The 57671-nt window shown below is 65.3% G+C and carries 49 protein-coding genes, 1 other RNA gene, 1 pseudogene and 1 riboswitch (1 of these 52 cut by a window edge); of the genes and pseudogenes, 29 read left to right on the top strand and 22 right to left on the bottom strand.

Features of this window, described 5'->3' with window-relative positions; all coding sequences use genetic code 11:
• From lspA to murJ, 4 genes are all read right to left on the bottom strand, one after another.
• Positions 1 to 334 carry the 5' portion of a signal peptidase II gene (gene lspA / locus ACCQ06_RS06985; protein ID WP_228322740.1) on the bottom strand. It extends 185 nt beyond the left edge of the window, so 334 of the gene's 519 nt are visible here — the first part of the coding sequence; it begins with the start codon at positions 332 to 334; the stop codon falls past the left edge of the window.
• Between the two features lie 194 nt (positions 335 to 528).
• The gene (gene ileS / locus ACCQ06_RS06980; RefSeq protein ID WP_316691486.1) at positions 529 to 3360 is read right to left on the bottom strand and encodes an isoleucine--tRNA ligase; all 2832 of its coding nucleotides are present in this window, start codon (positions 3358 to 3360) and stop codon (positions 529 to 531) included.
• A gap of 6 nt (positions 3361 to 3366) precedes the next feature.
• Positions 3367 to 4455, bottom strand: a complete 1089-nt coding sequence (locus ACCQ06_RS06975; RefSeq protein ID WP_316691484.1) for a bifunctional riboflavin kinase/FAD synthetase — start codon at positions 4453 to 4455, stop codon at positions 3367 to 3369.
• Positions 4456 to 4726: 271 nt separating this feature from the next.
• Positions 4727 to 6331 carry a murein biosynthesis integral membrane protein MurJ gene (gene murJ / locus ACCQ06_RS06970; protein WP_228322783.1) on the bottom strand — a complete coding sequence of 535 codons (1605 nt, stop codon included), beginning with the start codon at positions 6329 to 6331 and terminating at the stop codon, positions 4727 to 4729.
• A gap of 116 nt (positions 6332 to 6447) precedes the next feature.
• Between murJ and rpsT the strand changes: the two genes are divergently transcribed.
• Complete coding sequence (gene rpsT / locus ACCQ06_RS06965; protein ID WP_002807888.1) at positions 6448 to 6717, top strand: 30S ribosomal protein S20; 270 nt, start codon at positions 6448 to 6450, stop codon at positions 6715 to 6717.
• Between the two features lie 91 nt (positions 6718 to 6808).
• Here the strand turns inward: rpsT and obgE are convergent, their stop codons facing one another.
• The 3 genes from obgE to rplU all read right to left on the bottom strand — a co-directional run bounded on the left by obgE (position 6809) and on the right by rplU (position 8703).
• A complete protein-coding gene (obgE, locus tag ACCQ06_RS06960; protein ID WP_104614140.1) occupies positions 6809 to 7858 on the bottom strand; it encodes a GTPase ObgE in 1050 nt (349 codons plus the stop codon).
• A 251-nt stretch (positions 7859 to 8109) separates the two neighbouring features.
• Positions 8110 to 8370: a 50S ribosomal protein L27 gene (gene rpmA / locus ACCQ06_RS06955; RefSeq protein ID WP_104614141.1), complete on the bottom strand. Its 261-nt coding sequence runs from the start codon at positions 8368 to 8370 to the stop codon at positions 8110 to 8112.
• A gap of 12 nt (positions 8371 to 8382) precedes the next feature.
• Positions 8383 to 8703 (bottom strand): 50S ribosomal protein L21, encoded by a 321-nt coding sequence (gene rplU, locus ACCQ06_RS06950; RefSeq protein WP_005989959.1) that lies wholly within the window; start codon positions 8701 to 8703, stop codon positions 8383 to 8385.
• Between the two features lie 292 nt (positions 8704 to 8995).
• Here rplU and uvrA point away from each other — a divergent pair, with 292 nt between their 5' ends.
• From uvrA to ACCQ06_RS06920, 6 genes are all read left to right on the top strand, one after another.
• Complete coding sequence (uvrA, locus tag ACCQ06_RS06945; protein ID WP_316691477.1) at positions 8996 to 11962, top strand: excinuclease ABC subunit UvrA; 2967 nt, start codon at positions 8996 to 8998, stop codon at positions 11960 to 11962.
• Positions 11962 to 12366 (top strand): acyl-CoA thioesterase, encoded by a 405-nt coding sequence (locus ACCQ06_RS06940; protein ID WP_055845555.1) that lies wholly within the window; start codon positions 11962 to 11964, stop codon positions 12364 to 12366. Before uvrA ends, ACCQ06_RS06940 begins: the two co-directional genes overlap by 1 nt.
• Positions 12367 to 12592: 226 nt before the next feature.
• Positions 12593 to 13363 carry an enoyl-CoA hydratase/isomerase family protein gene (locus ACCQ06_RS06935; RefSeq protein WP_104614144.1) on the top strand — a complete coding sequence of 257 codons (771 nt, stop codon included), beginning with the start codon at positions 12593 to 12595 and terminating at the stop codon, positions 13361 to 13363.
• 72 nt (positions 13364 to 13435) lie between these two features.
• Positions 13436 to 14341, top strand: a complete 906-nt coding sequence (gene tesB, locus ACCQ06_RS06930) for an acyl-CoA thioesterase II (RefSeq protein WP_055845560.1) — start codon at positions 13436 to 13438, stop codon at positions 14339 to 14341.
• A 231-nt stretch (positions 14342 to 14572) separates the two neighbouring features.
• Positions 14573 to 15076: a putative signal transducing protein gene (locus ACCQ06_RS06925; protein ID WP_104614145.1), complete on the top strand. Its 504-nt coding sequence runs from the start codon at positions 14573 to 14575 to the stop codon at positions 15074 to 15076.
• Between the two features lie 262 nt (positions 15077 to 15338).
• A non-coding RNA gene (locus tag ACCQ06_RS06920) (sX9 sRNA) lies at positions 15339 to 15415 on the top strand.
• Between the two features lie 11 nt (positions 15416 to 15426).
• On the opposite strand, the gene ACCQ06_RS06915 is transcribed toward ACCQ06_RS06920, so the two are convergent.
• Entirely contained in the window at positions 15427 to 16026 is a 600-nt protein-coding gene (locus ACCQ06_RS06915) for an EF-hand domain-containing protein (protein WP_316691473.1), read from the bottom strand.
• A gap of 39 nt (positions 16027 to 16065) precedes the next feature.
• Here ACCQ06_RS06915 and ACCQ06_RS06910 point away from each other — a divergent pair, with 39 nt between their 5' ends.
• On the top strand, positions 16066 to 16980 hold the full coding sequence (locus ACCQ06_RS06910; RefSeq protein WP_104614147.1) for an arginyltransferase: 915 nt from the start codon (positions 16066 to 16068) through the stop codon (positions 16978 to 16980).
• A 21-nt stretch (positions 16981 to 17001) separates the two neighbouring features.
• A complete protein-coding gene (locus ACCQ06_RS06905; RefSeq protein ID WP_372365773.1) occupies positions 17002 to 18252 on the top strand; it encodes an endonuclease/exonuclease/phosphatase family protein in 1251 nt (416 codons plus the stop codon).
• Positions 18253 to 18516: 264 nt separating this feature from the next.
• Here ACCQ06_RS06905 and purT read toward each other — a convergent pair whose 3' ends face one another.
• Entirely contained in the window at positions 18517 to 19719 is a 1203-nt protein-coding gene (gene purT, locus ACCQ06_RS06900; RefSeq protein WP_316691468.1) for a formate-dependent phosphoribosylglycinamide formyltransferase, read from the bottom strand.
• A 130-nt stretch (positions 19720 to 19849) separates the two neighbouring features.
• Between purT and ACCQ06_RS06895 the strand changes: the two genes are divergently transcribed.
• The 5 genes from ACCQ06_RS06895 (at position 19850) to ACCQ06_RS06875 (ending at position 22786) form a co-directional block, all read left to right on the top strand.
• Complete coding sequence (locus ACCQ06_RS06895) at positions 19850 to 20719, top strand: SPFH domain-containing protein (protein WP_316691466.1); 870 nt, start codon at positions 19850 to 19852, stop codon at positions 20717 to 20719.
• 9 nt (positions 20720 to 20728) lie between these two features.
• Positions 20729 to 21013, top strand: a complete 285-nt coding sequence (locus ACCQ06_RS06890) for a hypothetical protein (RefSeq protein WP_104614151.1) — start codon at positions 20729 to 20731, stop codon at positions 21011 to 21013.
• On the top strand, positions 21010 to 21189 hold the full coding sequence (locus ACCQ06_RS06885; protein WP_104614152.1) for a type II toxin-antitoxin system antitoxin: 180 nt from the start codon (positions 21010 to 21012) through the stop codon (positions 21187 to 21189). Before ACCQ06_RS06890 ends, ACCQ06_RS06885 begins: the two co-directional genes overlap by 4 nt.
• 172 nt (positions 21190 to 21361) lie before the next feature.
• Positions 21362 to 21973 (top strand): PH domain-containing protein, encoded by a 612-nt coding sequence (locus ACCQ06_RS06880; protein WP_316691463.1) that lies wholly within the window; start codon positions 21362 to 21364, stop codon positions 21971 to 21973.
• Between the two features lie 15 nt (positions 21974 to 21988).
• Complete coding sequence (locus ACCQ06_RS06875; protein ID WP_316691462.1) at positions 21989 to 22786, top strand: M15 family metallopeptidase; 798 nt, start codon at positions 21989 to 21991, stop codon at positions 22784 to 22786.
• Positions 22787 to 22822: 36 nt separating this feature from the next.
• Here the strand turns inward: ACCQ06_RS06875 and ACCQ06_RS06870 are convergent, their stop codons facing one another.
• The 6 genes and pseudogenes from ACCQ06_RS06870 to ACCQ06_RS06845 all read right to left on the bottom strand — a co-directional run bounded on the left by ACCQ06_RS06870 (position 22823) and on the right by ACCQ06_RS06845 (position 27501).
• On the bottom strand, positions 22823 to 23497 hold the full coding sequence (locus ACCQ06_RS06870; protein ID WP_316691461.1) for a DNA-3-methyladenine glycosylase family protein: 675 nt from the start codon (positions 23495 to 23497) through the stop codon (positions 22823 to 22825).
• 1 nt (position 23498) lies between these two features.
• Positions 23499 to 23870, bottom strand: a complete 372-nt coding sequence (locus ACCQ06_RS06865) for a DUF423 domain-containing protein (RefSeq protein WP_228322751.1) — start codon at positions 23868 to 23870, stop codon at positions 23499 to 23501.
• A 96-nt stretch (positions 23871 to 23966) separates the two neighbouring features.
• Complete coding sequence (locus tag ACCQ06_RS06860; protein WP_316691460.1) at positions 23967 to 25148, bottom strand: polyketide cyclase; 1182 nt, start codon at positions 25146 to 25148, stop codon at positions 23967 to 23969.
• Between the two features lie 367 nt (positions 25149 to 25515).
• Positions 25516 to 25584, bottom strand: a pseudogene (locus ACCQ06_RS06855) (DNA-binding response regulator); the annotation flags it as partial.
• Positions 25585 to 25666: 82 nt separating this feature from the next.
• A complete protein-coding gene (locus ACCQ06_RS06850) occupies positions 25667 to 26308 on the bottom strand; it encodes a response regulator (protein ID WP_005990002.1) in 642 nt (213 codons plus the stop codon).
• A complete protein-coding gene (locus ACCQ06_RS06845; protein ID WP_104614159.1) occupies positions 26308 to 27501 on the bottom strand; it encodes a sensor histidine kinase in 1194 nt (397 codons plus the stop codon). The genes ACCQ06_RS06850 and ACCQ06_RS06845 overlap by 1 nt, the downstream gene beginning before the upstream one ends.
• Before the next feature lie 231 nt (positions 27502 to 27732).
• Between ACCQ06_RS06845 and ACCQ06_RS06840 the strand changes: the two genes are divergently transcribed.
• The 5 genes from ACCQ06_RS06840 to ACCQ06_RS06820 all read left to right on the top strand — a co-directional run bounded on the left by ACCQ06_RS06840 (position 27733) and on the right by ACCQ06_RS06820 (position 30833).
• Positions 27733 to 28332, top strand: a complete 600-nt coding sequence (locus tag ACCQ06_RS06840; protein ID WP_228322753.1) for a GNAT family N-acetyltransferase — start codon at positions 27733 to 27735, stop codon at positions 28330 to 28332.
• Positions 28333 to 28334: 2 nt separating this feature from the next.
• Positions 28335 to 29081: a septum site-determining protein MinC gene (minC, locus tag ACCQ06_RS06835; RefSeq protein WP_228322754.1), complete on the top strand. Its 747-nt coding sequence runs from the start codon at positions 28335 to 28337 to the stop codon at positions 29079 to 29081.
• A 35-nt stretch (positions 29082 to 29116) separates the two neighbouring features.
• A complete protein-coding gene (gene minD / locus ACCQ06_RS06830; RefSeq protein WP_055845610.1) occupies positions 29117 to 29926 on the top strand; it encodes a septum site-determining protein MinD in 810 nt (269 codons plus the stop codon).
• Between the two features lie 2 nt (positions 29927 to 29928).
• Positions 29929 to 30186 (top strand): cell division topological specificity factor MinE, encoded by a 258-nt coding sequence (gene minE, locus ACCQ06_RS06825; protein WP_005994583.1) that lies wholly within the window; start codon positions 29929 to 29931, stop codon positions 30184 to 30186.
• 155 nt (positions 30187 to 30341) lie between these two features.
• Positions 30342 to 30833, top strand: coding sequence for a hypothetical protein (locus tag ACCQ06_RS06820; protein ID WP_228322755.1), 492 nt, complete (start codon positions 30342 to 30344; stop codon positions 30831 to 30833).
• Between the two features lie 187 nt (positions 30834 to 31020).
• Here the strand turns inward: ACCQ06_RS06820 and ACCQ06_RS06815 are convergent, their stop codons facing one another.
• Both ACCQ06_RS06815 and ACCQ06_RS06810 read right to left on the bottom strand, forming a co-directional pair.
• A complete protein-coding gene (locus tag ACCQ06_RS06815; protein WP_316691444.1) occupies positions 31021 to 32319 on the bottom strand; it encodes a sensor histidine kinase in 1299 nt (432 codons plus the stop codon).
• Positions 32312 to 33028 (bottom strand): response regulator transcription factor, encoded by a 717-nt coding sequence (locus ACCQ06_RS06810; RefSeq protein ID WP_104614162.1) that lies wholly within the window; start codon positions 33026 to 33028, stop codon positions 32312 to 32314. Before ACCQ06_RS06810 ends, ACCQ06_RS06815 begins: the two co-directional genes overlap by 8 nt.
• Positions 33029 to 33174: 146 nt before the next feature.
• Between ACCQ06_RS06810 and ACCQ06_RS06805 the strand changes: the two genes are divergently transcribed.
• The 5 genes from ACCQ06_RS06805 (at position 33175) to ACCQ06_RS06785 (ending at position 41652) form a co-directional block, all read left to right on the top strand.
• Positions 33175 to 34908: an ArnT family glycosyltransferase gene (locus tag ACCQ06_RS06805; protein WP_316691441.1), complete on the top strand. Its 1734-nt coding sequence runs from the start codon at positions 33175 to 33177 to the stop codon at positions 34906 to 34908.
• Positions 34909 to 35007: 99 nt separating this feature from the next.
• A complete protein-coding gene (locus tag ACCQ06_RS06800) occupies positions 35008 to 35772 on the top strand; it encodes a phosphatase PAP2 family protein (protein WP_104614248.1) in 765 nt (254 codons plus the stop codon).
• The gene (locus ACCQ06_RS06795) at positions 35769 to 37430 is read left to right on the top strand and encodes a phosphoethanolamine transferase (protein WP_316691440.1); all 1662 of its coding nucleotides are present in this window, start codon (positions 35769 to 35771) and stop codon (positions 37428 to 37430) included. The genes ACCQ06_RS06800 and ACCQ06_RS06795 overlap by 4 nt, the downstream gene beginning before the upstream one ends.
• Before the next feature lie 136 nt (positions 37431 to 37566).
• On the top strand, positions 37567 to 39585 hold the full coding sequence (locus ACCQ06_RS06790) for a M2 family metallopeptidase (RefSeq protein WP_316691438.1): 2019 nt from the start codon (positions 37567 to 37569) through the stop codon (positions 39583 to 39585).
• Positions 39586 to 39717: 132 nt separating this feature from the next.
• Positions 39718 to 41652, top strand: coding sequence for an XVIPCD domain-containing protein (locus ACCQ06_RS06785; protein ID WP_316691436.1), 1935 nt, complete (start codon positions 39718 to 39720; stop codon positions 41650 to 41652).
• A gap of 272 nt (positions 41653 to 41924) precedes the next feature.
• Here the strand turns inward: ACCQ06_RS06785 and ACCQ06_RS06780 are convergent, their stop codons facing one another.
• From ACCQ06_RS06780 to raxST, 5 genes are all read right to left on the bottom strand, one after another.
• Positions 41925 to 42329, bottom strand: coding sequence for a hypothetical protein (locus tag ACCQ06_RS06780; protein WP_104614167.1), 405 nt, complete (start codon positions 42327 to 42329; stop codon positions 41925 to 41927).
• 16 nt (positions 42330 to 42345) lie between these two features.
• On the bottom strand, positions 42346 to 43599 hold the full coding sequence (locus ACCQ06_RS06775) for a multidrug effflux MFS transporter (RefSeq protein ID WP_316691435.1): 1254 nt from the start codon (positions 43597 to 43599) through the stop codon (positions 42346 to 42348).
• Between the two features lie 279 nt (positions 43600 to 43878).
• Positions 43879 to 46041, bottom strand: coding sequence for a peptidase domain-containing ABC transporter RaxB (gene raxB / locus ACCQ06_RS06770; protein WP_228322761.1), 2163 nt, complete (start codon positions 46039 to 46041; stop codon positions 43879 to 43881).
• Positions 46038 to 47276: an HlyD family secretion protein gene (locus ACCQ06_RS06765; protein ID WP_316691433.1), complete on the bottom strand. Its 1239-nt coding sequence runs from the start codon at positions 47274 to 47276 to the stop codon at positions 46038 to 46040. Before ACCQ06_RS06765 ends, raxB begins: the two co-directional genes overlap by 4 nt.
• Positions 47277 to 47367: 91 nt before the next feature.
• Complete coding sequence (gene raxST, locus ACCQ06_RS06760; RefSeq protein WP_316691432.1) at positions 47368 to 48171, bottom strand: RiPP modification sulfotransferase RaxST; 804 nt, start codon at positions 48169 to 48171, stop codon at positions 47368 to 47370.
• A gap of 441 nt (positions 48172 to 48612) precedes the next feature.
• On the opposite strand from raxST, the gene raxX reads away from it, so the two are divergent.
• From raxX to ACCQ06_RS06735, 5 genes are all read left to right on the top strand, one after another.
• Positions 48613 to 48801, top strand: a complete 189-nt coding sequence (gene raxX, locus ACCQ06_RS06755; RefSeq protein ID WP_316691430.1) for a RaxX family RiPP — start codon at positions 48613 to 48615, stop codon at positions 48799 to 48801.
• Positions 48802 to 49054: 253 nt separating this feature from the next.
• Positions 49055 to 49169: riboswitch (glycine riboswitch) on the top strand.
• 90 nt (positions 49170 to 49259) lie between these two features.
• On the top strand, positions 49260 to 52211 hold the full coding sequence (gene gcvP / locus ACCQ06_RS06750) for an aminomethyl-transferring glycine dehydrogenase (protein WP_316691428.1): 2952 nt from the start codon (positions 49260 to 49262) through the stop codon (positions 52209 to 52211).
• 379 nt (positions 52212 to 52590) lie between these two features.
• Positions 52591 to 54267 (top strand): carboxylesterase/lipase family protein, encoded by a 1677-nt coding sequence (locus ACCQ06_RS06745; protein ID WP_316691426.1) that lies wholly within the window; start codon positions 52591 to 52593, stop codon positions 54265 to 54267.
• Positions 54268 to 54369: 102 nt separating this feature from the next.
• Positions 54370 to 55224: an aldo/keto reductase gene (locus ACCQ06_RS06740; RefSeq protein ID WP_228322765.1), complete on the top strand. Its 855-nt coding sequence runs from the start codon at positions 54370 to 54372 to the stop codon at positions 55222 to 55224.
• 221 nt (positions 55225 to 55445) lie between these two features.
• Positions 55446 to 57551, top strand: a complete 2106-nt coding sequence (locus ACCQ06_RS06735) for a catalase (protein WP_316691424.1) — start codon at positions 55446 to 55448, stop codon at positions 57549 to 57551.
• The last annotated feature ends 120 nt before the right edge of the window (positions 57552 to 57671 follow it).

Below are 57671 nucleotides of genomic sequence, written 5' to 3'. Positions count from 1 at the left end.
TGCCGATCGCCCCACCGATCACCAGCGCATACGGCAGCGCACTACGCCATTCGCCGCGCGCGGTGCGCGACAGCCAGAACGCCAGCAGGCCGCTGATGCCCACCGCCAACGCGGTGAAGAACCACAGCTGCCAGCCGCCGGCATCGCTCAAAAAGCTGAAGGCAGCGCCGGTGTTATAGGTGCGGTACCAGTTCCAGAAGCCGTCGATGACCGGCACCGGGGTGTACTCGGGCAGGCTGGACAGCACCCAGGCCTTGCTCCACTGGTCCAGGCCGATTACGACAGCCGACAGCACGAGCCAGATCAAAGCAGAGGGTTTGGGTCTTGCGGTCATGGAATCACCTTAGCTGTTGCTACTCCCGGGCTCGGGAGAAGCTGCCCGACGGGCAAATCGGCAAGCACCGCCGGATGCGCCGGTACGACCCTCATCCGGCGCTGCGCGCCACCTTCTCCCGCTCGCGGGAGAAGGTGTATTGAAACGGACTCCCGCTCGCGGGAGAAGCAATCACGACATCAGAACCAGCGACGCTAGAACCAGCGACGCTCCTCGCCAGGGCCTTCGATATTGCTGACGCAACGGCTGCACAGCTCCGGGTGACGCGCATCGCTGCCCACGCTGACCTGGTGGTGCCAGCAGCGCACGCACTTGGCCTTGGTGGTCGGCTGCGCGCTGACGAAGATGTCGTCGGTACTGGCCGCGGTCACGGTGACGTCGCCACTGATGAACAGAAAGCGCAGTTCCTCGGCCAGCGGCTGCCAGCGCGCGGCGGTCTGCGCATCGGCGGCCACGGTGATCTCCGCTTCCAGCGCCGCACCGATGGCGCCATTGGCACGCATCGGCTCCAGCACCTTGGACACCTGCTCGCGCAGGGCCAGCAACTTGTCGACATCCGCACTGGTCAGCGCGGCAGCGGCAGGCAGCGGCGCCAGCCCGTCGTACCAGGTCGCGAACAACACGTTGCCGACATGCTCGCCCGGCAGATACGCCCACAACTCTTCGGCAGTAAAGGTCAGCACCGGCGCCACCCAGCGCACGAACGCTTCGGCCACGTGATACATCGCGCTCTGCGCCGAGCGGCGACCGCGCGCGTCTTCGGCCATCGTGTACAGACGGTCCTTGGTGACGTCCAGGTACAACGAGCCAAGGTCCACGCTGCAGAAATTCAGCAGCGCCTGCACGATCTCGGCGAAGTCGTAGCGCGCATAGGCGGCGACGATCTTTTCCTGCAGCTCATGCGCGCGATGCACGATCCAGCGGTCCAGCAGCACCATGTCGTCCAGCGCCACCAGATGCTGCAGCGGGTCGAAGCCATGCAGATTGCCGAGCAGGAAGCGCGCGGTATTGCGCAGACGGCGATACGCATCAGCGTTGCGCTTGAGGATCTCCTGCGACAGCGACATTTCGCTGCTGTAATCGGCCGATGCGATCCACAGGCGCAGGATATCCGCGCCCAGGGTCTTGATGATCTCCTGCGGCTCGATCCCGTTTTTGTCTGACTTGGACATCTTGCGGCCGTGCTCGTCCACGGTGAAGCCATGGGTGAGGCACTGCTTGTAGGGCGCCGCCTTGTCCATCGCCACGCCGCTCAGCAGCGAGGACTGGAACCAGCCGCGGTGCTGGTCGGAGCCTTCCAGATACAGATCGGCCGGTTTGGGCAGGCCGCGGTCGACCAGCACTGCTTCATGCGTCACGCCGGAGTCGAACCACACATCCAGGATGTCGGTGATCTTGTCGTAGTCGGCCGCTTCATCGCCCAGCAGTTCGGCCGCGTCCAGCGTGTACCACACGTCCACGCCGCCCAGCTCTACGCGGTCGGCCACCTGGCGCAGCAGCTCGGTGCTGCGCGGATGCGGCTCACCGGTTTCGCGGTGCACGAACAAGGCGATCGGCACGCCCCAGGTGCGCTGGCGCGAGATGGTCCAGTCCGGGCGGCCTTCGACCATGCCGGCGATGCGCGCCTGGCCCCACGCCGGGTACCAGGTCACCTGCTCGATGGCCTTGAGCGCATCGGCACGCAGATTGGCCTGCTCCATCGAGATGAACCACTGCGGCGTGGCGCGGAACGCGATCGGCGTCTTGTGGCGCCAGCAATGCGGGTAGCTATGCTCCATCTTGCTCGCCGCCAGCAACACGCCGGTGTCGCGCAGCGCCTCGATGATGATGTCGTTGGCCTTCCAGATATGCAGACCGGCCAGCACGGTGTCGCCCAGCGGCGGCGTGGAGGGCAGATACACACCACGCCCGTCCACCGGATTGATCTGCGCGGCGGTGTAGCGCTCCAGCAGGCCGTACTGCTTGGACACCTGATAGTCCTCCTGACCATGACCGGGCGCGGTATGCACGGCGCCGGTGCCTTCCTCGGCAGAGACGTGCTCGCCCAGCAGCAGCGGGATCTCGCGCTCGGCATAGAAGGGGTGATTGAGGAGCATCTGGTCCAGCACGGCGCCCTTGGCATGGCCATGCACCGTCACGTCGTCCACGCCATAGCGCGTCAGCACCCTGGCCGCCAGGGCTTCGGCCACCACCAGCCAGCGCGGCTGACCGCGATCGGCCGGGCCTTCGACCAGCACGTAATCGAGCTCTGCGCCCAGGCTCACTGCCAGAGATGCCGGCAGCGTCCACGGCGTGGTGGTCCAGATCGGCACCGCCACGCTGGTGCCTGCCGGCAGGCTGGCGCCGAACGCAGCAGCGACCGCCGCCGGATCGCGCGCCGGATAGGCCACATCCACGGTCGGCGACACCTTGTCGGCGTATTCGATCTCGGCCTCGGCCAGCGCCGAGCCGCAATCGAAGCACCAATGCACCGGCTTGACGCCGCGGGTCAGATGGCCGTTATCGACCACTTTGGCCAGCGCGCGGATTTCGTTGGCTTCGAAGCGGAAATCCAGCGTCTTGTACGGGTTGTCCCAATCGCCGACCACGCCCAGGCGCTTGAAGTCGCGCCGCTGCAGATCGATCTGCTCGGTCGCGTATTCGCGGCACTTCTGACGGAACTCGGCCGCGTCGAGCTTGACGCCGACCTTGCCGTATTTCTTTTCGATCGCGATCTCGATCGGCAGGCCGTGACAGTCCCAGCCGGGGATGTACGGCGCATCGAAGCCAGCCAGATACTTCGACTTGACGATGATGTCCTTGAGGATCTTGTTGACCGCGTGGCCCAGATGGATCTGGCCATTGGCATACGGCGGACCGTCGTGCAGCACGAACAACGGGCGCCCTGCCGCGTTGGCGCGCAGCTGCGCATACAGCCCCTCGCGCTCCCAGCGGTCCAGCATCGCCGGCTCGCGCTTGGGCAGGTCGCCGCGCATCGGGAATTCCGTCGCAGGCAGATGGAGAGTGGCTTTGTAGTCGTGGGTCACAGGAATCTACCGTTGCGCTGCATGAGGTGATGGACGGGGATGTTGCGAGGGAGTGGCATCGACGGCGTCTGCCTCTGCCAAGCGGCGCGAAGAACCGCCGTGTTGCCCCTGCATGGAAAGACCGGCGGAGCGTGCAACGCTTTCATCGGCAGCAGGCAGTCGCGAAGGGCTCGCCTTGAGCACGGCGCGCGCCTGCTCGGCATCGCGGTGCATCTGCACGGTGAGCGCATCGAGCCCATCGAACTTTTCTTCGTCGCGCAGCTTGGCGACGAATTCGACTTCGATATGCCGGCCATACAGATCGCCCTGAAAATCGAACAGGTGCGCTTCCAGCAACGGCTCCACACCGGCCACGGTGGGCCGCGTTCCGAAGCTGGACACCGATGGCCACGGCCGCTCGGCCACGCCATGCACCCAGGTCGCATAGATGCCCGATAACGCAGGAGTGCGCGGAAACCGCAGATTGGCAGTCGGGTAGCCCAGCGTGCGCCCCAGTTGTTTGCCGCGCACCACCCGCCCACCGATGGTATACGGGCGGCCGAGCAGTTCGCCGGCATGCACGAACTCGCCGGTGCCCAGCAGCTCGCGAATGCGCGTGGCAGAAATCCGTTCGCCATGCAGGTGCACCGGCGCGATTTCGCCAGCCGCAAATCCATGCTGCTCACCCAACGCATGCAGCAATGCGATATCGCCGCCACGCCGATGGCCGAACCGGAACTCCGGGCCGATCCACACTTCGCGCGCACACAGCCGACCCACCAGCGCCAGGCGCACGAACTCTTCTGCAGGCATGGCCGACAAGCGGCCGTCGAAACGGATCAGGCCAACGCTGTCGGCACCGAAGTCGTACAGGCCTTCGATCTTGGCGCGCGCCAGGGTCAGCCGCGGCGGCGGCGCGGCCGGGGCGAAAAATTCGCGCGGCAGCGGCTCGAAGCTCAACGCCACCGCTGGCACGCCCAACGCACGCGCACGCGCGATGGCGTGCTGCACCAACGTCCGATGCCCCAGGTGCAGGCCATCGAAGGCGCCGATGCAGACCACGCTTCCGTGCGGGAACAGCGTCCCGCCCTCGACGTCTCTAAACAGCCTGCTCATTCCTCGATCCAAACAGATGCCGACCTGGCGGCCGACCCTCGCTGATACATAACCTGCAAGTATAGCCGTGCCTGTCAAGCCGCATGGGCGGGGCCCCGGCACGCGCAGCGTCACCAGCACACGCGGCCTTGGCGGGCGGCGGCCGACAATCGCCCCCCAGCCGCACCGTCGGCAAAGACCGCGGCGGAGCTTCCACGACTGCGCGGCCCTTGAAGAGCGCAGACATCAGCGGCGCTCGCCGGGGACCACTACAGTGTTCGGCATCCGCGACTCAGCTCTCGCGCAGATGCCGCGGCCGCAAGCCCAACGCCAGTTGCGCGACCACATAGGTCAGCCCGCCACTGCCGACCAGCACCGCCAACCAACCGATACGATCCCACTTCTCCATCACGGTGAACGATGGCAGCCACCACAGCAGGCCCAACAGCACTGTCACCATCGCCGCGCATGCCAGCAGCAGGCGCGCTGCATAGCCGCCCCACCCCGGCCGGCGCTGGTACACCCCGGACTTGCCGAGCCAGTACCACAGCAAACCCAGGTTGAGATAACTCGACAGCGCGCTCGCTATGCCCAGCGCCAGGTGCAGGCCAGGCTGCTTGCCCAGCGCCTGCATTACGCCCTGCGCCTTGAGTTCGGGCGGCACCATGATCTGGTAGACCACCGCCAGCAACGCGAAGTTGAACACCATGTTGGCGATCAGCGCCGCCACGCCGGCACGCACCGGGGTGCGGGTGTCCTGGCGGGCGTAGAACGCCGGCAGCACCACCTTGAGCATGGCGTAGGCCGGCAGACCGAAGCTCAGGCCGTAGACCGACATCGCGGTCATCCGCGTATCGAAGGCAGTGAACTGCCGATACTGGAACAAGGTCGCCACCAGCGGCTCGGCCAGCAGCAGCAATCCGAGCATTGCCGGCATCGCAATCAACAGCGTGGTGCGGAAGCCCCAGTCCAACGCACTGGAAAACGCCACGCGGTCGGTCTTGACGTGATGGCGCGCCAGCGCCGGCAGGATCACCGTGCCCAGCGCCACCCCGAACACACCCAGCGGCAGTTCCAGGAAGCGGTCGGCCAGCGACAGCCACGACTGCGAGCCATCGGTCAGCTTGGCCGCGATGACGGTGTCCAGCAGCAGGTTGATCTGCGCGATCGATGAGCCAAACAGGGTCGGCACCATCAGGGTCAGCACCTTGCGCACCCCTGGATGTCGCCAGCCCCAGCGCGGCAGGGTCAGCAGGTTGATGCCTTTCAGCGAAGGCAGCTGGAACAACAACTGCAGCATGCCTGCCGCCAGCACCGCCCAGCCCAGCGCGATGATCTGCTTCTCCGGCGTACCACCCAGCTTCGGCGCCAGCCACACGGCGCCGGCGATCATGCACAGGTTGAGGATCACCGGAGTCAGCGCCGGCATGGCGAACTTCTGAAAACTGTTCAGCGCCCCGCCCGCCAGCGCGGTCAGCGAGACGAAGAGCAGGAACGGGAACGTCAGACGAAACAGATCCACCAGCAGGCCATGCTTGGCCGGATCCGTATCGACCCCGCTGGAAAACAGCGTGGCCAGCGCCGGCGCGAAGATCAGCGCCAGCGCGGTGACCAGCAGTAGCGTTCCACCCAGGGTGCCGGCCACGCGCGCCATCAACTCGCGCAGCTCGGCGTGCGGACGGGTTTCCTTGACCTCGGTGAACACCGGCACGAACGCGGTGGCGAAGGAGCCTTCGGCAAAGAGCCGGCGCAGGAAATTGGGTACCCGGAAGGCCACCCAAAAGGCATCGGTCACCGCGTTGGTGCCGAAGGTGGTGGTGATGACTTGGTCGCGCACCAGTCCCAGCACCCGCGACACCATGGTCATACTGCTGAATGAGAGCAGGCCCCTCAACATGCCAGGCTTGCTCACGCAGCCTCCCTCTTGACAACTGACTTGACGTACATAACTAAGCCCATCATACTTTCCCGCTTGCTTTTTCCACCATACCGATTTTTCAGGAACCCACCACCGTGGCCAATATCAAGTCCGCCAAGAAGCGCGCCAAGCAGACCGTCGTGCGCAACGAGCGCAACACGGGCCAGCGTTCGATGCTGCGCACCGCCGTCAAGAAGGTGATCAAGGCCCTTGACGCCAACGATGCTGCAGGCGCCGAAGCTGCTTTCGCCGTTGCGCAGCCCATCCTCGACCGTTTCAGCGCCCGTGGCCTGATTCACAAGAACAAGGCTGCGCGTCACAAGAGCCGCCTGACCGCTCGCATCAAGGCCATCAAGGCCGCGTAAGCGATCAGCTGCGACGTCGCCGGAAGCCTGACTTCCGGTAGCACAGAAAAACCCGGCCTCGGCCGGGTTTTTTGTGTGCCTGTCCGTACACTCAGCCCGCATTGCGCGCCTCGAGCTCGTCCTCGCGCTGACGGTCGAAGAATGCCATGACGTCCTTCATGATCGGGAAGGTGCCATCGCGCCCCAGCGCGGACACCAGGTACCACGGCGCGGTCCAGCCCAGCTCGGCCACGATGGTTTCGGCGGCGGCACGCGCCTCGTCCTCGAACATCAGGTCGGCCTTGTTGAGCACCAGCCAACGCGGCTTCTTCAGCAGCTCGGGGTCGTGGCGCTCCAGCTCGCGCTCGATGGTGCGCACCTGATCCACCGGCGACGCATCCACACCCCCGTCCATCGGCGAAATATCCACCAGATGCAGCAGCAGGCGCGTGCGCTGCAAATGGCGCAGGAACTGCGTGCCCAGGCCGGCGCCATCGGCGGCACCTTCGATCAGGCCCGGCACGTCGGCGATCACAAAGCTGCGGTAGGCCTCGACGCTGACCACACCCAGATTCGGATACAGCGTGGTGAACGGATAGTCGGCCACCTTGGGCGTTGCCGAGGACACCGCGCGGATCAACGTGCTCTTGCCGGCGTTGGGGAAGCCCAGCAGGCCGACATCGGCCAGCAGCTTGAGCTCCAGCTTGAGCAGGCGCTCTTCGCCTTCCTCACCGGTGGTGGACTGGCGCGGCGCACGGTTGACCGAGCTTTTGAAATGCATGTTGCCAAGGCCGCCCTTGCCGCCCTTGGCGACCAGCAGGCGATCGCCGTGCTGGGTGAGGTCGCCGATCACTTCATCGGTCTGCACATTGACGACCATGGTGCCGACCGGCACCACGATGACGCGATCTTCGCCACCCTTGCCATAGGCCTGGCGGCCCATGCCGTTCTCGCCGCGCTGCGCCTTGAAGGTGCGCTCATGACGGAAGTCGACCAGGGTGTTGACGTTCTCGTCGGCGACGATCCAGACGCTGCCGCCAGCACCGCCGTCGCCACCGTCGGGCCCGCCAAGCGGAATGAACTTCTCGCGGCGAAAGCCGACACAGCCATTGCCGCCATTACCGGCGGTCACCAGGATTTCTGCTTCGTCGACTAACTTCATGAGCTTACAACCGGGAATTGGGAATAGGGAGGGGGAATCGGCCATAGAAAAGCGGCGTGACTCCTGCCAGCGAGCGCACTCACCGGCACGACAGCAGAGAGCGAAACGGAGTTAGGAGCCGGCTTTTCCGATTCCCATTCCCCATTCCCGATTCCCAGCCGTCAAACGAAAAACCCCGCCGAAGCGGGGCTCTCCGTGTCGTTCGCAACCGCGCTGGCGCGGCTGTGAACTGGCCTGCATGGAGCGGGCGATTACGCCTCGGCAACCACGCTGACGGTACGACGCTTCTTCGCACCCTTGACCGAGAACTCGACCTTGCCGTTGACCAGCGCAAACAGCGTGTGGTCGCGGCCCAGGCCGACGCCAGCGCCCGGGTGGAACTGGGTGCCGCGCTGACGCACGATGATGTTGCCGGCGCCGATGGCCTGGCCACCGAAGATCTTGACGCCGAGGTACTTCGGGTTGGAATCGCGACCGTTGCGCGAGGAACCTACGCCCTTTTTATGTGCCATGACTGGTTCTCCTTACTTCTTGTCGCCACCGGCGATGCCGGTGATCTCGATTTCGGTGTAGTACTGACGGTGTCCCTGACGCTTCATGTGGTGCTTGCGGCGACGGAACTTGATGATGCGCACCTTGTCGGCGCGGCCATGGGCCACAACCTTGGCGGTGACCGAGGCGCCCTTCAGCGCATCGCCCAGCTTGATGCCATCGCTATCGCCCAGCATCAGGATGGTGTCAAACTTGATCTCGTTGCCTGCTTCGACTTCGAGCTTTTCCACGCGGAGCGTTTCGCCCTGCGCGACGCGGTATTGCTTACCGCCGGTTACCAGAACTGCGTACATGACCAGGTTTTCCTCTGTAGTTATTATGGTCGCACTGACGTGCCCTAGGGCAGACAGGAGCGGGATTGTACTGGCTTAGCGGGTTTCGGGTCAACCGGCAAGCAGTTCTGCCGTCGCGCACCCGAATCGGGCGGGGGCAACGCATCATCCGGTCGCCACAACGGCCCGGTCAGACTGGCATTTGGGGCAATTGCCCTCACCTAGGTCGGCGGGTAGGCTGATCGACTGCCACTCATTCCTGCTGAGCACGCTCGCACCACTGCCGGTTCGCCGGCCCGACATCGGATCCCCCATGGCGATGGATTTCATCCGCATCCGCGGCGCGCGGACGCACAACCTCAAGAACATCGACCTCGACCTGCCTCGCGACAAACTGATCGTGATCACCGGCTTGTCCGGCTCGGGCAAGTCGTCGTTGGCGTTCGACACCATTTATGCGGAGGGCCAGCGCCGCTACGTCGAGTCGCTGTCGGCGTATGCGCGCCAGTTCCTCAGCGTGATGGAAAAGCCGGACCTGGACCATATCGAAGGCCTGTCCCCGGCGATTTCGATCGAACAGAAGTCCACCTCGCACAACCCGCGCTCCACCGTGGGCACGATCACCGAGATCTACGACTACCTGCGCCTGCTGTATGCACGCGTCGGCCAGCCGCGCTGCCCGGATCACGGTTTCCCGCTGGAAGCGCAGACCGTCAGCCAGATGGTCGACCACATGCTCACCCAGGATCAGGAGCAGCGCTACATGTTGCTGGCACCGGTGATCCGTGACCGCAAGGGCGAGCATGCGCAGGTATTCGAACAACTGCGTGCGCAGGGCTTCGTGCGCGTGCGCGTGGATGGCGAGTTGTACGAGATCGATGCGGTGCCGGCACTGGCGCTGCGCCAGAAGCACACCATCGAAGCGGTGATCGACCGTTTCCGTCCGCGCGAAGACATCAAGCAGCGGCTGGCGGAAAGTTTCGAAACCGCGCTCAAGCTCGGCGAAGGCATGGTGGCGGTGCAGTCGCTGGACGACCCGGCCGCAGCCCCGCATCTGTTCTCGTCCAAGTACAGCTGCCCGGTCTGCGATTACTCGCTGCCGGAGCTGGAACCGCGGCTGTTTTCGTTCAACGCACCGGTGGGCGCCTGTCCCAGTTGCGATGGCCTGGGCGTGGCCGAATTCTTCGACCCGGACCGGGTGGTGGTACATCCGGAACTGTCGTTGTCTGCGGGTGCGGTACGTGGTTGGGATCGGCGCAATGCCTATTATTTCCAGCTGATCGCCTCGCTGGCCAAGCACTACAAGTTCGACGTGGATGCGGTGTGGAACACGCTGCCGGCCAAGGTACGCCAGGCGGTCTTGTTCGGCAGCGGCGATGAGGTGATCAGCTTCACCTACTTCACCGATGCGGGCGGGCGCACCACGCGCAAGCATCGCTTCGAAGGCATCCTGCCGAATCTGGAACGGCGCTACCGCGAGACCGAATCGCCGGCCGTGCGCGAAGAGCTGACCAAGTACGTCAGCCAGCAGCCCTGCCCTGCCTGCAACGGCACACGCCTGAATCGCGCTGCGCGCAACGTGTTTGTGGCCGACCGCCCGCTGCCGGAGTTGGTGGTGCTGCCGGTCAATGAAGCGCTGAACTTTTTCCGCGGACTGTCGCTGCCGGGTTGGCGCGGCGAGATCGCCAGCAAGATCGTCAAGGAGATCGCCGAGCGCCTGGGCTTCCTGGTCGATGTCGGCCTGGATTACCTCACCCTCGAGCGCAAGGCCGACACCTTGTCTGGCGGCGAAGCGCAGCGCATCCGTCTGGCCAGCCAGATCGGCGCCGGCCTGGTCGGGGTGATGTACGTACTGGATGAGCCGTCGATCGGCCTGCATCAGCGCGACAACGAACGCCTGCTCGGCACGCTGACGCGATTGCGCGACCTGGGCAATACGGTAATCGTTGTCGAGCATGACGAAGACGCGATCCGGCTGGCCGATCACGTACTGGACATCGGCCCCGGTGCCGGCGTGCACGGTGGCGAAATCTGCGCACAGGGCACGCTGCAGGACATTCTGGAGTCGCCACGCTCGCTGACCGGCCAATACCTGTCCGGCAAGCGCCGCATCGAGATTCCCAAGCAGCGCCACAAGCCCAACCCGAAGATGATGCTGCATCTACGTGGGGCCACCGGCAACAACCTCAAGAACGTCGACCTGGACATTCCGGCCGGCCTGTTGACCTGCATCACCGGCGTGTCCGGCTCGGGCAAGTCGACCCTGATCAACGATACCTTGTTCACGCTGGCCGCCAACGAGATCAACGGCGCCTCGCATACGGTGGCACCGCATCGCGAAGTGGAAAATCTGGACCTGTTCGACAAGGTCGTGGATATCGACCAGTCGCCGATCGGGCGCACGCCGCGTTCCAACCCGGCGACCTACACCGGCATGTTCACCCCACTGCGCGAGCTGTTCGCCCAGGTGCCCGAATCGCGTGCGCGCGGCTATTCGCCGGGGCGTTTCAGCTTCAACGTGCGTGGCGGCCGCTGCGAGGCATGTCAGGGCGACGGCATGATCAAGGTAGAGATGCACTTCCTGCCCGACGTGTATGTGCCGTGCGATGTCTGCCATGGCAAACGCTATAACCGCGAGACGCTGGAGATCCGTTACAAGGGCTTCAACATCAGCGACGTGTTGCAGATGACTGTGGAAGACGCGCTGCGCCTGTTCGAGCCGGTGCCATCGATCGCGCGCAAGCTGGAAACGCTGGTCGATGTGGGCCTGAGCTACATCAAGCTGGGCCAGAGCGCGACCACGCTGTCCGGCGGTGAGGCGCAGCGTGTGAAGCTGTCCAAGGAACTGTCGCGCCGCGATACCGGGCGCACCTTGTACATCCTCGACGAACCGACCACCGGCCTGCACTTCCACGACATCGAAGCGCTGCTCGGCGTGCTGCACAAGTTGCGCGACGAGGGCAACACGGTGGTGGTGATCGAACACAATCTGGATGTGATCAAGACTGCCGACTGGATCGTGGATCTGGGTCCGGAAGGCGGCCATCGTGGCGGCACCATCCTGGTGTCCGGCACACCGGAAGACGTGGCAGCGCACGAGGCGTCCTACACCGGGCAGTTCCTGGCCAAGATGCTGCCGTCGGTCAATGCACGCGAGACCCGCCCGGCCGCAATGGCCAACAAGCCGGATGCGCGCCCACCACGCAAGGTCAAACCGGAGAAGGTGGCCAAGGTCGCCAAGTCCGCCACCAAGAAGACTGCAAAGAAGAAGGCAAGCTGATGAGCGAACACAAGATCCTGGCACGCATCCCGATCAGCGTGCGCTGGCGCGACATGGACAGCATGGGCCATGTCAACAACGCCAAGTACATTTCGTATCTGGAAGAGGCGCGCGTGCGCTGGATGCTGGGTGTGCAGGGCGTGTCGATGACCGACCGTATCGCGCCAGTGGTCGCCGCCACCAACGTCAACTACAAACGCCCGCTGGTGTGGCCCAACGACATCACGGTGGAGTTGTTTGTCGAGCGTCTGGGCAGCAGCAGCATCACCATCGGCCATCGCATCGTCGACCAGAAGGACGAGGGCGTGCTGTATTCGGACGGCAACGTGGTGGTGGTGTGGATCGATACGCAGACCGGCAAGAGCGCGGCACTGCCGGAGCCGGTGCGCGCAGCGAGCAGCTGATCGCGCGCAGCACAGACGCGGTTGAATGACACACGGCGGCTTCTTTATGGAGCCGCCGTTTTACTTGCGCGTTTCCCGGCCCTGGTGAAATAGCTAGCTCCGCATGTGCGCTTGATGCTGCAATGCGCCTGCGCCCACACGCACCACCGAACCAGCAGCGCGCTTGCATGTACGCACCGCATGCAGCGACGGCCGTCTATCATGGCCCGACTTTCAGGAGCCTCGCATGAGCATCCAAATCCTCGACCACGGCCGTCTTCGCGAAATCCGTCTGGCCCGCCCGCCGGTCAATGCACTGGATACCGCGCTCTGCCAGGCACTGAGCGCGGCCGTGCAGGAGCTGGACGCTACGGTCGACGGCGTGGTGCTGTCGGGCAGCGAACGCATTTTTTCCGGCGGCATGGACGTGCCGTACCTGCTGTCGCATGGCACCGACCGCGCTGCGCTGCTGGCCAGCTGGACGGCCTTCTTCGAGGCAGCGCAGGCGCTGGCCAATTGCCCGGTACCGGTGGCGGCGGCGATCGGGGGCCATGCACCGGCCGGTGGTTGCGTGCTGGCGCTGTGCTGCGATTACCGGGTGATGGCACGTAGCGCCGATACCGCGCGGCCCTACACCATCGGCCTGAACGAAGTGCAGGTGGGGTTGGCGGCACCGGAAGGTATCCAGCGACTGCTGCGCCGCGTGGTCGGCGCGCATCGCGCCGAACGCTTGCTGATTTCCGGGCAATTGCTGCCCGCCGAACAGGCCGCCCAGATCGGCCTGGTGGACGAGCTGGTGGACGGCGAACTTGTCACCGCACGTGCGGTGGCGTGGCTGCAGGAGCTGCAGCACCTGCCACGGCAGCCGATGCTGGCCACGCGCGCGGTGGCCAGGGCGGATTTGCGCGCGGCGCTGGCGCCGGAGTTGATCCAGCTGGAGCGCTTCGTCGATGGTTGGTACGCGCCCGATGCCCAGGCCGCACTGCGGGGCCTGGTCGCACGGCTGCAAAAAGCTTGAGTCCGCCCCTGGCACGGTGGCATGCAGGCGGCCCGCTATAATCGTGGTCCGTCGCACGCCCAGGCCAGCCCCTTGTCCGCCACCGCCGAACCCGTCGTCTCCGAACTGATCAGTCTGCTGTCGCTGGAGCGCCTGGAAGACAATCTGTTTCGCGGCCAGAGCCGCGACATCGGCACCAAGTACGTGTTCGGTGGACAGGTGCTGGGCCAGGCCCTGTCGGCCGCGCAGGCCACGGTGGAAAACGGCCGCCAGGCGCATTCGCTGCATGCCTATTTTCTGCGTGCCGGCAATATCGACCACCCGATCGTCTACGACGTCGACCGCACCCGCGATGGCGGCAGTTTCTCGGTCCGGCGGGTCACTGCGATCCAGCACGGCAAGGTGATCTTTTTCTGCGCGGCCTCGTTTCAGGAGCACGAAGACGGTGCCGAGCATCAGTCAGTAATGCCGGTGGTGCCGCCGCCGGAAGACATCGAACCGGCCGCACCGCTTGCGCCGGAGGTGCTGGCGAACCTGCCGGCAAAGGTGCAGCGCTGGCTCTCGCGCGGTGGCCCGTTCGAGTTTCGTCACGTCTTTCCGCGCGACGAACTCAAGCCACCCAAGCGACCACCGTTCCAGCAGATGTGGCTGCGTCTGAACGACCCGATCGGCGACGATGTCGGCCTGCACCAGGTGCTGCTGGCCTACGCCTCGGATTTTCAGTTGCTGGGCACCTCCACGTTTCCGCACGGCATCAGTTATTACACGCCGAATGTGCAGATGGCCTCGCTCGACCATGCGCTGTGGTTCCACCGCCCCTTCCGCACCGACGATTGGCTGCTGTACTCGTTGGACAGCCCCACCGCGCAGGGCTCACGCGGCCTGGCACGTGGGCAGTTCTTCACCCGCGATGGCGTGCTGGTGGCCAGCACCACGCAGGAAGGCCTGATCCGCGTAGTGCCCGAGGGCAGCGCGATTGCCGTGCCGGCCAAGGGCTAGGCGCAGATGGGTGGCGCTGTCGTGTCGCAGACTCATCAATCGATGGCGCAGGTGGTGGGCATGCGGCCGGTTCGCCGCGCAGCACGCAAGCTGTTACGACGACGCGCCGGCCAGCTCACCGGCGCGCGTGCAGCCACTTAGCGACAGTCATTACCGACATCCTTCTTTTCATCTTGAACCGGCGCAGCACTGGCGCCATCTGTTCCGGACCCAACGGCGGTTTCCACCAGCATGCGCAAGATCTTCAGCAGTCAACGTATCGAAACCGCCGAGGGCGTGGCCGATCTATTGCGTAACGCGGGCATCGATGTGCGCATGAGCAATGGCCGCTCGTATGAGAGCAAGCGCACCGGGCAGTTCAGCTACCTGGAGCAAGGCAACGCGCAGGCGTATCCCACCGTGTGGATCGTGCATGCCGACGACCAGCCGCGCGCGCGCGACCTGCTGCGCGATGCACGCCTGCTCGACACCACACGCCGCGATCTGCCGAATGTGGAATACACCTTCCGCGAAGGCGAAAACGGCTCCAGCACCACCGCGCGCAGCTGGGCCTGGCGCATCCGTCTGGTGCTGTTGCTGGTGATCGGTGCGGTGGCCATGTTTGTGGTGATGCGCCATCGCAGCGCACCGGCGCCGGTCGCCCCGGCAACACAGCCCGCATCGCAATCGGCACCGGACGCAACGCCGCCGGTGGAGGACGACGAAATGCGGGTGCGGATTCAGCCGGCACGCTGAGCGCCTCTGCGCTGCGGTGCCGTGGCGTGGACTCACCGGGTTTAGCCGACCTGGCAACGCACACACAAAAAAAACGGCCTCCTGCTGACGCGGGAGGCCGTTTGTCGATCGGCGCCTTGTTACCTGTTGCGAATGAGTCATCGCCATGACGGCGATGCCATCCCACCACTGCACTACTCAACCAGTTGCACTCCACCTAAGAACAGCTCACAGAACTACCGTGCTTGCCGCCAGGCGCGCGCGGCCGGTGCTCGGAATCTGCACGTACCACCCGCACGCTCCGGTTCTGAGCGCGCCGTCCGGACCCACCTGACGACTGCTCGCTACGTTTTGTTTTCCGCTTTCAATGCTCAGTTACCCGCAGCAGGCTTGGCCGGCATCGGACGCTTGCCGTGATCGCCACGGTCGCCGTGCTCACCCGGGCCACGCGGACCATGCTCGCCGCGCATCTTGGATGCGGCGTCGAACTCGGCCTTGCTCAGCTTGCCGTCCTTGTCGGTGTCGGCCTTGGCAAACCACGCATCGCGATGCTGCTGCATGCGTAGCTCACGGTCGGCGCGATCCACAAAGCCGTCCTTGTTGACGTCCATCTGATCGAAGCGCGCGGCAAACTTCGGGTCGGCCTTGGCTTCCTCGCGGCTGATGCGGCCGTCCTTGTTGGTGTCGAGTTTAGCCATCCAGTCGCCACGTCCCTCACGGCCCGGGCCGCGATGCCGCGGGCGCTCATCGCGCGAGAGCTTGCCGTCCTTGTTGGTGTCCAACGTGTCGAACTGCGCGGCCAGCTTGGGGTCGGCGGCGGCTTCGCTACGATCGATGACGCCATCGTTGTTGCTGTCGAGCTTGCCAGGACGCGGTGCATCGCCGGCAGCAGGCGGAGTGGCAGCGAACACGACGCCGGTGGACAGCGCAGCCAGCACGGCCAGGGCGAGGAAAGGTTTGCGAGACGTCATGAGAAACTCCTGATTGTGGGAACCACACGCGGCACCTGCATGGGCCGCATCGCGTGGGTGGCGCATCCGGAGAGGCCGTGCGCTGCCACCAACACTCACATCAACGAGCCATCGGCGCGCACGTTGACGCGCACACCTGGCGTATTCATCCGGCGGACAGTCGCCGCTGTTGCGACGCACAGGCGCTATCCTGCGCGCATGGCCATCCACGCCGACACCCACGACGACCTGCGACTGTTCCAGACCGGCGAGCATGCCTGCGGCTACTGGCCCGAGCGTCGTGCGCGCGATCTGGTGCTGGACCCGCATGACCCGCGTCTGGGCACGATCTATCCGCAGGCATTGGCATGGGGGTTTCGTCGCTCCGGCGATCTGGTGTACCGGCCGCATTGCGAACGCTGCCGCGCGTGCGTGCCGGTGCGCATTGCAGTGGATGCATTTCGACCCGATCGCAGTCAACGCCGTTGCCTTGCCCGCAATCAGGATCTGGTCGTGCGTGTGGTCGCAGCGCAACGCACCGACGAGCAACTCGCCCTGTATCGCCAGTACCTCAAATCCCGGCATCCCGGTGGCGGCATGGACGAGCATGGCGGCACCGAATTCGATCAGTTCCTGATCGGCGGCTGGTCGCATGGGCGGTTTCTGGAGATTCGTGAACCGGCGGTGGCGCATGCACCGGGGCGGCTGCTCGCCGTTGCGGTCACCGACGTTACCGAGCATGCGTTGTCTGCGGTGTACACGTTCTACGCGCCTGACGCGGCCGCGCGCGGCCTGGGCACCTTTGCGATCCTGCAGCAGATTCAATGGGCTCAGCGCGAGCGACGCGCGCATGTGTATCTGGGCTACTGGATCGACGGCCATGCAAAGATGAATTACAAGCGCCGTTTCAGCGCACTGGAAGCCTACGACGGCCGCCAGTGGCGCGGGCTGCCGCCGACCGCATCGGCGCCGTGAATCGCAGCGCGCGACATCGGCCTGTCGCATCCAGCATGCGAGAATCGCGCGATGATCAGACCTCTCCTGCTGCTTGCGCTGACCGCGCTCTGCGCCGCCTGCACCCATCGCACGCCGGCATCGGCCGATAACGCCACCGGCGAACCAGTGCCGACACAGCTGCGCATCGCCACCTACAACACCTCGCTGTACTCCGACGAGGCCGGCGGCCTGGTGCGCGAACTGCAGGGCGACAGCGCGCATGCACGCAAGATCGCTGCGGTACTGCAGCGCGTACGTCCGGATCTGGTGTTGCTCAACGAATTCGATTTCGACCCGGAGCACCGCGCCGCCGATCTGTTCCAGCAGCGCTACCTGCAGGTCGCCCAGCCGGGCGGCGGCGAACCGTTGCGCTATCCGTATCGCTATCTGGCACCGGTCAACACCGGCGTGCCGAGCGGCCTGGATCTGGACAGCAACGGTACCGTCGGAGGCGACGGCCGCTCGCGTGGCAACGATGCCTGGGGCTACGGGCTGCACCCTGGTCAGTACGGGATGCTGCTGCTGTCGCGGTATCCGATCGATGCGCAGGCCGTACGCAGTTTTCAACTGTTGAAATGGAGCGCGCTGCCGGGTGCGCTGCGGCCGCTGGATCCGGGTACCGGGCGGTCGTTCTATAGCGATGCGATCTGGCCGCAACTGCGCCTATCGTCAAAATCGCATTGGGACGTGCCGGTGCGCACGCCGCTCGGTGTCGTGCATGCGCTGGTGTCGCATCCGACCCCGCCGGTGTTCGACGGTGCGGAAAAGCGCAACGCCGCACGCAACCACGACGAGCTCGCGCTGTGGCGTGCGTACCTGGACAACGCTGCCGACAGCCAGCGCTGGCTATGCGATGACAAGGGACTCTGCGGCGGCCTGGCGGCCGATGCGCACTTTGTGATCCTGGGCGATCTGAACAACGATCCGATCGATGGTGCCGGCCGCCACGACGCGATCCGCGCACTGATCAATCACCCGCGCGTGCTGCAATACCCCACTCCGCGCAGCGACGGCGGCCCGGAAAAGACCGCCGACTACGCCGCGCAAGGCATCGTGCACACCGGCGACCCACACCAGGTCACCGGTGACTTCGGCCCGCAAGCCGGCACCATGCGCCTGGACTACGTGCTGCCGTCGCACCAGTTCACCCTGATCGGCAGCGGCATCTTCTGGCCGGCCAGCACCGCCCCGGAAGCGGCAATTGCCGATGGCAGCGACCATCATGCGGTGTGGGTGGATGTTGGTTTGTAGCCGGGATGAGCGATTAGGGAGTTGGGATTGGTAACGTCGCGTTCTGGAATCTGCCGTACTTCCCAAGCCTGCGATGACAGGGTCCATGGACGCAGGCATCGCTTGCGCTAGCCTTGTAGAGAGCTGACGACAGCTGCACTTCGGCGAGTGATCGCTCGCACAGCCTGCCATCGCTGTTGATGGCAAACGCATCGACACATGCTTGCAGCTGGCGTTCTGAAAGAAGTGCAGCACCAAGCTGCATTCTTTCAAGCAAGGCACTGCTCAGTCTTTCAACTGAACCGTCAACGCTGCCGCCGCCACACGCGCTTTCTCGCGTGCTGCATCGATGCTGTCAGCGCGCGCCAACGTGACGCCGACACGGCGGTGGCCGTCTACGCGCGGTTTGCCGAACAAGCGCAGCGCGGTGTCCGGGTCGCGCAATGCATCGGCAACGTTGTCGAACACCGGCACGCCATTACCGTGCGCAAGCAGCGCGCAGGACGCCGACGGGCCGCTCTGACGGATGACGCCACCGTTTTCAGCACCCACCGGCAGGCCGAGGATTGCGCGGGCGTGCAGCGCGAATTCGCTCAACTCCTGCGACACCAACGTTACCAGCCCGGTGTCGTGCGGGCGCGGCGAGACTTCGCTGAACCACACCTCGTCGCCCTTGACGAACAACTCCACGCCGAACAATCCCCAGCCGCCCAGATCGTCGGTGATGGCTTTCGCAATCTCCTGCGAGCGCTGCAGTGCGGCAGCCGACATCGGTTGCGGCTGCCAGCTTTCGCGGTAGTCGCCATCCTGCTGCCAGTGGCCGATCGGGTCGCAGTACGAGGTGCCGCCCGCGTGCCGCACGGTCAGCAAGGTGATCTCGTAATCGAAATCGATGAAGCCTTCGACGATGCAACGCCCGGCGCCGGCACGTCCACCGGTCTGCGCGTAGTCCCAGGCCGCATCGATGTCGGCCTCGCTGCGCAAGGTGCTCTGGCCTTTGCCCGAGGACGACATCACCGGTTTGACCACACACGGCAGGCCAACCGCGGCGATCGCATCGCGGTACTCGGCAGCGGTGTCGACAAAGCGATACGGCGAGGTCGGCAGACCCAGGGTTTCGGCAGCCAGGCGGCGGATGCCTTCGCGGTCCATGGTCAGGCGTGCGGCGCGCGCGGTGGGGATCACGCGCTGGCCCTGATCGCACTCCAGCGCCACCAGGGTTTCGGTATGGATGGCTTCGATCTCCGGCACGATCAGGTGCGGCTGCTCGGCGGCGATCAGCGCGCGCAGCGCGGCAGGATCGAGCATGTCCAGCACGTGCGAGCGGTGCGCCACCTGCATCGCCGGTGCATTTGCATAGCGATCGGCCGCGATCACCTCCACCCCGAAGCGCTGCAGCTCGATCGCCACTTCCTTGCCCAGTTCGCCCGATCCCAGCAACAGCACCCGGGTGGCGGAAGGCGATAACGGCGTGCCGAGAGTAGTCATGAGCGCGGGTCCAGATTCGGGAAGGGGCGGCCATTCTAACGGGCCGGCATGGATAACTTCGGTTGGCATCCTTGCATCGATTGATATCACTTTGATATATTCTTGCCTCGCCATCCAAGGAGAGTCACTCATGAAAGAGAAGCCGATTGGCTCATTGCCGGGCATCCCCCTCGTCCTGGTTGCCGGCGCCGGCCTCATCGGCGCAGCCTGGTACGTCTTGACGGCAATGGCCAGCAACAGCATCACGCCGGGTGGGCTTGTCGGAGCGGGCCTGGTCGCCGCGGCATGCATCTTCATGCTCGCCGGCCTCTACACCCTGGAACCGAACCAGGCTGCGGTGCTGAGCCTGTTCGGCAAGTACGTCGGCACGGCCAAGGACCCAGGCCTGCGCTGGAATGTGCCCTTCTACGCCAAACGCCGGGTCAGCCAGCGCGTGCGCAATTTCGAAAGCGGCCGGCTCAAGGTCAACGAACTGGATGGCAGCCCGATCGAAATTGCTGCCGTGATCGTGTGGCAGGTCATGGACGCGTCGGAGGCGGTCTACAACGTCGACGATTACGAAAGCTTCGTGCATATCCAGTCCGAAGCCGCGCTGCGCGCGATGGCCACCAGCTATCCCTACGACCAGCATGAAGACGGGCAGATTTCGTTGCGCAGCCATCCGGCCGAAATCAGTGAGCAGCTCAAGCGGCATCTGGACGAACGCCTGACCCAGGCCGGCGTGGACGTGATCGAAGCGCGCATCAGCCACCTGGCCTACGCACCGGAAATCGCCCAGGCCATGCTGCAGCGCCAGCAGGCCAATGCGGTGATCGCCGCACGCACGCGCATTGTTGCGGGCGCCGTGGGCATGGTGGAGATGGCACTGGCCGAGTTGCAGAAAAACGGCGTGGTGCAGTTGGACGAAGAGCGCAAGGCGCATATGGTCAGCAACTTGCTGACCGTGTTGTGCTCCGACCGCGGCACCCAACCGGTGGTCAACGCCGGCTCGCTCTATTGAGGTGAAACAATGAATGTCATGGTGCCGTTGGTGGTCGCTCTGTCCGGTTTGCCCGCCTTGGCGATCGCCGCCTCCATCGGTGCGGACGACGACGACCGCGCACGCGGCCTGGGCCTGCGTTGGGCGCTGATCAGCCTGGTGATCCTGATCGGTGCTGCCTGCCTGTACTGGGCCGGCGACAACCGCGCCGGCATCTATGCGGTGGTGATCGGCATGATCATCGGCGTCAACGTCGTGATCGTCTCGATGGTCATGCACCTGCGCCGCCACAGCGGCCGCGGTGAGCGCGAGTGAGCGAAAAGAAGGCCTATCCGCTGCGCATCAACGCCGATGTGCTGGCTGCCGTGCAGCGCTGGTCCGACGACGAGTTGCGCAGCCTCAACGCGCAGATCGAATACGTGTTGCGCGATGCGCTGCGCAAGGCAGGGCGCTTGCCGAAGCCGCAGGGCGACAAGGAGTCGCAGACATGAGCAGGCGCTGCAACGGGCGAAGCATCGCGGCATCGCTGTCATGTCTCCACGCCGTCAACGGCGATGACGTCCAGGTCGCGGCGGCCCTACCGAACAACCCCGGCATGCTCGCTGTCGTGCGCCCACACGTATTGCCAAGCGTCACGCCACAGGTGCCGATCGAGGACGCCTGATGACGACGCGATCCGGCCAACGCCACGGCAACGTTGCACAGCACACGGCACACACCGGTCACCGCCAGCCACCGCACGGACGCGAGTACGCCGTCGCTCCGGTCGCGCCCTGGGGGCTTGCGCTGTGGCTATGGCTTCCGTTGCTGGCTTTCGCGTGCGTGATCGTCGTGGTACATGCGGACAATGTCCGTAGTGGACATCCTGCCGCTCTGTACGCCCACCTGGCATTGCTGCTGGCAATCGCAGTGAGCTGCACCGCCGCGCATGCGCGACGTGGTATCCGACTGCAGGACGACCGCTTGATCGTGCGCTCGACACTGTTCACCAAGCAGGTACCTGTCGACCAGATGCGGCTGGACACGGCGCGCGTGGTCGATCTGGCCGAGCACCCTGCCTTCAAGCCAGGCCGAAAGTCGTTGGGCTTTGGCTATCCGGGTTTCCATTCCGGGTACTACCGCAGCAGACAGGCAGGCCCGGGGTTCTATCTGATCACCCAATCGGCCCGCGTGCTGACCCTCCCACTGAAGGACGGCAGCGTCGTCGTGCTCAGTCCCGAACAGCCGCGCCAGCTGCTGCAGGATCTACAGCAACTGGCCGCGCAACGCGCTTAGCCCTACCCTGTCGCGATGCGCCCAAGACTGTCCCTGCTGCTCAACACCACCGCCATCGAACTGGTGCCAGCTGCCCTCATGCGCGCGCGCAGCAATGCCGATGCGCGCGTACTGGCGCAGGCCGACTGGCTACTGCGGCGCAAATGCGATGGGCGCTATCTGGCCGCGCAGCTGCCGCACGGGCTGATGCCGCTGGTGCCGCGACTTGCGCGCGAAGCTGGTCTGGACGAGGCACTGGACCGGCTGCAGGGCGCCACTGGGCGTTCCAGCCCACGCGACGAGGGCGTTCTTGCGGTCGACGGCGTGCAGCAACGTCTGACCCAGCTCGGGCTTGTTGCCGATGACTATGTGCAACGCACCGGCCTGCGCCTGATCGCCGAACCGGCAACGTTGCAGTTCGCCGGGCACGATCGCTTCGGCCGGCCGCTCTGGCTCAGCGCAGGTGCCGTGCGTGCGTGGCAGCAGATGCGTGCGGCTGCGCTGCGTGCGGACATCGTGCTCGATGCGATCTCCGGCTACCGCAGCCACGATTACCAACTGGGCATCTTCGAACGCAAGTTCGCACACGGGCTGACGCTGGAGCAGATTTTGGCGGTCAATGCCGCACCGGGCTTCAGCGAACACCACAGCGGCGATGCGCTCGACATCGGCACTCCGGGCGAACCACCGGCCGAGGAATCGTTCGAGGCCACCACCGCGTTTGCCTGGCTGCGCAGTCACGCGCCGCACTTCGGCTACCGCCTGAGTTATCCGCGCGACAACCCGCACGGCATCGTCTACGAACCCTGGCATTGGCGGTGGCACGCGGCCTGATGCGTGCCGCAATCAGGTGCGGCGCGATGCGCGCGCCTATTCCTGCGAGCGCGGGGTCGGCACCTTGGTCGCGACGCTGAAGTCGGCGATCTTCCATAAATAAAACGCGGCGTAAGTGCGGTAAGGACCCCACCGCTGCCCGCGCTCGGCAAGCTCCTTGGGCGTGGGCATCTGCTTTTGTTTGTCTACGCGCTGGGCGCCCTTGCGCACACCCAGGTCGTCGATGGGCAGCAGGTCCGGGCGGCCCAGGCGGAACATCAGCATCATCTCCACCGTCCAGCGGCCGATGCCGCGTACCGGCACCAAGGCCTCGACGATGGCGTCGTCTTCCATGAAGGCGAGTTTGCGCAGCGAGGGGATTTCACCCAGCGCTTCGCGCCGGGCAAGGTCGCGCAGTGCCAGCGCCTTGTTGCCGGACACGCCGCAGGCGCGCAGGGCGGCATCGTCCACGCCTCCCAGGGTGTCGGCATGCAGCCGGCTCGATCCGATCGCCACCTCCACCCGCGCCACGATCGTGGATGCGGCCTTGCCGCTGAGTTGCTGAAACAGGATGGCACGCGCCAGCGCGTCCACCGGGTCGAACGGTTTGCGCCAGCCCGGCTGCGGGGCGATGGGGCCGATGCGCTTCATCCACGCACCCAGCGCGCGGTCGCGCCGGCTCAACTGCGCGAACGCTGCCTCGACATCGAATCCGCGGGCATGCCGTGGCATCTCAACGCCTCAATGCGCCGATCGCCAGCACCACCCAGCCCAGCATCAGGCCGACCCCGCCGATCGGTGCCAGGCTGGTCGGCCAGTGCAGCAAGGCGCCACCGACCAGGCTGCCGGCAAACAGCAACGTGCCCAGCAATAACAGATACAGCCCGACGCGCGCGAGCGCGCGCGTCTCGGTGGCGCCCAGCACGACCAGCACAGCGCCATGGCCGAATGCATACAGCGATGCCAACTGCAGCCGCGACTGCACCAGCGCGTCGGTCACGCCGTGCGAAGCATAGGCCGACAACCCCACCGCGACGGCGGCCAGCAAGCCGCCGCAAAAGGCCAGCAACGAGGGATGTTTCTTGCGACGTTCGATTAAAGACATGCGGGCATTTTCCGTTGCGGCGCCGTGGCGCAAAAAAAAACGCGCCGCAAGACTGCGGCGCGTTTTCGTCTGGATCAGATCATCGTGGTGAAACGATTACTTGATGGCCCAGTAGACGTCATAGGTACCGTCCTGCGTAAACGACTTGTCCACGCCGCCCTTCCAAGACTCGTACGGACGCTCGGTCACGTCGTTGCCGCTGGTGGCAGCCCAGGCACGCAGGGAGCTACGCACTGCATCCAGGCCGGCCATGTGGCCTGCGTAGGTTGCAAATGCCGAACGGTGCGGCTTGGTGCGCTCGTACTTCACCGGTGCTTCGGACGGGATGTTGAGCTTGAGCTCTTCGCCCGTTGCGGCAACCGGCGTCGCATCGACCGGCGCAGCAGCCGCTGCGTCGTCCTTCTTGGCATCGGTCTTGGCGGTGTCGGTCTTGGCATCGGCCTTCGGCGCGCCACCGGCACGCTTGCGGACCGGCTGCACGACGTCGAACGCGTACTTGTCGCTGGCAAAGTCGGTGGTGACGATCCGGACCGGACCAACAGCTTCCAGGCCATTGGCGTCCATCACGCGCTTGATCCACTCCTGGTTGTCCTTGATCGACTTCTTGATCGTCTCGTTGTCACGATCAATGTTGCCCGCGGTGACGACCAGCAGGTCCTCGGCCGGCACATCGACGATCTTGAGATCGCTCAACACCGGCTTGCCATCCAGCTGCGCGCGGTAGTCGAAGTTCGGCACGGTGGCCAGTGCGGTTGCAAGACGCGACAGACCCAGCTTCAGGTCGTCGCCCACATGGCGGCTGACATACAAGCCGGCATAACGACCGAACAGGTTCCAGCCGTATTTGACGCTGTAATCCTGGGTGATCTTGACGTTCTTGTTGTTCTTGCCGGTCGGAGCCAGAGTGAAATTGGTGACCTTGTCGTAGCCCTTGGTGGGATCTTCGATCGCGATCTCAACACGCTCGTTCTTGACGGTGTTTTTGATTTCCCAGCTGCCGTTGCCGATATAGCCCTCGGTGGAGCTGTATTCGACGCGTGCACCCTTGCCCTCTTCCGGGCCGGCCAGCTTCAGCTGAATCTTCGGGTCACGCAGCACAAGCGGGTTCCAATCCTTGAAACGACGGAAGCTGTTCACGGTGTCGTAAACAATCGTCATTCTGCGGTTGGTCTCAACACTCTCGGACATCTGCCGCTCCGAGGGCAACACCAAGCCCACCACGACAAACAAGCCAGCCACGATCCCCAAGGCGATCAGGAACTCGATAATACGGGTCATTCAGGAGGTCTCCGGGGCCGATCCCACGGCCGGGTTGAGTGAAGCGAAGCCACCATCCTAGCAGGCTTCGAGAAAGATGTTCAGTTGTGCGACGGGTAGCGCGGTCTTGCGGCGTCATCCAGCGCGCGAAACGCCGTTGCGAAACCGCGCAATCCCAGCCTGCGCAAGGGTTTGCGCCGATTGCGCGCAGTCATGATGCACATCGTGCGCTGCGTGCGTGTGATGCCGCGTCCGTTAGAGGTATGCACGGCCGTATCACCGTCCTATTCGGCGCGGCGCAACTGCGTAACAGAGTGCGTGCAGGATCGCGATGCCGCGTCACGCAGCAATCGCTGCGCGCCGGCATCGCATTACGACAGCACGGCCGTCAGACCAGCTGCAGCTCGAAGGCCTTGAGTACCGCGCGGGTGCGGTCGCGCACGCCCAACTTGGACAGGGTGAGCAGGCGCTGCCTGCAAGCCGCAGGCTTGCGCGCCCGCGAACGCCCGGCGCGCTGCGCCGGGCGGGACATCCTGCTATCAGACCAGCTGCAGCTCGAAGGCCTTGAGTACCGCGCGGGTGCGGTCGCGCACGCCCAACTTGGACAGGATGTTGGACACGTGATTCTTGATGGTGCCCTCGGCCACGCCCAGCGAATTGGCGATCTCCTTGTTGGAAAAGCCACTCGCCATCAACCGTAGGATCTCGGTCTCGCGATCGGTGAGCGGATCGGGCCGGTCCAGGCTGACGAACTCGTTGCGCATGTGCTCCAGGCCCGAGAGCAGGCGTTGGGTCACCGCCGGCTGCACCAGCGAGCCGCCGTCGGCCACGGTACGGATCGCGCCGACCAGCTGTTCCAGCGAGACATCCTTGAGCAGATAGCCCTTGGCGCCGGCCTTGAGCCCGGCCAGCACCAGTTGGTCGTCGTCGAAGGTGGTCAGGATGATGGTCGGCGGCAGGGTGCCGTTGCGCGAGAGCATCTGCAGGGCTTCCAGGCCGGACATCACCGGCATGCGCATGTCCATCAGCACCACGTCCGGCTGGATCTGCGGAATCTGCTCCACCGCCTGCTTGCCGTCCGAGGCCTCGGCCACAACTTCGATGCCGTTGTCCAGCGCCAGCAGCGAGCGGATCCCCTGGCGCACCAGGGTTTGGTCGTCGACCAGGCACACACGGATCATCAGAACACTCCTTGAGTAACGGCCGCAGGCATCAGTGCCGGCGCGCCTGGAACGCAGATGCGCAGGCCGAAGCCGTCGCCGCGCCGGGTTTGGATTTCCAGCTTCCCACCATACTGGCTGAGCCGCTCACGCATGCCGCGCAAGCCGTTGCCTGGCGCCACCGCATCGGCGCCATGGCCGTCGTCGCGGGCGTCGATCAGCACGGTGTCCGCGTCGCGTCGCACCTGGATCCACAGATTGCGCGCGCCGGCATGGCGCACCGCGTTGGTGATGATCTCCTGGGTGCAGCGCAGCAGCACGTGCGCACGCTCGGGGTCGTCCAGGGTCAACGGTTGGGCGATATCCAAGTGGATGTCCAGCGAGGGGACCTGGGTCACCAGCGGGCGCAGCGCCGCCTCCAGATCGATGGCGCCGCTGTCGCGCAAATGGCTGACCGCCTCGCGCACATCGGTGAGCAGCAGCTTGGCCAGGGTGTGCGCCTGACGCACGTGTTCCTGCGCCTGGCCTTCGGTGATGTGACCGGCCACTTCCAGGTTGAGGCTGAGCGCGGTGAGATGGTGGCCGAGCAGATCGTGCAGTTCGCGCGAGATGCGGGTGCGCTCGTTGATGCGCGCGCTTTCGGCCAGCAGCGCGCGGGTGGCACGCAGTTCGGCGTTTAGCCGGCGCTGTTCTTCGCGTGCCTCGGTCTGCTGCCGGGCGACCAGGCTGGTGACGAAGATGAACATCGAAAAGCCGCCGTACAGCAGCGATTGCATCAGCGCGCCTGAGACCGGGAACCCCAGCAGCAGATGGTAGACCGGCAGCACCGCCAGTTGGCTCAGCACCAGCCACACCACGCCCACACGTAGCGGCAACAGCCAGGGGATCACCCCGGCCGCCACCATCATCAAGATACTGCCGAGGCCGGTTCGGGTGAGATAGCTGACCGCCAACGCGCAGACCGTGAGCAAGAGCAGGATGAGTCGGTCGTACCAATGCGCATGACCGCCACTGCTCAAGCCGCGCGTCAACCAGAAATAGCTGACACCGAAGCCGACGAAGAACGCCGACATCGTGGCCGCCTCCAGCACGCTGCGGTGGTCGCCATCTTCGGCAGGCGCCCAGTAGATGAACACCAACGGCATGGCGATCATCGCCCAGGTGAACAGGCCGGCGAAGCGCAGGACGCGCGTATGACTGAGGTATCCCAACATGCTGGCATCTTAGGCCCAAGCGCCGCCGCTGCCCTCTTGCCGGAAGTCATGCATGCACGCGTTCGCCTGCACGCACCTGCCGGCCCGGCCGGATTTGCGCATCTGCGTTGCCCTGCGCGAAGGCGACTTGCGCGCCGGGGAGCACGCGGCGGGTCGCCGCTTCAGGCCACGCATGTAATAATCCGACGCAGATCCGATTTCGGATCGAGAGCGTTACCCCACGGAGTCCCAATGTCGATCGTCATCCGCGACGTGCGCGAGCACGAGCTCGATTCCGTCCTGGCCCTGAACAACAATGCCGGACTGGCGATCCTGCCGCTGGATTCAAACAAGCTGCAACGCTTCTACGAGCAGGCCGAATATTTCCGCGTCGCCGAGCGCGACGGCAACCTGGCCGGTTTCCTGGTCGGGTTCGGTAGCGGCAGTGCCCATGACAGCAGCAACTTCGCCTGGTTCCGGGACCGTCATCCGGAATTCTTCTACATCGACCGCATCGTGGTCGCCAGCCGCCGTCGCGGCGGCGGTGTCGGGCGGGCGTTCTATGCCGATGTGCAGAGCTATACCGAGCTGCGCTACCCGCAGCTGGCCTGCGAAGTGTTCCTGGACCACGGCGCCGATGCGGCATTGCTGTTCCATGGCAGCTTCGGCTTCCGCGAGGTCGGCCAGAACACCATGCCGGACGTGGAAGTGCGCGCGAGCATGCTGATGAAGGACATGAGCAGCTATCCGTGGGTCAAGGAGACCTATGGCGGCAAGTTGCCCGAAGAATTGCCGTGGGTCGGCCGGCCGCGGCATGCCGCCGTCACCGACAACCCATCGACGGGGAGCTGAGCGTGTCGAGTGTGAATGTGGATTTTGAACAGGCCGGCGAACTCAAGATCGGCCAGGTGGGCATTGCCAACCTGCGCGTGCGCACGCTGGATGTGCCGCGCCTGGTGCAGGAAATGCGCGAGCGCGTGACCCGTGCGCCCAAGCTGTTCGGGCGGGCGGCGGTGATCCTGGATTTTGGCGGTCTGTCGCAGGTGCCGGACGTGGCCACCGCCAAGGCGCTGCTGGACGGCCTGCGCGATGCCGGCGTGCTGCCGGTGGCGCTGGCCTATGGCACCAGCGAGATCGACCTGCTCTCCCAGCAGCTTGGCGTGCCGCTGCTGGCCAAATTTCGCGCGCAATACGAGCCGACCGCGGTCAGCCCACCGCCTCCACCGCCGCCGGCGGCACGCACCGAACCCGCAGCGCCGGCCGCGCGCCCGGCGCCGGGCCGCATGCAACGCAATGCGGTGCGTTCGGGTCAGCAGCTGTACGCGGAAAACTGCGACCTGACCGTACTCAATACGGTCGGCGCCGGGGCGGAGGTCATCGCCGACGGCAGCATCCATATCTACGGTACCCTGCGTGGCCGCGCTCTGGCCGGCGCGCAGGGCAACCCGGACGCGCGCATCTTTTGCCGCGACTTCCACGCCGAACTGGTCGCCATCGCTGGCCACTACAAGGTGCTGGACGATGTTCCCATGGACCTGCGTGGCAAGGCCGTCCAGGTCTGGCTGGAGCAGGATCAGATCAAGATCGCTGCGCTTGATTGACGCGGCCCAACCACAGAAATATTCGGAGAAATCCTTTGGCTGAAATCATCGTAGTCACCTCCGGCAAGGGCGGCGTCGGCAAGACCACCACCAGCGCGAGCCTGGCCTGCGGGCTGGCACGGCGCGGCAAGAAGGTCGCCGTCATCGACTTCGACGTCGGTCTGCGCAACCTGGACCTGATCATGGGCTGCGAGCGGCGCGTGGTGTACGACTTCGTCAACGTCGTGCATGGCGAAGCCACGCTCAAGCAGTCGCTGATCAAGGACAAGCGCTTCGACAACCTGTACGTGCTGGCGGCCTCGCAGACCCGCGACAAGGATGCGCTGACCCAGGACGGCGTAGAAAAGGTGCTCAAGGACCTGGCCGCCGACGGCTTCGAGTACATCGTCTGCGACTCGCCGGCCGGCATCGAAAAAGGCGCGTTCCTGTCGATGTATTTCGCCGACCGCGCGGTGGTGGTGGTGAATCCGGAAGTGTCCTCGGTGCGCGACTCCGACCGCATCATCGGCCTGCTCGATTCCAAGACCCGCAAGGCCGAAGAAGGCAAGACGGTGCCGGCGTTCCTGTTGCTGACCCGCTACAGCCCGGGCCGCGTGGAAGGCGGCGAGATGCTCAGCATCACCGACGTGGAAGAAGTGCTGGGGCTCAAGGCCATCGGCGTGATTCCCGAGTCCGGCGACGTGCTCAACGCCTCCAACAAGGGCGAGCCGGTGATCCTGGATGGCGAGTCCCCGGCCGGCCAGGCCTACGACGACGCGGTCGCACGCATCATGGGCGAAGAGCGCCCGATGCGATTCATATCCGTGGAGAAGAAAGGCTTCTTCAGCAAGCTGTTCGGAGGCTAAGCATGGGCCTGCTCGATTTTCTCAAGAGCAAGAAAAACACCGCCGAGACGGCCAAGAACCGCCTGCAGATCATCATTGCGCAGGAGCGCAACCACCGTGGCGGGCCGGATTACCTGCCGCTGCTGCAGCGCGAATTGCTGGAAGTGATCAAGAAGTACGTCAACATCGACGCCGATGCGGTGCGGGTGGATCTGGTCAAGGACGGCGAGCACGACGTGCTGGATATTTCAGTCGCCCTGCCGGAAGACGGCGACAAGTAATGCGGTCGTTGCCGCCAGCGTGCAGCCCGTAGACGCTTGCGCGCTGTGTGGCGCCGCCGCATCGCCCTCCTGACGGTACCGTGTTCGCACGGTGCCGTTTTGGTTTCTGTCCCACTGCGCGCCATTGCGGCGCGCCCGACCGCGAGCCACTGCGCGTGATTCCACATCCTGCTTCCGCATCCGATGCTTCCGCTGTGCTGTACGTGGCCGATATCGGCCTGGACGCACCGGCGGCCTTGCTGGGCCGGTATGGCCTGCGCCTGCATCGCGTGGACGCGGGCGCAGCGATTCCAGGCAGTTTCTGGGGCGAACCGGAAGCGGGCATCATCGGCTGCGATGTCTATGTGCGCGACGACACGCCGGTGCATTCGATGCTGCATGAAGCCGGGCACCTGATCGTGCTGCCTACCGACAAACGCGCCGCCGTACATACCGATGCCACCGATTCGGTGGACGAGGAAGACGCCACCTGCTACCTGCAGATTCTGCTGGCCGACCAACTGCCGGGTGTGGGCAGTACGCGACTGATGGCCGACATGGATGCCTGGGGCTATACCTATCGACTGGGGTCCACCCGTGCCTGGTTCGAGCAGGATGCGGAGAACGCGCGCCGCTGGTTGCACGAACGCGGGCTGCTGCCGGTCTGAGCTGGCTCCATGATGGCGCGGTGCGCGCTGTGGCGCCCACCAAGGGGCAAGACGATTGCATGACGTGGTGGTGCGGGCTAAGGACGATTGCCTGTGCCTGCGGATCACCGTACGCGATCAACATGCCGTCGCAACGTGCGCCGTGCACTGCACCGTCTTGCGATGCAGGCAGTGCGCACGCTGATGGCTATGCGTGTGGGGGCTCGATCGCGGCCACGGCACCGAACAGATCCAGCGTTGCGACCGTGCCCTGCCCTGCATCGGATTCCAGGCTGAGCTTCCAGCCCAGGTGTTCGCACAGCCGGCCGATCAGCTCCAGTCCGATGCCGTTGCCTTGCCGTGCATTGCCGCGTGCCAGGCGTGCGTAGATCGCGCTGATTTCTTCCGGCGTCATGCCGTGGCCCGGGTCGGCGATGCGTACCATGCCGGGCGCCGATAGCGCGATGCGGATAATGCCGCGGTCGCTGTTTTCGATCGCATTGCGCAGCAGATTGCCGATGGCGGTCTGCACGATGGCGACCGGCGCGGTGAGGCTGCACGGCGGCAACGGCTCGATGACCAGCTGCAGATCCTTGTCTGCGCAAAGATGCGCGTGGTCGGCGACGATGTCCGGAATCAGATGATCCAGCCGCAACGTATCGCTGCTGCGCACCAGCCGGCTTGGGTCTTTTGCCAGCACCAGCAACAAGGTGATCAGTTGCTCCACCGATGCGCTGGTCTGTGCGATGCGCTGCAACTGGTGGCGCACCGCCGGCGGCGTGCCGGGCTGCTCCAACGCCAGTTCCACCGCGTTGCCGATCACCGCGATCGGCGTGCGCAACTCGTGGCTGGTGCTGTCGATGAAGGCGCGCTCGCGCTCGACGAACTGGCCGTTGCGCTCCAGATAATCGTTGAGCGCATCGGCGATGACGTACAGCTCGGCGCTGCCCTGCGCGTCCACCGTCACCTGTTGCGCACGCTGTTCCGGGCGCAGCGCACCGATGTCGCGGGCCAGCTCCACCAACGGGCTCACCAGTCTGGCCATTGCATAGGCGCCCATCAGCAAGGTGATGCCGATCAACGCGACGCCGGCGGCCAACATCCAGCGGGTGAGGAATTTTTCCAGCGCTTCGAAATCGGTGATGTCCAGCACCAGCACCAGGCGCCCCGCATGCGGCGTGTCGCGCACCATCAACGCGCTCGGGCGGCCATCGACGTCGCGCTCATGCAGGCCGGGATGCAAGGTGCGTAACACCGGCGGCACGGGCTTGCTGCCATCGAGGCGATACAACCGCAAGGTGTCCGAATCCTGCCAGTGATAACCGGGACTTTGCGCGCTGCTGTCCAGGATGCTGTCCAGTTCCGAGTTGAGCAGCGAGCGCCACACGCCATGCTCGGCGCGCTCGTGCAGGTATTGCGCGGTGCCGAACACCGCCAACGTCATCAGCAAGGTGTAGCCGAACAACCACACCATGACCCGACGTCCCAACGGGCGCGGCTTAGCCATCGGCGCGATCGCTGCTCGTCGGTTCGCTGGCGCCATCGAGTTCTGCCAAACGGTAGCCAAGCCGTGGCAGGGTATGGATCAGCTTCTGCGCGAACGGGCCGTCCACGCTGCGACGCAGCTCGTAGATATGCGAGCGCAGCATGTCGCCGTCGGGCGGGTCGTCGCCCCACAACGATTGCTCCAGGCGCTGCCGGGTGACGGCGGCCGGGCTGGCCTGCATCAACACCTCCAGCAATTTGCGGCAGGCCGGGTACAGGTGCAGCACCTGTCCGTCGCGGGTGGCCTCCAGGGTGGCCAGATCCAGGCGCAGATCGGCCACCTGCAACAGCTTGCCGCGGCGGCGGCCATTGGCACGCGCAAGCAAGGCCTCGATGCGCACTTCGAGCTCGGGCAGCGCGAACGGCTTGGTCAGGTAATCGTCCGCACCGGCGCGGAAGCCGGCGATCTTGTCCGGCAATTCGTCGCGCGCGGTGAGCATGATCACCGGCAGTTCGGACTGATGCTGCTCGCGCAGGCGGCGCAACACCTCCGGCCCGTCCATGCGCGGCATCATCCAGTCCAGCACCAGCACGTCGTACTGCTGGGTGGTGGCCAGATGCAGGCCGGTGACGCCATCGGGCGCTGCGTCCAGGGTGTGCCCGCGCGCTTCGAAATAGTCGAACAGGTTGGCAACCATGTTGCGGTTGTCTTCGATGACCAGCAGCCGCATGGCGGTTTCCAGAACAGCCCGACAGGGACGGTGTGCGCATCCTAACCGAGCCGGGCCGAACCCGACCGCTCCAGGCGGCTCGGCGCGCGTTCCGACAAAACTCCGACCCGCTTGCCAGCTATCGTTCTGCCCCTTTTAATCAGGGCATGCACGTGTCGCCTGCCAGCTCTGCCTCTCTCCCTCGTCGGCGCGCGCTGCTTGCCGCGTTGCTGCTGATCGTTGTCAGCCTGCTGGCCGGGCTCGGGCTACGCCAACCCAATCCGCCGGACGAGCCGCGCTTTGTGCTGGCCGCACGCACCATGGTCGAAAGCGGCCATTGGCTGCTGCCGCACCGTGGCAGCGAGCTGTATGCAGAAAAGCCGCCGGTGTTCATGTGGCTGCAGGCGGCAAGCTATGAGCTGGTGCCGCACTGGTCTATCGCGTTTCTGTTGCCCTCGCTGCTGGCCGCGCTGGCAACGCTGTGGCTGACCTGGGACATGACGCGCCGGCTGTGGAACCGGCGCGTGGCCGGCTACGCGGTGCTGGCGTTGTTTGCGGTGCTGCAGTTCGGCCTGATGGCCAAGCGCGCGCAGATCGACATGGTGCTGGTGGCGCTGACCACGCTGTCGCTGTGGGGGATGCTGCGGCATGTGCTGCGCGGGCCGGATTGGCGCGCGTGGACGCTGGGGTTGTTTGCCGCTGGCGTCGGCACGGTGACCAAGGGCGTCGGCTTCCTGCCGCTGCTGCTGTTGCTGCCGTGGATGGCGTTGCCGCGCCGGCATTGGAGCGTGCTGCCGGCGCGTGCGCAGACCGGACGCAGCTGGTTGCTGGTGCTGCCGGCATTTTTGGCTGGCACCGCAGTCTGGCTGGGGCCGCTGGGCATCGCCCTGCTGCATAGCGATAACCCGCAGTTGCATGCATACGCGCACGAGTTGCTGTTTAAGCAGACCGGCACGCGCTATGCGCACGCCTGGCATCACGTCAAACCGTTCTGGTACTACTTGCAGGTGATCGCCACGCTGTGGCTGCCGGGCTGCCTGCTGTTGCCGTGGCTGCTGCCGGCATGGTGGCGCCGGCTGCGCCGCGGCGACCCGCGCTATGTGCTGCTGCTGGCGTGGAGCGTGCTGGTGCTGCTGTTTTTCAGTGCCAGCCCGGGCAAGCGCGAGGTCTATATCTTCCCGATGCTGCCCGCGCTGTGCATGGCGGCGGCGCCGTTGCTGGCCGGGCTGCTGCGCCGTCGCGGTGTGCGTGTGCTGCTCAACGGCTATGTGCTGCTGCTTGCGCTCGCCGGTCTGATTCTGGGTGGTGGCATCGCGCTGCATCTGCATTGGGCCGAAAACACCGCGTTGAAACGCGGTATGGAGCTGGCGTCGTTGCAGTCGGTGGGGTTCTGGTTGATCGGTCTTGGCATCGTCGGCCTTGCAGTGATGGCGTGGTCGCGCGGCCGCCGCGCGGGGACCGCGGTGGTGGTCATGACCGCGGCGCTGTGGAGCGTGTACGGCCTGGGCTTGATGCCCGCGCTGGACCCTTACAGTTCGTCCGCGCGGCTGATGCAGCGCGTCGGCCAGCGTATCGGCCCGGATGCCGAGCTGGGCATGCTGGCCTGGCGCGAGCAGAACCTGCTGCAGGCCGACCGCGCGGTGACCGACTTCGGCTTCAAGGCGAGTTGGCAGCAACAGTGGGACAAGGCAGGCCCGTGGCTTGCGCAGGCGCCAGAAAAACGTTGGTTATTCGTGCTCAAGCAGGCTGTACCGGCATGTATCGATCCGGCGCAACGCATCGATATCGGCGAATCCAATCGCAATCAATGGCAATTGGTGCCGGGCACCGCGTGGCACGCCGGTTGCATCGCCACGGCGTCCGACACCGAACAAACCGGTAGCGATGGCGATACAGACTGAATGCTCGGAGTCGGGTTAACGACTGAGCAACTTCAGTCCGACCGCTCTCCGACATCCGGGTTTCGAAGATGCCGGGCAATGACACAGGCCGACATCTTGATGAGCACGCTTCCCGTCCATGCGCCAGTTCTGGCGCGCACCGCCCGTGATGTGCAGGCGCGTTTCTTCGTTCGCCATCTGTGGATGCCGCTGGCGGGTGTGCTGTTGGTCAGCGCCTTGTTGATGGGCGCAGGCGGCGACCAGTGGATTGCCGATGCGTTGTACCGGCTGGAAGGCGGGCATTGGCTGCTCAAGGACCACTGGTTCACCAGCGGCGTGATCCATCGCGTCGGCAAATGGTTGAGCACGGCTGCGGGTGTCAGCGTCGTAATCCTGGCGGTGGTTGCCTGGTGCAAGCCGCGTTTGCGTGTGCTGCGTTGGCCGCTCACCTACCTGGCCGCATCGATCGCGTTGTCGACCTCGCTGGTGTCGTTGCTCAAGTCGTGGACGGCGATGGATTGCCCGTGGGATCTGAGCCGGTATGGCGGCACGCAGGCGATGATCGGCTTGTTCGAATCGCGCCAGGGCATTGCCGCGTCCGGTTGTTTTCCGGCCGGCCATGCCAGTGCCGGGTATGCGTGGGTCGCGCTGTATTTCTGTGCGTTGTCGCTGCGTCCTGCGTGGCGCTTCCCAGGTTTGTTGATAGGGTTGGTGGCAGGTCTCATTTTCGGCGTTGCGCAGCAACTGCGTGGCGCGCATTTCCTCTCGCACGATGTATGGTCGCTGGCAGTGTGCTGGCTGACGGCACTGGCCTTGTACTGCGTGATGCTGGCGCGTCCGCATCGCGCGTCTGATTCGCTGTTGGCATCGGGGGATGCAGCATGAGCACCTGGTTACCGGAACCGCGCGGGCGCACCAGCGCGCGTGCGCTGACATGGAGTACCCGGCCGACCGTGTCGACCGAAGCGCTGGTGTTGCTGTCGAGCCTGTTCTTTGCGCTGGTATGCAATCAGCTGTTCTGGCGCACGGCAATGGCCACGCACCCGGGCAGTATCGGGTTTGCCATTTCATTGATGGCGCTGCTGGTCGCCGTGCACGCGCTGTTGTTGGGTCTGCTGGTGTGGCAATGGAACGCCAAACCGCTGCTGACCCTGCTGCTGTTCACCACCGCGCTGGCTGCGCACTACATGGACAGCTACAACGTCTATCTGGATGCGGACATGCTGCGCAACGTGCTGCATACCGACCACAAGGAATCGCGCGAGCTGCTCACGCCGGGGCTGATTTTTCCGCTGGTGTGCTACTTCCTGATTCCCACCGTGCTGCTGTGGCGTACGCGCTTGCGTGCACGCAGCACAGTCAAGTCGCTGCTGGTGCGGGTCGGCTTCTTGCTGGCGGTGGCGGTGGTGGGTGCCGCCGGTACCATGCTGTCGTCGCAGGATATTTCGGCGTTGATGCGCAATCACCGCGAAGTGCGTTACCTGGCCACGCCGATCAACTACATCGTCGCACTGCGCCAGAACCTCAAGTCCGATTCGCCGATCAAGCACGCGCCCAAGCAACCCATCGAACACGACGCCATCGCCACCCCGCGCGCGGCTGGCAGCCGCCCGCGTCTGTTGCTGCTGGTGCTGGGCGAAACCGCACGTGCGCAGAACTGGGGCCTCAGCGGCTATGCGCGCCAGACCACGCCGGAGCTGGCGCAGGCAGGGGTGATCAATTTCCCGGACATGCATTCGTGCGGCACCAGCACCGAAGTGTCGGTGCCCTGCATGTTCTCGCCGTTCGGCCGTCGCGATTACAACGAAGACATGATCCGCGGCCACCAGTCGTTCCTGCACGTGCTTGAACACGCCGGCATCTCCACGCTGTGGCGCGACAACCAGTCTGGCTGCAAGGGCGTGTGCGACGGGCTGGAGATCCAGAAGCTGGACGATGCCACCACGCCGGAGCTGTGCGCCGATGGCCGTTGCATGGACGAAATCCTGTTGCGCGATCTGGCGGCGCAAGTGCGTGCCAAGCCCGGCGACCGCGTGGTGGTGGTGCATCAACTCGGCAGCCACGGCCCCAGCTATTTCGAACGCTACCCGGCGCAGTTCGAGCGCTTCAAGCCGGTATGCAAGACCGCCGACCTGGGCAGCTGCAGCCGCCAGAGCATCGTCAACGCCTACGACAATTCCATCGGCTATACCGATCATTTCCTCAATCAGGCCATCCATACATTGCGCGGCTTGTCCGACTACGACACCGCGATGATCTATCTCTCCGATCACGGCGAATCGTTGGGCGAGAAGGGCCTGTATCTGCATGGCGTGCCGTATGCCATCGCACCGAAGGAGCAGACCCACGTGCCGATGGTGATGTGGTTCTCGCCGGAGTTTGCGCGCGACCGCGGCCTGGATGAGACCTGCCTGCGCCACCGCGCCGGGCAATACACCGACCAGGACGCGCTGTTTCCCTCGGTACTGGGCCTGATGCAGGTCAAGACCAGCGTGTATGCACGCGAGCGCGATGTATTTGCGCAGTGCACCGGGAAAGGCTGAGCGTTATGGCACCGCCAAGGACGGGATCGGTCGCCGCTGCGTGGCATCCGCAGCGGCGCCGCTGGACCTGAAACACTGCTTGCCCTGAAGCCTCGCGCGCTCTAGCCTTCGCCGGACTTCACTGCAAGGACCACCCGTGAATCCTCGTTTGCTGTGGCTGGCACTGGCTGTGGCCGCCGGCACGTTATCGCTGTCGGCCTGCCGCAAGGATGCCCCGACACCGGCCAAACCCGCCGCGACCAACACCGCGCCTGCCGAAAGCGCCGACCAGTTCGTCGCACGCATCAGCGCCGAGTACAAGGCCGCCTACCCGGAAGTCACTGCCGCGCAGTGGCTGTCGTCGACCTACATCAACGGCGACTCGCAGCTGCTGGCCGCCAAGGCCAACGAGCGTTCGCTGGCGCAGCTGGATCGCTGGATCGAACAATCCAAACACTACGTCGGCACGCCGATGTCGGCAGACAGCGCACGCGCACTGCAGCTGCTCAAACTGATGAGCGCCCTGCCCGCGCCGCGCGACCCGGCCAAACTGGCAGAACTCACCCGCATCGCCGCCAAGATGGAAGGCGACTACGGCGCCGGGAGTTATTGCGTGGGCGACAGCGAACAACGCCGCTGCCGCCAGCTCGGTGAGCTGGAACAGGTGCTGGCCAGCAGCCGCGACTACACCGAACAACTCGATGCCTGGCAGGGCTGGCATAGCACCGCCCAGCCGATGCGCAAGGACTACCAGCGCTTTGTCGAGCTGGCCAACGAAGGCGCGCGCGGCAATGGCTTTGCCGATGTCGGGGTGATGTGGCGCAGCGGCTACGACATGCCGCCGGCGCAACTGGCCAGCGAGACCGACCGGTTGTGGGAGCAAGTCCAACCGCTGTATGCGCAGCTGCAGTGCTATGCGCGCGGCAAGCTCGATACGCAGTACGGCAAGGACAAGGGCGAAGTGGCCGGCGGCCTGTTGCCGGCGCATTTGATGGGCAATATGTGGCAGCAGGACTGGAGCAATCTGTGGGATCTGCTACAGCCCTACCCCGGCGCCGGCGATCTGGACATCACCTCCGCGTTGGAAAAGCAGTACCAGGGCAATCTGAGCGCGATACTGGCGCGGAATACCGGTGGCGACGGCGGGACGGCGGCACGCTTCAATGCCGAGCGCGAGGCTCAACTGCGCACCGCCAAACAGATGACCGAGCGCGCGCAGGATTTCTACACCTCGCTGGGCATGCCTAAGCTTCCCGACACCTATTGGCAACGCTCGCAGTTCATCAAACCGCTGGACCGCGATGTGGTCTGTCATGCCAGCGCATGGGACATGAACATGGGCGGCGAGCCGACCCAGAACATCGGCGCCGATGTGCGCACCAAGATGTGCATCAAGCCCACCGAAGAAGACTTCACCACCATCTATCACGAGCTCGGCCACATCTATTACGACCTGGCCTACAACCCCTTGCCGCCGCTGTTTCAGAACGGCGCCAACGACGGCTTCCACGAAGCGATCGGCGACACCATCGTGCTGGCGATGACGCCGAAGTATCTGCAGTCGATCGGCATGGTCGGCGAACAGCAGGCCGGGCGCGAAGCGTTGATCAACTCGCAGATGCGCATGGCCTTGAGCAAGGTCGCCTTCCTGCCGTTCGGTTTGATGATCGACCGCTGGCGCTGGGGCGTATTCGATGGCTCGATTCCGCCGGAGCGCTACAACCAGGCCTGGTGGGAACTCAAAGCCAACTACCAGGGCGTAGCACCGGTAACCGCGCGCGGCGAAGAGTTCTTCGATGCCGGCGCCAAATACCACGTGCCGGGCAATACCCCGTACACGCGCTATTTTCTAGCGCATATCCTGCAATTTCAGTTTTACAAGGGGCTGTGCGATGCGGCCGGGCATCAAGGCCCGCTGTACGAGTGCAGCTTCTACGGCAACAAGGATGCAGGGCAGAAATTCTGGTCGATGTTGCAACGCGGATCGAGCCAACCCTGGCAGACCACGCTGAAGGAACTCACCGGCAGCGAGAAACTCGACGCCGGCCCGATGCTGGAGTACTTCGCACCGATGAGCGAATGGCTCAAGCAGCAGAATCAGGGCCAATTGTGCGGCTGGCAAGCAACTGCGCCTGCTGCCGCGAGTAACGCGCCTGCGCCTGCCGCATTGCACTGACGCGCCGCTGTGCCTGCAGCATGCGACGGCCATCACCCAGGCCGCCGCATAACACTCCTTTGATAAACGCCTGAAATGCCGGCGATATACTGCGCGCCCGCTGCACAGGCGCAGCATGCAGGAAGCATTCCAATGAGCAACGCCTCCACCGGCCCGGACGCGCGTGATGTGGACCGCAACAAGCAGGTCATCGACGACGCGAACGATCGCGCATTCAACCCGATCTACAGCAGCTCCAACAGCGAATACGCGGCGAAAGTTGGGAGCAGCACCGTCTCGGTCAACCCGGCAGAACAGTCGGCCAAGTATGCGCAAACCAGCCAGAAGAGCAGCGGCAGCCCGACGCAGCCGCTGGGCGAGATCAGCCTGCGTGGCGGCGGCTCGCTGAGCGCCGGAAGTCTCAGCGATGTCAACGCAAAGACCACCACCTTCAGCCTTGAAGCCGACGCGCAGACCGGCCAGCAACAACGTCTGCAGTCCAAGCTCGGCGACAGCAAGCTGAGCATCGAGGCCGGCGCCAATGCCGGGCAGCGCATGCGCTACGCACTGACCCTGCCCGGTGTCGATCAACCGCTGGAAGCCGCCAGACAGGTCAATCCGCTGCAGCCGGAGAGCCTTCCGATCGGCGCACGTGCAGTAATGGACACCCAAACCTTTGTGCAGCGCGAATCTTCGGCGAGTCTGCGAGGGCTCGCCACGCAGAGCAAGATCACCGAAGCCAGCGGCCGTAGCTACATGATCGAACGCGTCGACGAGCGCCACGTGCGTGTGGTGACCGGGCCGAACGCGGCCATCGAGGCGGTGAATGCGCTTGGCGTCAAGGCCGGACCGGCGCAGGCCCTGCTCGGGCGCGCAGACTCCCTGGGCCAGTCGCAAGTGCACAGCGCGCAGTTCGATCTGGCCGATCCGCGTGCGCGCGCGGCCATGGGCGAGTTCGTACGCGAAGGCAAGCTTGCACCGGGCGTGCCCGGTGTCGATGAGATGCAGACGCTGGAGCGCATCAATTTCAGCTCGCAGCAGCGTCTGCAGCTGGAACTGGGCCCGCTCAGCGCCGATGTTGCCGGCAACCGCAACCAAGGCAGCCAGGTGCGCATCAGCACGCCGGGCCAGGACGGCTACACCGTGGTGCAACAGCTGCAGTACGGCGACAACGTGCCGCTGACGATCGTGCGCCAATACGACGGCAACGATGCCGAACGCGTGGAGCAGCGCAGCTACCGTTTCGAGATCGATGGCGATGTGGCCGCGCCGGGCTGGTTGCAACGCCTGGGCGGACGCAACGAGGCCAGCGAAGAAAAGGCGATCGCGCAGACGCTCAACAGCGCGTTGGACGGCAAGATGACGGGCACCGGCGCGATCGCGCCAGGGCAGAAGACCACGCTGGAATTGAGCGAAGTGCAGATGCAGGCGCTGCTGAAACAGACCCGAGCCAGCGCCGACGCCAGCAAGATCGGCGGCAGCGCGCTGACCTCGCTGCTCGGCGATCGCAACGGCACGTCGCAGTCGCCCGAGCAGTTTGCGATCGCGATGGCCCGCAACGTGGGTGGATCGCCTTATGGGTTTGCCGAGCGGCTGCAGCGTATCGCCGACGGTGCCGATGGCGCGTACGACGGCCAGCTGCAGCGTGTCGATGCCACCGTCCTGCCACGGCCGACGGACGCCACCCCGGCGCTCCCGGACCCGCGCGATCCAGCGCACCCGGATCATGCCTTGCTGCAGCAATCCACCGCGGCAGTGGAGCGCCTGCAAGCCGCACCCGGCCCAGCCGCAGGAATGGACAGCGAACGCCTGGCCTTGGGGGCGGTGGTGGCCGCACGCGAGCATGGCTTGCAACGGGTCGATCACGTGGTGCTTGGCAACGATCTTGCGCGTGGCTTTGTGGTGCAGGGAGCACTCGACTCGCCCGCGCATCTGCGCGGCAGCTTCGACGCCAAGGCGGTGCAGGAGGAGCCCGTTGCCGCCAGCCTGCAGCGTCTGCAGGCGCTGGAACCCGGCACGGAGCGCGATGCTGCTGCGCAGTCGCAGGTGTCCCAGCAGGAAGCGCAGCGACAGGCGCAGACGCGCTGAGAACGCGCCGGGTGGTTGCACCTGAATCCCCAGATCGAACGCGTTCGATCACACGTGTGGCCAACCCCTGAGTTGGCCCCGTGTGCTGAATCGGGAACGATGCGCATGGGTAGCCGCCGATGATGCGCGACCCATCTACCGGGCAGCGCGGACGCACCAGACCGAAGGCTTACCTGCTGCACACCCTTGCGGCAGGCACGGCAGCTCGCTCGGTGTCCGCTCAAAACGCCGCGCACCTCCGCGCGCCAGCGAAGGCACGCTGCGCGGGTGACTCAGTTGAGCTTGGCGCCACTCTGCAAGCGCTCGCTCAACCGGGCCTTGAACTGCTCGAACTCCATGCCATCGGCCTGGGCCTCGGCATGCGCGGCATCTTTCAGCGCGTCCGAGTAGGTCAGGCGCACGGGGGTGCCCTGGCGTTCGTGCAGTTCGGCGGCGCGCATGATCAGCGTCAACACCTGCGCGGCGCTGGTGCTTTCGCCAGCGATGCGGCCGTCCATGCCCAGCACCCACTCGCCGTCGCGGCGGACGATGCCGGCCAGCAGCGTGCGTTGCTGGTCGCGCAGCTCGGCATGCGCCTCGATCGGCGATTCGGCCGTGGCCTTGGCGGCGGCCTGGTTGCGCTGGCGCTCGGTTGCACGCTTGCGGGCATCGCGGCGCAACTTGGAATCGGTGGACATGCGGGCTCCTGTGGGGTCAAAGATGGTCGGCCGGCTCCAGAGGCACTGCCTCGGTGGCCTGGCGGTGCCGCAGACGGCGGCCGCTGCGGCGCTCCCAGCGCCAGAATAGCCAGCCAAGCAGGAAAAAACCGGTCATACCGATCGCCAGGTGCCGCGGGTGTTCACTCAGCAGCGGCGACAGCACCCCGGCCACCACCGTGTTGGTCATCAGCTGGGTGAAGGCCTGCAGCGACGACGCCAGGCCGCGCTGCTGCGGGTACATGTCCAGCACCGCCAGTGCCAGGATCGGGAAGATCAACGCCATGCCGACACCGGCCAGAAAGATCGGCAGCACCGCCCATGGCAACGCGATCTGCGCCACCGACAAGGTGTAGCCGAGGTTGGCGAGCGCGGCCACGCCGCAGCAGATGAAGCCGATGCGGATCTGCCGCACCGGGTTCATCTTTCCGGCCATGCGCCCGGACAAAAACGAGCCCAGCGTCATGCCGCCGATGGTGGGAATGAACAACCAGGCAAAGTCGCCTTCGCCCAGATGCAGGTGCTGCATGACCAGCACCGGCGCCGAAGCGATGTACAAAAAAATGCCGGCGAAGTTGAACGCACCGGCCGCCGCCAGGCGCTGAAAACTCGGGTTGAAGCCGATCCGCACATAGTCGTGCAGCAGGCGCTTGAGCTGCAGCGGCGTGCGCGCTTCCACCGGGTGGGTTTCCGGCAGCCAAGTCATCGTCGCGATCAGCAGCACCAGCCCGAACACCACCAGAAACCAGAAGATCAGCGGCCAGCCGGCACCGCTGAGCAGGATCCAGCCGCCGATGATCGGCGCGATGGCCGGCGCGATGCCGAAGATCATCGAGACCTGGCTCATCAGCCGTTGCGCGTCCGGGCCGTGGAACAGGTCGCGGATCACTGCCCGCCCGACGATCATGCCCACGCCCGCCGACAGGCCCTGCAGCGCGCGGAAGGCCAGCAGCGTGGGCAAATCCTGCGACAGCGCGCAGCCGATCGAGCCGGCGATGAACAACACCAGCCCGCCCAGGATCACCCGCTTGCGGCCCCAGGCATCGGAGAGCGGCCCATGCGCGATGCTCATCACGCCGTAAGCCAGCAGGTAGACGCTGATGGTCTGCTGGATCGCCACCTGGTCCACCGCCAGGCTGCGGCTGAGCCGCGAGAACGCCGGGAAGATGGTGTCGATGGAGAACGGGCCGAACATCGCCAGCCCGGCGAGCAGCAGCGCCATGCGACGGGTGGAAACACCAGCAGAGGTCATGCGCAACGGTATCCGGAGGACTCACCAGCACGCCGATGACGGCATCAGTCGCCAACGACCGCAACGGCGCGCACGGGTGCAAAAAGAGCCGCCACTTTACGTCAATTGCCGCGTCGTGAGACCGGCGAGTGGGTCGAGCGGCGTACGAGCACGCACGCGCAGTCGAGGCCGCCACGCTTGACCTGCCGCCAGTCCGGCCGGTCGATCAAGCGCACGTAGGGGGCGGCGGAGGCGCACGCCATCGCCACGCGATGCCATCGCAGGACCATGGGCAGGCCGCTATCGCGGCACCTCGGCTGCGGCCAGATCCTGCAGGCGCTGCCACTCGGCGATGGGCTGATCGCTCACCACCCGTCCGCGCTCCAGGGTGATGACGCGCGCGGCCATGCTCACGGTTTCGCGCCGATGCGCCACGATGATCCGGGTGACCTGCATCGACTGGATCGCGCTGTTGACGCGGCGTTCGTTCATGACGTCCAGATGGCTAGTTGCCTCGTCCAGGACCAGGATCCGCGGCGACTTGTACAGGGCGCGCGCAAGCAGGACGCGCTGCCGCTGCCCACCCGACAGGCCCGTGCTGGCGTCGCTCAACTGCGAGGCGTAACCGAGCGGCATCTGCTCCACCTCCTGGTGCACGCCTGCGATGCGTGCGCAGCGTTCCACGTTGGCCTGGTCCGGCTGCGTGTCGAAGAAGCTGATGTTCTCGGCCACCGAACCGGTAAACAACAGGTCGTCCTGCATCACCGTGCCAACGATGGCCCGATAGTGCGCCAACGCTGCGGGGCTAAGCGGACGCCCGCCAATCTTCACCTGACCGGCGCTGGGTTGCAGCAACCCGAGGATCAGCTTGACCAAGGTCGTCTTGCCGCACCCGGACGGACCGGTGATGGCCACGCACTCACCGCTGGCGATCCGCAGGCTAATGTCTTCGAGCACCGCAGGAATATCGTCGGCGTAGCGGAAGCCGATCCCGCACAGTTCGATGCCGGTGTCGCTCCATGGCGGCATGTCCACGTGCTGTTCGGCCGCCTCGCGCGGATGGTGGACAATGTCGGCCACGCGTTCGAGATGAACGCGCAGCAGGCGGAACTCCACAAGCCGGTCGATCAGCTCGGACAAGCGCGTGGCGAACTGCTCGCGATAGGCCATGAAGGCAAGCAGCATCCCGAGCGAGAGCTCGGCGCGCAGAATCGCGAACGCGGCCAGCCAGATCACCAACACCCGCTCGACGCCGAACAGCAACAGCCTCAGCGCCGATTGGAAGACCTCGCCATGCGCCAGGCGCAGCTGTGCATTGGTCTGCTCGGCAAGCAGGTGGGTCCAATCCATGCGCCGCACATGCTGACGACCGAACAGCCGCACCCCCTGAATGCCACGTACGCTCTCCAGCAGATGGGTGTGCTGCCGCGCGTCCCACAACAGCTGCTCGGCGGCTGCCGCACGCATCCGGCCAAGCCAGAGCAAGCGCGTCGCCGCATACAGCGCCACCGCCGCCATGGTGATTGCGCTGAGCGAAATGCTGTAGACCAGCATCAGGCCGAAGGTACCGAGCACCAGCACCCCATCGACCAGCGTCTGCGCAAAACCGGTGGTCAAGGTGCGCTGTACTTGCGCGATGGAGGCAAAGCGCGACTGGATTCCGCCCAGATGACGCTTCTCGAAATACGCCAGCGGGAGCGCCAGCAGGTGCGCAAACACCTGCCCCATCCATTGAAAGCCCAGTTGCGCCGAGAAGCTGGCGATCAACCACCCCCGCAGCAAGTTGATGCACGACTGCAGGACGACCAGCGTCAGGAACCCTGCACCCAGGACATGGATCAACCCACGGTCGGCCGACGGCACCGCCTGATCGATAATCCACTGCAGCTGGAACGGCATCCCCAGACTGAGCACCTCCAGCGCCAATGCCAGCGCCAGCACCTGCCAAGCCGACCGCGCCAGCCCGTGGACGCGACCGATCAACGAGGACAGCGCCACTGGCGGCGCTGCAGGCTGCGCACGGAAGTCGGCGGTCGGGCTCAATTCCAGCGCCACCCCGGAAAAATGCCGGGCAAATTCGCCAGGCGTCAACGCGCACGGCCCGCTGGCCGGATCGTGGATCTGCAGACGGCGCGCGCCCACCCGTGTGAGCACGACAAAATGGTTCAGGTCCCAATGCACGATGCAGGGCAGTTGCAGGTCCGCCAACGCGTCCATGTCCAGCCGCAGGGCGCGCGCCTGTAGCCCAAGCGCCTGCGCAATCGTCACCAGCGTGGCCAGGTTGGTGCCCTGGCGCGAGAGCAGGAATCGGCGGCGCAACTCGGCCAGACCGATGTGGCAACCATGGTAGTGGGCGACCATGGCCATGGTCGCCAACCCGCATTCACCGACCTGACCCTGCAGGATCATCGGCACCGCGCGCGCGCCCAAGACTCTGCGCAACTGCGCCACCCAGCGGCTCATCGCAGCGTGTTTCGCAGGCTGAACAACGGCTCGAACGCCCACTGCGAAAAACGCCGCCATTCCAACGCGAGCGTGCCCTGCACACGCATGCCTGGCCGCAGCACCGCCGCAAGTCCTGCCCGCGTCGCCGCATCCCCGGCCAGACGGACCCGCACGCGGTACAACGGCTCGCTTGCCGACGCCGTGCCGCCACTGGCGGGCTCCGGTGCTGCGGCGATCTCGACCACCTGCCCGGCGAATTGACCATAGTGCTCGTAGGGCAAGCCATCGAACCGCAGTTGCACCTGCATCCCTGGCCCGATCAGCCCTGCGGCCCGGGACGGCGCATACAACTCGATTTCCTTGCTGATGGACATCGGCAGCAGATCGGCGAGCCGTTGGCCTTGGCCGACCGCCTGCCCGCGCTGCAGCGGCCGCAACGCGACACGACCGGCGCGCGGTGCGCGCACCTCCCAGCGCGATTCCGCCGCCTGTTCGATCGCCGCACGCCGGTCCTCCTGCAGCACGGCTCCCGCAACCGCCAGTTGTTGACGCAAGGCCACCGGCATCTGCACCAATTGGGCCTGCGCCTGCGCAAGCGCATCGGCCAGGGCGCTGCGTTCGCGCTCCAGTTCCAGTGTCCGCACGCGTTGGTCGAACACGTCGGCCTGCTTCTCGTCCACGAATTGCTGGCTGACCAGACCGCGTGTCAGCGCGGTGTGGTAGCGCTGCTCGATCTGTTGGCTCAACTGCTGCCGGTGGCGCAGCAAGCCGAGTTGGGCATCGAGCAGACGTTGGCGGGCCCGCAGACTGACCAAGGCCTGCTCGGCCGTCTGCTGCTGCAGGCGGGCCTGGGCCCTGAGCTGCGCCATCGCCTCGGCGGCCAGGCGCTGCCGCTCGGCCAGCGCCGCGGCGGCCTGCTGCGTCGGCCGCCCTTGATCATCGCGATGCTCGGACGACACCACGAAGAGCAACTGGTGCGCCGCGACCACCTGTCCCTGCGCAACGGCGACCTGCACCACGACTCCCGAGCGCGCGGTGGTGATCGCGATCATGCCCTCGGCCGGGATGACCGCGCCATACAAGGTCTGGCTGCGTGCAAATCCCAGGCTGAAGAATCCCACCACCACGAGCAGCACCGACGCCACCAGCACTGCAACGCACCAACGCAGCGGCCCATGCTGGCGAAGCACCACCGGCCCGAGCCCACTGCGTTGCCGGTGGTCCATCGCCTCGCGCCGAAACAGCGACGTCATCCGGCCGCAACCAACCGCAGCCGGGCACGCGGCGTGCGGGCAGTGCGGTGCCTCTGCCACGCCCGCACGTGCTCGCAAGGCGCGCTGTCGCTCATACCAGCAGCGCTACGTGCGATGGCCCGCTCTCCCAGAAGGCCAGTTGCTGCAGCTGATCGAACAGCGCTGGCGGCAACACGCTGCGGCGTGGCACGTAGCTCACCCCACAACGTACCCGATGCAGCCCCGGACTCTGCAGCGCGGTATCGAACTGCGCCGACTCGGCCTGGACCCCGGCATAGTCGTGGGCGAAAAAGGGCAGCTGCAGGAACGCATAGATCTGTTCCATCGCCTGCGCCGGCCGCTGCGCCAGAGTCTCGTAGCGCACCAGCAGCAGGCGATCGGCATGGTCGCCGTAGAACGCCTGGCGCAGTCCATCGAGCGCATAGCCCACCACGCCGCGTGGTCCGGTCAGCAGGTCCGCGCGCATCGACACCGAGTCCTCCGGGTCGTAACCGAACAGCGCCGACAGGCGCAGCGGCTGGGCCTGCGCCAGCCGTTCGAAACTGTCCACGATCCAACCGACGTCACGCACGCAACACACGATGCGGCTGTGCGGGAACAGCGTCGCCAGCCCCGCCACGCGACTGCACCAGGCGCGGTTGGTGTCCAACACCGTGCGCACGCCCTGGCGATCCTGGTAGTAGGCGTCGAACACAGCGCGCATCAGGCGGACGCGCTGCGCATCGTCGATCTGGATATTGGAGGGATGTTCCTCGCTCATGCCCATCAGCATGGCCGCATAAAGCCGCGCCACCGGCGAGGTGACATCGGCGTGCACGTGCGGGTTCTGCCGCAGCAACGCCGCCAGCAACGACGAGCCCGCACGCGGCAACCCGGAGATGAAATGGTAATCCACGTCGCAGCGTTGTCCTGATCAGTCGGTTGCTTCGGGCTCGCGGCGGGAAGCCGGCGCGACGCGGGTAGTCAGCGTTGCATGGCGCAGGGCAAGCCCAGCGGACGCGTTGCGCAAACGCGCTGCGCTTTGCGAATGCCGCCGATCGGGTAGTGCGTTGGGCGACTTGCGCTGCGATCGCCATCACGCTCTTGGCAACCGCAGCACACCTGCTGGATGCGACCTTCGGTCGCGAGCACATGCCATCGTGCGCCAAGCCTGCAGGCACCTGGCAACCGTGGATGCTGGGGTGAAGGCTCACGACATCGTCGGCGCGCGCCGCGATGCCCAGCGACCACTCTCGTCTCACCGGCCACCGAAGACGTGGCCGATGCGGTCACGCGGCCGTCCCTTCGGGCGGCGTGACGCTGCACACGAAGGGCACAACCAGAGAGAACGTCGATAATGAACCTATCGAACCAAGCAAAAGCCAACGGCGCAGTCTCGCTGCGGCAGACAGCCGCATCCAAGGGCAGGATCGAGCCGCTGGACAAGAGTCTGTGGAAACATGTGGGCGGTGGCGACTACCCGCCGGCCGGCCCAAATCCGCGTCACGACCCGAAAAAACCGCCACATCCCCCGCTCAAGGGCTGATCGCAGCTCACGGCCAGCAGCAAGCAGGCGCTGCCGCCTCCGGAACGCCCCGTTGACAAGCCGCGGCCGATAACTTGAACCGGACACCTGGGCGAGGCGACTCGCCCAGTCATCATGGCGACGTGGCGCCAGCAAGGCGCTTCGCCAACCGGTGGGGGGCTGGCTATACTATCCAGGCAACACGGTGGGAGAAGCGGCACTGCCGCTGCCGAAGGCGCAACAGCCCGTAATCGCTCAGGCCCGATACCATCCGCAGTACAACTCTGGAGAGACCGGCCGATGCCGGCGCCGAAGGGGCACGGAACGCAGGCAGGCCAATGGCCAGGCCGCGTTTTTAAACTCTCAGGCAAAAGGACAGAGGGGCGCGAGGAAGACCGTCGCTGCGACGGGCCGTGGTGCGCGTGCGCGCCGGGCCGGTCGGGGGGGCGTGTCGACCATTCGTCTGCCCCCTGCCCCGGATGCCCGCCATGTCCCAGACCTCGTCTTCCCTGCGCGACCTCGAACACCACAGCGCGTTCGTCGAACGCCACATCGGCCCCAACGACGCAGAAATCGCGCAGATGCTGGACGTGGTCGGCCACGCCTCGCTGGATGCGCTGACCGACGCCATCGTGCCGGGCAACATCAAGTCGCCGGCTGCGCTGGCGCTGCCCGAGTCGATCACCGAAGAAGAAGCGCTGGCCAAGATTCGCGCCATCGCCAGCAAGAATCAGGTGCAGCGCACCTTTATCGGCCAGGGCTATTACGGCACCCACACACCCAAGGTCATTCTGCGCAACATCCTGGAAAACCCGGCCTGGTACACCGCGTACACGCCGTACCAGGCAGAGATTTCGCAGGGCCGCATGGAAGCGTTGATCAACTTCCAGACCCTGTGCGCGGATCTGACCGGCATGCAGATCGCCAACGCCTCGTTGCTGGACGAAGCCACCGCTGCGGCCGAAGCGATGACGCTGGCCAAGCGGTCGGCCAAATCCAAGTCCGACATCTTCTTCGTGCACGACGCGGTGCATCCGCAGACGCTGGAACTGCTGCGCACGCGCGCCGAGCCGCTGGGCATCGTGCTGCGCGTCGGCACCCCGGACGAAGCCTTGCAGGCCGAGTGCTTCGGCGTGCTGCTGCAATACCCGGACAGCTTTGGCCGGCTTCACTTCGACACGATCGGTGGCCACGCTGCGCTGGCCGATGCGGTGCATGCGCAGGGCGGCCTGGTGGCCGTGGCCACCGATCTGCTCGCCCTGACCCTGATCGCCGCGCCCGGCGAATGGGGCGCTGACATCGTGGTCGGCAACTCGCAGCGCTTTGGCGTGCCGTTCGGGTTTGGTGGCCCGCATGCGGCCTTCATGGCCTGCCGCGACGCGTACAAGCGCTCGATGCCGGGCCGCTTGATCGGCGTGTCGATCGATGCCGCCGGCAACCCCGCATATCGCTTGACCCTGCAGACGCGCGAGCAACACATCCGCCGCGAAAAGGCCACTTCCAACATCTGCACCGCGCAGGTGCTGCTGGCGGTGATGGCCTCGATGTACGCGGTCTACCACGGCCCCGATGGCCTGACCCGCATCGCCCGTCGCACCCATCGTCTGGCCGCGATCCTGGCTGCGGCGCTGCGTAGCGCTGGCGTGAGCGTCGGCGAGCAGTTCTTCGACACGCTGCACGTCAAGGCGATCGATGCCGATGCCATCCATGCACGTGCGCGTGCGGCCGGCATCAACCTGCGTGTGATCGACAGCGAAGCGGTGGGCATCAGCCTGGACGAAACCAGCACGCGCGCCGATGTGGTGGCGCTGGCGCAGTTGTTCGGTGCCCAGGCGGATATCGATGCGCTGGATGCCGTCACTGCCGATGCGTTGCCGCAAGGCCTGCTGCGCACCAGCGCGTTCATGACACACCCGGTATTCAACACCCATCACAGCGAACACGAACTGCTGCGCTACATGCGCTCGCTGGCCGACAAGGATCTGGCGATGGATCGCACCATGATCCCGCTGGGCAGCTGCACCATGAAGCTCAACGCCACCGCCGAAATGATCCCGGTGACCTGGCCGGAATTCGGCGCGATCCATCCGCTGGCGCCGGCAGAACAATCGGCCGGCTATGCGCAGCTGATCGAGGAACTCGAAGCGATGCTGGTCGAGTGCACCGGCTACGACGCGGTGAGCCTGCAGCCCAATTCCGGCGCGCAGGGCGAATACGCCGGCCTGCTGGCGATCCGCGCCTATCACCGTTCGCGTGGCGAGGCGCATCGCGACATCTGCCTGATTCCCGAATCGGCGCATGGCACCAACCCGGCCTCTGCACAGATGTGCGGCATGACGGTGGTGGTCACCAAGTGCGATGCCAACGGCAACGTCGATGTCGAAGACATCCGCGCCAAGGCGGAGAAGTATTCCGATCGTCTGGCCGCGCTGATGATCACCTACCCGTCCACGCACGGCGTGTTCGAAGAAGACGTGGTGGCGATCTGCGAAGCGGTGCATGCGCATGGCGGCCAGGTCTACACCGACGGCGCCAACATGAATGCCCTGGTCGGCGTGGCCAAGCCCGGCAAGTGGGGCTCGGATGTGTCGCACCTCAATCTGCACAAGACCTTCTGCATCCCGCACGGCGGCGGCGGCCCGGGCGTGGGCCCGTGTGCGGTCAAATCGCATCTGGCGCCGTTTTTGCCCAAGACGCTTCCTATTGCCAGCGTCCGTGCCGGCGAGAATCAAACAGCTGCCATCCATGGCAGCGGATCCAAGTTCGGCGAAGGCGATGTGGGCATGGTCAGCGCGGCCAGTTATGGCTCGGCCTCCATCCTGCCGATCAGCTGGATGTACGTGACCATGATGGGCGGTGGCGGGTTGCGCAAGGCCACGCAGGTGGCATTGCTCAACGCCAACTACATCGCCAAGCGGCTGGCACCGCATTACAAGACGCTGTACACCGGCCGTAATGGCCTGGTGGCGCACGAGTGCATCCTGGATGTGCGGCCGCTGGAAAAGACCAGCGGCATCGGCGCCGAAGACATCGCCAAGCGTTTGATCGACTTCGGCTTCCACGCGCCGACGTTGAGCTTCCCGGTCGCCGGTACCTTGATGGTGGAGCCGACCGAAAGCGAATCGCAGCACGAGCTGGACCGTTTCATCGACGCGATGATCCAGATCCGCGAAGAGATCAGCGCCATCGAAGACGGCCGCCTGGACCGCGACGACAACCCGCTCAAGCACGCCCCGCACACCGCCACGCAGGTGTCGGCCAGCGAGTGGACCCATGCCTACCCGCGTGAGCTGGCCGCCTTCCCGCTGCCCAGCCTCAAGCAGCAGAAGTACTGGCCGCCGGTGGCACGCGTGGACAACGTCTATGGCGACAAGAACGTGATGTGCGCCTGCATCCCGGTGGATGCGTACAAGGAAGATGCCGAGGTCTGAGCAACGTTGCAGACGCGGTCACCATCAAACCCGGCCGGTAAGACGGCCGGGTTTTTTTATTGCGTCCTGCGATGCGAGCCAGATGCACGAGAGGGGTGACATTGATGACGACCGAGTACCGGTTGCAGCACTGCCAGTGATCGCGCCGTATCGACATACCGGCAGCGACACCGACGCTACCGGAGCCGCTGCTGGAGCTACTAGCATTCATTGAACCTGCACTTGCAGAGCGTGTGGGTAAGCAATATCTCGCTTCGAAGCCATCGCCGATCGCAGCGACCGACGCATGCCGCGCACTTATTTCGCGCGTGTATTTGCCTCGCCTACACGTGTAATAGGCATGATGGCGAACGCCTCCCAACATGGCAGCCCCTTGCGCATGCTTGAACTGAAACATCTCGGCACCTTGCTGTTGGCAGCCACCCTGCTACTCGGCTGCGCGCCACGTCGTCCCGGTGAGGTTCCAGCCCTGGTGCATGCGCCCGATGCGCGCGGTGAGGTGGTACGCACCGATACCGGTGCGGTGCGCGGTGTGGCCAGCGCACACGGCAAGGCGTTTTTGGGCGTGCCGTTCGCCGCGCCGCCGGTGGGCGCGTTGCGCTTCCGTGCACCGCAACCGGCAGCGGCCTGGAAGGATGTTCGCGATGCAACACAGGCCGGGCCCGCCTGCCTGCCGCACTATCGCTTCGGGCAAAAGCAGGTCTCCGAAGACTGCCTCACGCTGAATATCTACGCACCGCCCGGCCCTGCGCCCGCCCACCCGCGCGCGGTCATGGTGTGGATCTACGGTGGAGCATTGGAGCTGGGCAGCAATGCCGACTACGACCTGAGCGCGTTGGCGGCGCGGCAGAATGTGATCGTGGTGGCACCCAACTATCGGCTGGGCGCCTTCGGATTCTTCGCGCACCCGAGTCTGCGTGGCCAAGGCGAAGGCGCGTATGCACTACTGGATCAACAGGCCGCATTGCGCTGGGTGCAACGCAATATCGCCGCCTTCGGGGGCGATGCGCATAACGTCACCGTGTTCGGTGAATCCGCCGGCGCGTGGAGCATCTGTTACCAGCTCGCATCGCCAGGCGCGCGCGGCCTGTTTCAGCGCGCGATTCTGCAGAGCGGTAGCTGTCTTGCATCCGATTCGAGCGTGACGCGCGCCGAGGCCGAGCGCGGCGGTACGCGCATGGCGCAGACGCTTGGCTGCGGGCGGGCAAGCGATGTAGCCGCGTGCCTGCGCACACTGCCTGCCGAGGCGTTGGCCGATGCAACACCGCAGCGCCGCGGCTTGACCGGCAGCGATGCCTGGGCGCCGATGGCCGGCGGCGATGTGCTGCCGGTAATGCCTGCCGAAGCGATTGCCAACGCGCAGCATGCGCAGGTCCCGGTCCTGATCGGCAGCAACCGCGATGAAGGACGCCTGTTCGCCCAACTGCTGTCCTACATCGGCAAGCTCACGCTGCGCAGCGGTTATGAAGCGCGCATCCAGCGCATGTATGCGGCACCGGCACCGATCATGGCGCACTACGCAGATGTCGCGGCGCAGTCACGCTGGGAAGCGTTTGCCGACATCGTCACCGACGGCGGCCTCGCCTGCCCCACGCGCCGGCTTGGGCAGGCGTTGCGCACGCATGCTGCGGTGTATGCCTATGAGTTCGACGACCCGCAGGCGCCGTACGGCCTGTGGCGCTTGCCGTTCTCGCGCCCCTTGGGCGCATATCACGCCTCAGAATTGGTATATCTGTTTCAGCGCCCCTGGGTGCTCAGTGGCGACCCGCAGTTCAGTGCCGCGCAACAGGCGTTTTCCAACACCTTGCAGGATTATTGGGGCGCGTTCGCCCGCACTGGCGATCCCAATGGCGGTGGGCGACCACAGTGGCCGCGCTTCGATGGCGACACACCATTGACGGTGTCGCCACACAGGATCGGTGCCACACCCGACTTCGTACAGCGGCACCGCTGCGCGTTCTGGGATGCACATGCGCATGCGCAGGCCGCTGCAGCTCTGCTGCCTGCGCGTTCGCAACAGCATCAGCCGGGCCTCACACGCGATGGTCAACGATGAGCGTGTCCTAGCTGCAGCGAAGCGAGCCGATGAAGCAGAGGCGACGTGCCACACGTACCGGCTTCGCTCAGTGACACGCAATCAACGTTACGGGAGTGCTCCATGTCCACATCCACGTCATCCCCCTGCTCCGAGGTGCTGCTGCGCACCGGGCGTCGCGTCGCAGCGCTTGGCCTGGGCTCCTGGAACCTGGGCCAGGGCCGGCATCCATCGCCGCAGGAGATCGAGGCGTTGCAGACCGGTCAGCAGCTGGGCATGCGGCTGATCGACACCGCCGAGATGTACGGCAACGGCCGTTCCGAACAGTTGATTGGCCAGGCCATCGACAGCGCACAGCCACCGTACCTGGTGTCCAAGGTGTTGCCGAGCAATGCGAGCGCGCGCGGCATTGCGCGTGCCTGCGAAGCCAGCCTGCAGCGGCTTGGCGTGCGCACCCTGGATCTGTATCTGCTGCATTGGCGCGGCGGGAGCGATCTTGCCGAAGTGGTCGCTGCGTTCGAAGCCTTGCGCGACGCCGGCAAGATCCGCGACTGGGGCGTGTCGAATTTCGATGTGGACGACATGCAGGACCTGTGGCGCATCGATGGCGGGCAGCGCTGCCTGGTCAATCAGGTGCTGTATCACGCCGGCAGCCGCGGTATCGAATTCGATCTGCTGCCGTGGTGCGCCGCCCATGAAGTGACGGTGATGGCGTACTCGCCACTGGGCAGCCGCGCATTGCTCGATCACCCGGTATTGCATGCCATCGGTGCACGGCATGGCGTGGCAGCCACGGCAGTCGCATTGGCGTGGGCGATCCGCAGCGGCCGGGTGATCGCCATCCCCGAATCGGGTACGCCCGCACACGTGCGTGAAAACGCTGCGGCGTGCACGTTGCAGCTGGATGCGCAGGACCTTGCCGCACTGGATCGCGCGTTCCCGCCGCCAACGCGCAGACAGCCGCTGGATCTGCTGTAGTTCCGACACCACACGCAAGCACATGCATATTGCGCATGCGGCGGTGTTCGCATCATGCGTGTGGTTGAGTTGGCATTGCACAGCGCGCGGTAGCGCACGCTTTGCGTTGCGCGACCCAAGCGTGTGAGTGTTTGTTCGCATGTAGACACACCCATTTAACAGCGCCACTCCCAGGCTCGGTTGGATCGCTAGCACCCCAGCCCGCCAACGTGGAGTCCCCCATGGCCAAGTCCCCAAGTAAAGCCGCACAGGTTCCTTCTGTCGGCAGTTCCGCCAGCGCGCAGGAACTGCGCGGCACTGGTGACGAACTGCATCAGAAAGCCGGCGGCTCGCATCCGCAACTGACCACCAACCAGGGCATCCCGGTTGGCGATAACCAGAACTCGCTACGCGCCACGCCGCGCGGGCCGACGTTGCTGGAAGACTTCATCCTGCGCGAGAAGATCACCCACTTCGATCACGAGCGCATCCCCGAGCGCATCGTGCATGCACGCGGCAGCGCCGCGCATGGCTACTTCGAGTTGACCAAATCCCTGAGTCGGTACACCACCGCCAAGCTCTTCACCGAAGTGGGCGAAAAGACGCCGTTGTTTACGCGCTTTTCCACGGTTGCAGGCGGTGCCGGCTCGGTAGACACGCCGCGCGATGTGCGCGGGTTTGCGGTGAAGTTCTACACCAAGGAAGGCAACTGGGATCTGGTGGGCAACAACATCCCGGTGTTCTTCATCCAGGACGCGATGAAGTTCCCGGACCTGATCCATGCGGTGAAGATGGAGCCGGACCGCGGCTTTCCACAGGCTGCCAGCGCGCATGACACGTTCTGGGATTTCATCTCGCTCACTCCCGAATCGATGCACATGATCATGTGGGCGATGAGCGACCGCACCATCCCACGCTCGCTGCGCATGATCGAAGGCTTCGGCATTCACAGCTTCCGCTTCCTCAACGCTGCCGGCGACAGCACCTTCGTCAAGTTCCATTGGCGCCCGAAGCTTGGCCTGCAATCGACCATCTGGGACGAGGCAGTGAAGCTGGCCGGTGCCGACCCGGATTTCCAGCGGCGCGATCTGTTCGAGTCGATTCAAAACGGCGACTTCCCCGAGTGGGAGCTTGGCGTGCAGCTGTTTACCGAAGCGGAGGCCGAGGCGTTTCCGTTCGACCATCTGGATTCGACCAAGGTCATTCCGGAAGAACTGGTACCGCTGCAGATCGTCGGCCGCATGGTGCTGGACCGCTGGCCAGACAACTTCTTTGCCGAAACCGAACAGGTGGCGTATTGCCCAGCCAACATCGTTCCCGGCATCGATTTCAGCAACGACCCGCTACTGCAAGGACGCCTGTTCTCGTATCTGGATACGCAGCTGAGCCGTCTGGGCGGGCCGAATTTCCATCAGATTCCGATCAACGCACCCAAATGCCCGTTCGCCAACAATCAGCGCGACGGGCATATGCAGATGGGTGTGCCGAAGGGCCGCGTCGCCTACGAACCCAGCTCGCTGCAGGCCGACGCGCCGCGCGAAGCGCCGCGTGGATTCCCCAGCCATGCAACGCCTGCCGAAGATGGCGCAAAGAGCCGCGTGCGCGCAGAGAGTTTTGCCGATCATTACAGCCAGGCACGCTTGTTCTACCGCAGCCAGAGCGCACCGGAACAGGCGCATCTGGCCTCGGCGCTGGTGTTTGAACTGTCCAAGGTCGACACCGCGCACGTGCGCGAGGCCATCGTGGGTCATCTGCGTCATGTCGACCCGGCACTGGCGCAGCGCGTGGCCGACGGCATGGGCATGACCAAGCTGCCGCCTGCACCTCCGGCAGCGGTTGCGCCAACCGACATGCCGTTGTCGCCCGCGCTGCAATTGATCGGCAAGATGAAGGACACCTTGCAGGGCCGCACGGTGGGCATTCTGATCCATGACGGTTCGGATGCCGCAGCGATCAAGGCCGTGCGCAAGGCCGCCGCAGCAGCCGGCGCCACAGTAAAAATCGTCGCGCCCAAACGCGGCGGCGCCAAGCTCAGCGATGGCAAGCAGTTGGCCGCCGACGGCCAGTTGGCGGGCACGCCGTCGATCGTGTTCGATGCCGTGGCCGTGCTGCTGTCGTCGGAAGCGGCGAAGTTGCTGACCAACGAATCGGCGGCATTGGACTTCGTCAGCAATGCCTGGGCGCATCTGAAGGCGATTGCCTTCGACGACGGCGCGCAACTGCTGCTCAAGGCAGGCAATGTCGGCAAGGATCCAGGCATTGTCCCCGCGGCCGACACCAAGGCCTTCATCGCAGCAGCAAAAACCCGCCAGTGGGCACGCGAGCCGAAGGTGCGCCTGTTGGCGTAAGCGCATCCGCACAGCCTGCGCAGGCTTGGGCACGAGCGACGTTTGCGTCGTTTCGCGCCCACGTCGCTTCTGCACGCAGCAATTCTTCCCCAGCAGTAAACCAACGTCTCCGACAGGACA

Source organism: Xanthomonas sp. NCPPB 4467 (assembly GCF_041475665.2).
Taxonomy (GTDB): domain Bacteria; phylum Pseudomonadota; class Gammaproteobacteria; order Xanthomonadales; family Xanthomonadaceae; genus Xanthomonas; species Xanthomonas dyei.
Note: the sequence above shows the minus strand (reverse complement) of the source record. Positions and strands in the feature narration are given on the sequence as shown.

Excerpts from the sequence above, each read along its gene's own strand:
- ACCQ06_RS06765 (WP_316691433.1), bottom strand. The coding sequence starts at position 47,276 with ATGACGTCGCTGTTTCGGCGCGAGGCGATGGACCACCGGCAACGCAGT.
- ACCQ06_RS06915 (WP_316691473.1), bottom strand. The coding sequence starts at position 16,026 with ATGACGTCTCGCAAACCTTTCCTCGCCCTGGCCGTGCTGGCTGCGCTG.
- raxB (WP_228322761.1), bottom strand. The coding sequence starts at position 46,041 with ATGAGCCGCTGGGTGGCGCAGTTGCGCAGAGTCTTGGGCGCGCGCGCG.
- purT (WP_316691468.1), bottom strand. The coding sequence starts at position 19,719 with ATGACTACTCTCGGCACGCCGTTATCGCCTTCCGCCACCCGGGTGCTG.
- ACCQ06_RS06735 (WP_316691424.1), top strand. The coding sequence starts at position 55,446 with ATGGCCAAGTCCCCAAGTAAAGCCGCACAGGTTCCTTCTGTCGGCAGT.
- ACCQ06_RS06895 (WP_316691466.1), top strand. The coding sequence starts at position 19,850 with ATGAAAGAGAAGCCGATTGGCTCATTGCCGGGCATCCCCCTCGTCCTG.
- ACCQ06_RS06775 (WP_316691435.1), bottom strand. The coding sequence starts at position 43,599 with ATGACCTCTGCTGGTGTTTCCACCCGTCGCATGGCGCTGCTGCTCGCC.
- rplU (WP_005989959.1), bottom strand. The coding sequence starts at position 8,703 with ATGTACGCAGTTCTGGTAACCGGCGGTAAGCAATACCGCGTCGCGCAG.
- ACCQ06_RS06740 (WP_228322765.1), top strand. The coding sequence starts at position 54,370 with ATGTCCACATCCACGTCATCCCCCTGCTCCGAGGTGCTGCTGCGCACC.
- ACCQ06_RS06780 (WP_104614167.1), bottom strand. The coding sequence starts at position 42,329 with ATGTCCACCGATTCCAAGTTGCGCCGCGATGCCCGCAAGCGTGCAACC.
- ACCQ06_RS06925 (WP_104614145.1), top strand. The coding sequence starts at position 14,573 with ATGCGCAAGATCTTCAGCAGTCAACGTATCGAAACCGCCGAGGGCGTG.
- ACCQ06_RS06815 (WP_316691444.1), bottom strand. The coding sequence starts at position 32,319 with ATGGCTAAGCCGCGCCCGTTGGGACGTCGGGTCATGGTGTGGTTGTTC.
- ACCQ06_RS06890 (WP_104614151.1), top strand. The coding sequence starts at position 20,729 with ATGAATGTCATGGTGCCGTTGGTGGTCGCTCTGTCCGGTTTGCCCGCC.
- ACCQ06_RS06840 (WP_228322753.1), top strand. The coding sequence starts at position 27,733 with ATGTCGATCGTCATCCGCGACGTGCGCGAGCACGAGCTCGATTCCGTC.
- ACCQ06_RS06865 (WP_228322751.1), bottom strand. The coding sequence starts at position 23,870 with ATGTCTTTAATCGAACGTCGCAAGAAACATCCCTCGTTGCTGGCCTTT.
- ACCQ06_RS06800 (WP_104614248.1), top strand. The coding sequence starts at position 35,008 with ATGAGCACGCTTCCCGTCCATGCGCCAGTTCTGGCGCGCACCGCCCGT.
- ACCQ06_RS06880 (WP_316691463.1), top strand. The coding sequence starts at position 21,362 with ATGACGACGCGATCCGGCCAACGCCACGGCAACGTTGCACAGCACACG.
- uvrA (WP_316691477.1), top strand. The coding sequence starts at position 8,996 with ATGGCGATGGATTTCATCCGCATCCGCGGCGCGCGGACGCACAACCTC.
- ACCQ06_RS06845 (WP_104614159.1), bottom strand. The coding sequence starts at position 27,501 with ATGTTGGGATACCTCAGTCATACGCGCGTCCTGCGCTTCGCCGGCCTG.
- ACCQ06_RS06935 (WP_104614144.1), top strand. The coding sequence starts at position 12,593 with ATGAGCATCCAAATCCTCGACCACGGCCGTCTTCGCGAAATCCGTCTG.
- ACCQ06_RS06795 (WP_316691440.1), top strand. The coding sequence starts at position 35,769 with ATGAGCACCTGGTTACCGGAACCGCGCGGGCGCACCAGCGCGCGTGCG.
- gcvP (WP_316691428.1), top strand. The coding sequence starts at position 49,260 with ATGCCCGCCATGTCCCAGACCTCGTCTTCCCTGCGCGACCTCGAACAC.
- ACCQ06_RS06910 (WP_104614147.1), top strand. The coding sequence starts at position 16,066 with ATGGGCCGCATCGCGTGGGTGGCGCATCCGGAGAGGCCGTGCGCTGCC.
- rpmA (WP_104614141.1), bottom strand. The coding sequence starts at position 8,370 with ATGGCACATAAAAAGGGCGTAGGTTCCTCGCGCAACGGTCGCGATTCC.
- ACCQ06_RS06975 (WP_316691484.1), bottom strand. The coding sequence starts at position 4,455 with ATGAGCAGGCTGTTTAGAGACGTCGAGGGCGGGACGCTGTTCCCGCAC.
- minE (WP_005994583.1), top strand. The coding sequence starts at position 29,929 with ATGGGCCTGCTCGATTTTCTCAAGAGCAAGAAAAACACCGCCGAGACG.
- ACCQ06_RS06870 (WP_316691461.1), bottom strand. The coding sequence starts at position 23,497 with ATGCCACGGCATGCCCGCGGATTCGATGTCGAGGCAGCGTTCGCGCAG.
- ACCQ06_RS06785 (WP_316691436.1), top strand. The coding sequence starts at position 39,718 with ATGAGCAACGCCTCCACCGGCCCGGACGCGCGTGATGTGGACCGCAAC.
- obgE (WP_104614140.1), bottom strand. The coding sequence starts at position 7,858 with ATGAAGTTAGTCGACGAAGCAGAAATCCTGGTGACCGCCGGTAATGGC.
- ACCQ06_RS06940 (WP_055845555.1), top strand. The coding sequence starts at position 11,962 with ATGAGCGAACACAAGATCCTGGCACGCATCCCGATCAGCGTGCGCTGG.
- ACCQ06_RS06875 (WP_316691462.1), top strand. The coding sequence starts at position 21,989 with ATGCGCCCAAGACTGTCCCTGCTGCTCAACACCACCGCCATCGAACTG.
- ACCQ06_RS06850 (WP_005990002.1), bottom strand. The coding sequence starts at position 26,308 with ATGATCCGTGTGTGCCTGGTCGACGACCAAACCCTGGTGCGCCAGGGG.
- ACCQ06_RS06745 (WP_316691426.1), top strand. The coding sequence starts at position 52,591 with ATGCTTGAACTGAAACATCTCGGCACCTTGCTGTTGGCAGCCACCCTG.
- ACCQ06_RS06805 (WP_316691441.1), top strand. The coding sequence starts at position 33,175 with ATGCACGTGTCGCCTGCCAGCTCTGCCTCTCTCCCTCGTCGGCGCGCG.
- raxX (WP_316691430.1), top strand. The coding sequence starts at position 48,613 with ATGAACCTATCGAACCAAGCAAAAGCCAACGGCGCAGTCTCGCTGCGG.
- murJ (WP_228322783.1), bottom strand. The coding sequence starts at position 6,331 with ATGTTGAGGGGCCTGCTCTCATTCAGCAGTATGACCATGGTGTCGCGG.
- ACCQ06_RS06810 (WP_104614162.1), bottom strand. The coding sequence starts at position 33,028 with ATGCGGCTGCTGGTCATCGAAGACAACCGCAACATGGTTGCCAACCTG.
- ACCQ06_RS06860 (WP_316691460.1), bottom strand. The coding sequence starts at position 25,148 with ATGACCCGTATTATCGAGTTCCTGATCGCCTTGGGGATCGTGGCTGGC.